The organism is Marinobacterium sp. MBR-109, assembly GCF_040547565.1.
GTDB lineage: Bacteria > Pseudomonadota > Gammaproteobacteria > Pseudomonadales > Balneatricaceae > Marinobacterium.
In genome coordinates this window covers 339,694-395,971 of record NZ_JBEPPZ010000001.1, presented here as the reverse complement: position 1 = coordinate 395,971, position 56,278 = coordinate 339,694, and the positions used below count along the sequence as shown (strand labels likewise).

The following is a 56,278-nucleotide window of genomic DNA, read 5'->3' as shown; positions in this document are numbered from 1 at the left end:
TATTGCCGTTGCCGGTACATCGTTCAAATATTGCCGGTCTGGTTAAGCGTGCGCTACCTCGGCCAGCGACTGAACCGATGCCAGGTAGCCGTTATCGGCATGCTCTACTTCCCAGACATCATATCGAGTCTGCATGGTGAGCCAACTGGCGACCGAAGTGCCGGTTGCCTTGGCGATACGCAGCGCCAGCTCTTTGCTGCAGGCTGCATGGCCATTTACGAACAGCGACAGGTGCTTGCGGGAGACTCCCATCGCCTTGGCCGCGGCCGTTACGCTCAGGCCCAGCGGGTCGAGTACGTCAGCCTTGAACACAACACCGGGATGAACCGGCTTGCGGGTACGAATGCGCGTCATGGTGCACCTCTCAGTGGTATTGTTCATAGTCCACGACAATGGCATCGCCATCATCAAACTCAAAGGTAAGGCGCCAGGCGCCCGACACATCAATCGCGTACCGCCCCTGCATCTTGCCTTTCAGGGGATGCAGGCGATAACCCGGCAGATTCATATCCTCCGGGGAGGTGGCGGCATCCAAACGATCAAGGCGGGTTTCCAGCTTGGTGGCATGCTTCGGGTTGATGCCCTTGGTCGTGCCGTCATAGAAGAAGTCTTCCAACCCTTTGTGCCTGAAACTCTTGATCGCCATCCGATACGCCTTGTTGCGTTACCTTTTAGGTAACATTATAGGCATTTATACTGAGAAAATGCCAGCCGATCTGGCCCAGGCAGAGTTACTGCCTGTATCTGCTGAAGTTTCAGTGGTTTCGCGTTCAACCTGCTGTGCCTGCCACTCACCATAAGTTGTCTTGCTGCCTTCAACAAACCAGCTGATACGACCGTTGGCACTGCGACCGGAAACCACAGCAGCGGCAGCGCTGGGGCTGGAAAAGGCATGATCCTTGGTGAAAGTACAATATTTACCTTCGCCTTCGACCAGTACAGCATCGCTGATCAATTGGTCATAAAGTCCCTTGTATCCCCCGTCGATACCCACCCATTGAGTACGTGCTTGTGATCCAGCCAGCACGATGAAGTCACTATCCACTTCCTGAGCCTTTGCGGTGATATTGTGGCGTGGCAGTGTCAGCTCGAAGGTAGGGGAGGGCAGCGTGGTGTTGGCGCTGCTATCAGCGTGGACTGGCTTGGTGGCGGCCTCACGCAGGAAGTCGAACCCTAACACCGGCAGGATGGTGCGGATCTGTTCGATGAAGAACGCCATGTCGGCCTGATCGGCTTCCGGCAGGATTGTGTAGTCGTGGGCTGTGCCATTTTTCAGGCCGCATCGACCGGAGGCTGTGGCCAGGGCGATCAACCGGCTTTCCAGATACTTCACATGGGCCTTGGTCAGGTTCTGATCCTTGCTCGTGATCAGGCAGACCCGTTCCCAGAAATCTTTCCCGCCTTTGTCCTCGGGCTGGTTGTGCTGTTTGAGGCGCTTGGCCACATCGTCGGACTCGCCGATATAGACCAGCGGACGTGCAGTATTGTCCGGGTCTGGCCCCACCAGAAAGTAGATCCCGGTACGGCTGCACTCGGGGCGTTTCACCAGCTCCGACAAGCGCGTGCGCGGCCCAGTCAGCGAATGGCCGGTCCAGTTCATGATTTCGGCGGTCAGTAGCCCGTTGGGGCTGCCATCGACCAGAAAGAGGCGAATACTGCGTCCTTGCGTCATGGTGACTCCTATACTCGATACTCAGCGGATTGCTCTGCAGCCATAGGTAGGTCGGGTTCGATGGCTTGGGGGCTGGTGTTTGGCTGCCAGTTGCGCACATCGATCTTGCCGGTAACGGCGGCGGAGATCAGGGCTATGCGGCGTTCTTGGAGTAACTGGATCTGCCGCTGAGTTAGCACCATCAGATCGGCATACTTCTTTATAACATCACTAACATACTCGGAGATTGCATGCTGCTCGCCAGTTGATGGAACGGGGAGCTTTACAAACTTCACCTCAGAGCAGTTTAAGTGCGGGTGCATGCCTCCTGTTCGGATCGAGTAAAGAACAGACTGCCCATACGCAGAGCGAAGAACGAGGGAGAGGTAGTCACCCGAGATCTTCTTTTTGATCGGTTGAAGGATGATCAGTGCGTGGCAGTTGTAGCCTTCTTCGCTGTCCGAAACTAATCCTACATCACCTGTTCCCGCACCCGTCTGAACCACGAGAACATCGCCTTTTTTTAGAATTGATTTCTTATGCTTCAGGCTCCAGATGCCGGTGACAAAGTAGCCCCCATCGAAGTTAATCTTTCCGTTCTTGATGTGGGTTGCCTGTACGTAAGGTGTTCCAGATTCAACCAAAATGTCACGAGTTGGCCCTACATACCCATTGGTGATCTTCTGCGTGGCCTGATTGACTGCCAGAACGTCCCAATGCTCCGGCACCTGTCCCAGCCACTCTACGCCGGAGTCTTTCATCGGCACATTGGGATCAAGGCCCTTGGTGACGGCATGAGAGATCACAGCCTGGCGCTTTTCCTTCAGTAACTCGATCAGCCTCTGCTGCTTTTCGATCAGCCGGTCGATACGGGCGGTTTCGTGGTCGAGGAAGGCGGCGATGGTGCGTTGTTCAATCAAGCTAGGGCGAGAGCAGGTAAGGTTTCCCATGAACTCCCAGCTGGCTCTGGGCATTTTTGCGCCGTAGGTTGATCCATCAACAATGGATATAAACTCCCTTGTGAGCATCTGGTACTGAAGGTAGCGACTGTCATTATGTAAAGGCCGCAACACGTGGAAATCACCCACTGCTTCCCCTTCAGATTGCGCTAGAAGCACTTTCGCCAAGTAAGGACGTAACTTGCCAAACAAAAGATCACCCGCAATAAACCTGGTCCCATCGCCTTGAAATTCACTATCTGTTACCTGCAACTTACCTGTCCAGCTCTCAATATTTTCCAGACCTAAAGGGTTTCGACGATCAGTAGCTTTCTCCGTTACGATGGGAGCAAGGTACTTTAATCTGACGCCACCCCAATTGGTTGGTAGCTTACCCAACCACTCAACCCCCGAATCCTTATACTCCGGATACGCCTGATATTTACCGCTCATACCTGATCTCCTTTCAGTGCGTTCCGGGTATAAAAGTCCTGTTCAACCCGGCGCTCGCTCTGGCTCAGAGCAATTTGATCATGGACGTTGGGCAATTGCGTCAGCAGTGCTGTCACTTTTTCGTAGGGGCGTTTGAACAGGGTTTCGTAGTCGACAATACCCACGTCGACCCAGGCATTCGGCACATGGGATAGCACTTCGCAGCCGAAATAGGCGTTTGGCCGTGCAACGGAAATGAAAAACCCGCACGATTTGAGCATACCAACCGGGGAGGGCATAGGCTTGGCGGGTGTATTAACCGGGAAAGAGTAACCCGCCGGTTTGAGGATACTGCGGGCAGCATAGCCTTGGCGGGTGTTGTTGTAGAGCATTTTGGCCTGCAAGGCGCGGAAAGTAAACAGTCGAGTAGCCATCACGGGCGCACCTCATTCAATAGGGCCTGTCCCTTTTCGCTGGTACAGTAAGCCTGCTGTTTGTGAAACCTCACAGGGCTGGGCAGCACCGCAATCAGGCTTTTCGGTAGCAGAGCAATTGGCTGTTCTCTATCCTGCTCCAACTTATCCGTATCCGACACCAGCCTGTCCGCATTCCCGCCCAACCTATCCGAATTTGCCTGTGTAAGTATCATTCGACGCCCTCCATGGAGCCAAACGCCTGCTGCCAAAAACTCAGCTTCTGCCATTCATCAGGGAAGCCCATATGCGTGCGAGATACATTGGGAAATCGCTCCATCAACTGCTGGAGCTTCACCGCCCAAAGGCTTTGCGGGCTTACCACCTGCAACAGAGCTTCGATCACCACAACCTGCGCATATAAACGCCGCCGTGGGTCAATCTGCTGTTCAGGATGATAGCTGGAGTGCACAGGTATCGAGCCGGGTATCCCCGGCCATGGCCGATTCACCTTGCGCGGAATTTCTGGGCGACTGCCAAATTCACGATTCCACACGCGGGCATGGTGGGCACATGAGTTCCTCAAGTCTGACAGGCTGCGAAACCAGGACTTGAGCACTGGATGCTTCCAACCGAAATGTGCTTCTATTCGTTGCCTGTCATCCGGTTTGCGCAGGTTCGCAAACAGAATTGATACTTCCTTGAATGACAATATCTCGACTGCCATCCAAATCGGTGGTTGAGCCGGCGCCGCTTTGTAGCGGGTTCTGTAATGGGTAAGGAAGGTTTCAGCCAAGGGTCCGTCAGCAGGCTGGGCCAACTTTTGATACAGCCAGGTGTAGTTGTAACGATCATTGAATACGCCTTCCTGCAGATAGCCATGGGCGCCATGATGTTCTGCAAGGGTGTTTGCCAACTGACTGCGCAGAGCAACTTCTATGCGTTCTATCGCGTCCAGCAGTAACAGTCTAAGTTCTCGGTCGAAGATGTAGAGATCCAGAATGTCGTCAAAGCAGGTACCGGGACGAAATTGATGGCTACCACCCGACCGGTAATATGCACGGGTATAGGCTGATAACCTGAAATAACTGATATTGGAGAGGTAATGACGAGCGAGCGATTCATCAGGAATATGCAAACCCCGCTCACTCAACAAGTGAAGATGCTGATCTTGGGTCAGGGCAACTTTGTCATAGGTTGTCATTACTGACCACCAAAAACAAAAAACCCGCCAAAGTGTGCTTCAATGAGAGGCATGGCGGGTGTGTTGCAGATAATGCTAGGCATAGAGCCTGTCCCTGTCAAGTTCACACTTGTCTGCACCGCATCAAAAAAAGCCTGAGTGACCATCACGAATGCACCTCCGCCAGCAGCTCCATGATCTCACGGCTGACCTTGTCCAGGTCGGCGTCGATCTCTTCCAGTGCACGCGGTGGCTGGTACTGGTAGAAGTGGCGGTTGAACGGGATCTCATAGCCGACAATACCCACCTTGCCATCCTTCTCGTCGCATTTGCTCTCGTCGATCCAGGCATCCGGCACGTGGGGCAGCACTTCGCGGGCAAAGTAGTCGTGAATGTCTTCGCCCAGCGGTACGTTTTCGTTGTCGCGCAGGTCCGGGTTAGGCTCGGGTTCACCTTTTGTCTTGCAGACTTCCGCCTCGTCGTCCTGCTCACCGATATGCTTGCACAGCAGCTTGAACGCGGGCGCGGGCAGTTTGATCTCACCCGGCAACGCAGTGAGCTGCTTCTTGAACTGGGTGCGTGACAGCAGTCTGTCCTGATCGAATCGGCTCAGGGCGTCCAGAATCGCACTCTGCAGGCTGGCGTCCAGCTTCTCCCAGGCTTTGTCGGCCTGCAGGGCGGCGATGCGCTCGGCATCTTTCGGGTAGAACGCCAGTTTCAGCGGACGCTCGACGGTGATGCGGCGGTAGCCGAAGTCGGTGGTGTTGAACACCTTGGCAATGCCGGAGGCTTCCAGCTCGGCGCTGTCGTAACGGCTGTAGAGGCCGACGATCTTCTCCAGCGCCTCATCGTTGAGCTGCTTGCGCTTGGAACCCAGCGACTTGCGCATGGGGCTGTGCAGGTCGGTGGCGTTGATCAGCAGCACCTTGCCCTTGCGCTCCACCGGCTTGTGATTGGACAGCACCCAGATATAGGTGGCGATGCCGGTGTTGTAGAACATATCCGTAGGCAGGGCGACGATGGCATCGAGCAGGTCATGCTCCAGCACATAACGGCGAATCTCGCTCTCACCACTGCCCGCACCGCCGGTAAACAGCGGCGAGCCGTTGAGGATGATGCCGATACGGCCACCGGGGTTGGTCTCGGTTTTGGGTGCCATCTTGCTGATCAGATGCATCAGGAACAGCAGCGAGCCATCGGATACCCGTGGCAGGCCTGGACCAAAGCGGCCATTGAAGCCCTGCAGCTTGTTCTCATCCTTAATCACCTTCTCTACCTTCTTCCAGTCCACGCCGAACGGCGGGTTGGAGAGGCAGTAATCGAAGGTGTTACCGCGCAGCTGGTCGTTGGAGAGGGTGTTGCCCAGCTTGATGTTGTCGATCTCCTGCCCCTTGATCAGCATATCCGCCTTACAGATGGCGTAGGACTCGGGGTTCAGCTCCTGGCCGAAGGTTTTCAGGCTGGCGCGTTCGTTCAGCTCCAGCAGGTACTCCATGCCGCTGGAGAGGAAGCCGCCTGTGCCCGCTGTCGGATCGTATATGGTCTTGATGATGCCCGGCTTGGTCAGCGCCTCGTCGTCACCGCTGAACACCAGCGAGGTGGTCAGGCGAACGATATCACGCGGAGTGAAGTGCTCACCGGCGGTATCGTTGGCGCTTTCCGCAAAACGGCGGATCAGGTCTTCGAACACCAGGCCCATCTGGTAGTTGCTCACCGCCTCCGGCGACAGGTCAAAGTGGGCGAACTCCTGCACCACACGATACAGCAGGTCGGCTTCATCCAGCTTGTCGAGGCTGCTTTCAAAACTGAAATGCTCAAAGATCTCCCGCGCATCCTTCGAGAAGGCGCGCACGTAGCTGTCCAGGTTGTCGAAGATGTGTGTCTCACCCAGGTGCGCCAGATCCAGTTTGGATGTGTTGTAGAACGCCTTGTCGGCGGCATTGAGCAGCACCTTATGTCGCGCTTCTTCCGGCATCGCCTTGCTGCTTTCGGCCAGCGCCAGCACCTTGTCCTTGGTCGGCGCCAGCACGCACTCAAGGCGGCGCAGCACGGTAAACGGCAGGATGATGCGGCCATACTGCGACTGCTTGAAGTCACCGCGCAGCAGATCGGCCACCGACCAGATCAGGCCAGCCAGTGAAGCGGTAGAGGTGTTCATGGAAGCAGGGTCTTTGGGCAACATGCGGCGATCCTTGCAGCAGGCCGGGGCGGCCCACTCGGTTAACGGTTGATTCAACAATGCCTGGCATCATACCAAATTGGATGGGGTGGGGGAGGCATAGGCAGGTATCAGCATACATGGTTGATACGTCAGTCCTTGTCGTCTGGCTGTGAAGGGGGCTTCAGTTATGAGTGCCACAATCAGGTCGCTGGCGACAACAAACCCGCTTCGCGTTACAATGCTCGCCAATTTCGTTTTCTGCACTTAATGGCTACATTTTTTTCTTGTACATGGGTGCGTACATACTCCGGGTTTTGATGAATGTCCATCGCTGAAAAAGACTTAAAAATCAGTCACATACGTAATTTCTCGATCATCGCCCATATCGATCATGGCAAATCCACCCTGTCCGACCGCATCATTCAGATCTGCGGTGGTCTGAGCGACCGTGAAATGGCGGCTCAGGTACTCGACTCCATGGACCTTGAGCGCGAGCGCGGCATCACGATCAAGGCGCAGAGCGTTACCCTCGACTACACCGCGAAGGACGGCAATACCTATCAGCTCAACTTCATCGACACCCCCGGGCATGTGGACTTTTCGTATGAAGTGTCACGCTCGCTGTCGGCCTGTGAAGGTGCTTTGCTGGTAGTGGATGCTGCGCAGGGTGTTGAAGCTCAGTCGGTGGCCAACTGCTACACCGCCATCGAGCAAGGTCTGGAAGTGCTGCCGGTCCTGAACAAGATGGATCTGCCTCAGGCTGATCCTGACCGTGTGCGGCAGGAGATCGAAGAGGTGATCGGCATCGATGCCACCCACGCGGTCGCCTGTTCGGCCAAGACCGGTCTGGGTGTTGAGGAAGTGCTGGAAGAGCTGGTTCGGGTAATCCCTCCGCCGGAGGGTGACGTGGATGGCCCGTTGCAGGCGCTGATCATCGACTCCTGGTTCGACAACTACCTGGGCGTGGTATCACTGGTGCGCGTGATACACGGTACCCTGCGCAAAAAGGACAAGCTGCTGGTCAAGTCCACCGGTCAGGCGCATCAGGTGGATGCGGTGGGTGTCTTTACTCCGAAACGGAAGGAAACCGATCAGCTGCGTGCCGGTGAGGTCGGTTTTATTGTTGCGGGCATCAAGGATATTCATGGTGCACCCGTAGGCGACACCCTGACGCATTCCAAGACACCGGATGTGCCCAGCCTGCCCGGCTTTCAGAAGGTTCAGCCGCAGGTGTATGCCGGCCTGTTCCCGACCAGTGCCGATGACTATGAAGATTTCCGTGAAGCGCTGGACAAGCTGACCCTGAACGATGCCTCCCTGTTCTTCGAGCCGGAAACCTCCGACGCATTGGGCTTCGGCTTCCGTTGTGGCTTCCTTGGCATGCTGCACATGGAGATCATTCAGGAGCGCCTGGAGCGTGAATATGACCTCGATCTGGTCACAACCGCCCCAACGGTGGTGTACGAGCTGGAACTGAACAACGGTGACGTGGTTCAGATCGACAGCCCCTCCAAACTGCCGGACCCCTCCACCGTGCGTGAAATGCGCGAGCCGATCGTGCTGGCCAATATTCTGGTGCCGGACGAGCATCTCGGCCAGGTCATTGGTCTGTGTGTGGAAAAGCGCGGGGTGCAGAAAAACATGCACTTTGTCGGCAAGCAGGTTCAGGTCACCTACGAGCTGCCAATGGCGGAAGTGGTGCTGGACTTCTTTGATCGCCTCAAATCGTGCAGCCGTGGCTATGCCTCGCTTGAATATAATTTCCAGCGCTTTGAGGCCGCCAAGCTGGTACGCATGGATATCATGATCAATGGCGAGCGTGTGGATGCACTGGCGGTCATTCTGCACAAGGACAATGCGGTGTACCGCGGCCGCATGTTGTGTGAAAAGATGAAAGAGCTGATTCCGCGCCAGATGTTTGATGTGGCGATTCAGGCTGCCATCGGTGGCAAGGTGATCGCGCGTACCACCGTTAAGGCGCTGCGCAAGAACGTGCTGGCCAAGTGTTACGGTGGTGACGTCAGCCGCAAGAAAAAACTGCTGTCCAAGCAGAAAGAAGGTAAAAAGCGCATGAAGCAGGTAGGACGGGTCGAGATTCCTCAGGATGCCTTCCTTGCTGTACTCAAAGTTGACGGCTAGGGCAGGGATATGAATCTGGACTTCTCACTGATACTGGTACTGGTCACACTGTTGACCGGTATTCTGTGGCTGATCGACACATTGATGTTTGCGCCCCGGCGACGGGCGGCACTGGCACAGGCTGAACAGAGTGCCGGTGCGCCACTGCCGGAGGCACAGCAGATCAGCCTGTTGCGTCAGCCTGGCTGGGCCGACACCTCTCGCTCCATGTTCCCGGTATTGCTGGTGGTGCTGGTGTTGCGTTCGTTCCTGTTTGAGCCGTTTCAGATTCCTTCAGGTTCCATGCTGCCAACATTGAAGATCGGCGACTTCATTCTGGTGAACAAGTTTCATTATGGCCTGCGCCTGCCTGTACTGAATACGCGGTTTGTCAGCAATAATGATCCGCAGCATGGCGATGTGATCGTGTTCCGCTACCCGGAAGACACCAGTATCAACTACATTAAACGAGTAGTCGGTGTGCCGGGTGATGTGATCACCTATCAGGGCAAGACGCTGTTCATTAATGATGAGGCGCAGCCACAAAGCCTGATCGCACGTCTGCCGCCCGCCAACCCGGAGCAGCTGTTGCTGAGTGAAACGCTGGCAGGCGAGCCGCACCGTATTTACCAGGATATCTATCGGCCGGTCATGAACGGTCAGTGGGTGGTGCCGGAAGGGCATTACTTTGTTCTGGGCGACAACCGGGATAACAGCAAGGACAGTCGCTACTGGGGCTTTGTGCCCGAGGAACTGCTGGTTGGAAAAGCAACCGCTGTATGGATGCATTGGGACAGTTTTTTCAGTCTGCCCGATTTCAGTGATGTTCGTCGCATTAACTAGAGGATGGAAAGATGAACAACGGAGCTACACACTTTCAGCGCGGGGCCTCATTTACCTCGACTCTGGTCGGGTTGATTGTGGCGGGTATTTTCTTTGCAGTGGGGTTCAAGCTGTTCGGCCCCTACTGGGACCATGCCACGATCAACTCGATTGTTTCCAAGGTCAGTGAGGACCCGGATGAACTGTCCAAGTCGGTGCGCGAAATTCGTCGCGATTTTGACAAGAAATTCCTGATCAACCAGGTATCACTGCCGGAAAAGGATTCCCTGCAGGTACGACTGGAAGAGGGTGTGCTCTATTTTGATCTGGTCTATGAGGTCCGTGTACCAATGTTCTACAACGTTGATGCACTGGTTAAGTTTGAAGAACACTACGAAGCTGTTAAACCTTGATTAAACCTGCTGCTGAACTGGCCCGTAAACTGGGCAACCCCTGTGAAGACCCCGAGCTGTTTGAACTGGCACTGACCCATCGCAGCTGTGGTAAACGCAATAATGAACGGCTGGAGTTTCTCGGCGATGCGATTCTGAGTTTCGTCATCGCCGATGATCTCTATTCGCGCTTTCCTGATGCCCGTGAAGGTCAGATGAGTCGTCTGCGCTCCCGTGTGGTCAAGGGGGAAACGCTGGCCCTTATCGCACGTGAAATGGCGGTCGGTGATTATCTGCGCCTGGGCTCCGGTGAGCTGAAAAGCGGCGGCTTTCGGCGCGACTCCATACTGGCCGACAGCGTCGAGGCCATCATCGGTGCCGTTTATCTTGATCAGGGAGTGGAGGCCGCCAGAGCGTTTATTCTGCACTGGTTTGGGCCGCACCTGGAGCAGCTGGATCTGAATATTACCCTCAAGGATGCCAAGACCCGGCTGCAGGAGTTTTTGCAGTCACGTCGCTCGCAACTGCCTCAGTACGAGCTGGTATCGGTGGAAGGGGAGCCCCATGATCAGACCTTTCATATCCGTTGCGAAATATCATTGCTGGATGTGCCCACAGAAGGGCATGGCAGCAGTCGCCGTCAGGCAGAACAGGAAGCGGCCCGCGCCGCACTGGCGCAACTGGATCAGGAGGCTAGCGCATGAGTGAGTCAACACAGCGTTGTGGTTATGTGGCCATCGTGGGCCGCCCCAATGTAGGAAAATCGACCCTGCTGAACCGCATTCTGGGGCAAAAACTGAGCATTACCTCGCGTAAGCCGCAGACAACCCGGCACCAGATTCTGGGTATCAAGACCGAGGACGATCTGCAGGTGGTGTACGTGGATACACCCGGGCTGCACAAGGATGACAAGGGCAAAGCGCTTAACCGCTTCATGAACCGTACTGCGTCCGAGGCCTTGCGCCATGTGGATCTGGTTGTGTTCATGATTGACCGTACGGCCTGGACCGAAGAGGATCAGCTGGTCCTCGACAAGCTGGAGCACCTGCACTGCCCGGTGATTCTGGCGGTCAACAAGGTGGACCAGCTGAAAGACAAGGAAGCCCTGCTGCCGCAGCTTGAAGAGCTTTCGGCCAAGCGCCACTTTGACGTGATTATCCCGATCTCGGCTGAGAAGGGGCACAATGTCGAACGCCTTGAGCATGAAGTTGAATCGCGGATTCCCGAGGGCGTGCACCTGTTTCCGGAAGACCAGATAACGGATCGCAGCTCCCGCTTTGTAGCCGCTGAGCTGGTGCGTGAGAAGCTGATGCGCAATCTGGGTGAAGAAGTGCCCTATGGCACCACGGTCGAGATTGAAGAGTTCAAGCATGATGGTCGTGTACTGCATATCAGTGCGCTGATTCTGGTTGAGCGTGAAGGCCAGAAGCGGATCGTGATCGGTGACAGCGGTGCGGTGATCAAGACCATCGGTCGTGATGCCCGCATGGATATGGAAAAAATGTTTGATACCAAGGTCATGCTCAATCTCTGGGTCAAGGTTAAGCGGGGCTGGTCCGATAATGAACGGGCACTGCAGAGCCTCGGTTACAGGCATGAGTGATGAGCCAGCGGGTCGATGCGGCGGCCGCCTATGTTCTGCACAGCCGGCCCTATCGTGAAACCAGCCTGCTGGTTGATCTGCTGACGCTGGAGCATGGCAAGGTCAGCGTGGTTGCCCGAGGTGCCCGCAAACCGGGCTCTCGCCTGCGCTCCACGCTACAGCCGTTCCAGTCGCTTCAGGTTGGCTGGCAGGGGCGTACTGATCTCAAAACCCTGCGCATGGCTGAACCGGTCGAATCCCTGCTGATGCTGCAGGGTAAGGCGCTGCTGTGCGGACTGTATCTGAATGAGCTGCTGCAGCGCCTGTTGCGCCCGTTTGACTCTCACCCCCGGCTGTTCGTCTACTTCCGTTATGCACTCAATGAGTTGCGGCTGGGGCAGGACCTTGAAGGCGCATTGCGCACCTTTGAACGCCAACTGCTTGAGCAGCTGGGGTTTGCGCTGGACACTCGTTCACTTCAGCCGGGGTTGAGCTATCGTCTGGACCCGGAGCGGGGGCTGATCGTCTGTAATCGAGTGGATGCCTATCCGGCCGAACACCTGCAGGCCATTGCCGAAGACCATTATGATGATCCCGCCGTCCGGCGCAGTGCCAAGCGCCTGATGCGGAACCGACTTACACCACTATTGGGAGACAGGCCTCTGCGCAGTCGCGAGCTGTTTCTCAAGCGCAAGGGAGTACAAGATGACCGAGCCTGATCGCCTGTTGCTGGGCATCAATATTGATCACATTGCCACGCTGCGTCAGGCGCGTGGTACCCGTTATCCTGATCCGGTGCAGGCGGCGGCACTGGCGGAGGAGGCCGGAGCTGACGGCATTACCGTGCACCTGCGTGAAGATCGGCGCCATATTCAGGACCGTGATATCCACCTGCTGGCGCAGACCCTGCAAACCCGTATGAACCTGGAAATGGCCTTGACCGAAGAGATGATGCAGCTTGCCGAAGCGGTACGTCCGGCCCATGTCTGTCTGGTGCCTGAAAAGCGTGAAGAGTTGACGACCGAGGGTGGGCTGGATGTGCTCGGGCAGGAATCCCAGATCCGTGCGGCGTGCATGCGTCTGGCCGATGCAGGCTGCGAAGTCTCTCTGTTTATCGATCCTGATCCGGCGCAGATTGATGCCGCCGTACGTTGCGGTGCGCCGGTCATTGAACTGCACACCGGCAACTATGCCGATGCGGAAACCATCGTTGAGCGCAGTGAAGAACTGGAGCGCCTGAAAACCGCTGCACGTCATGCCTGGCAGCAGGGGCTGGTGATCAATGCAGGGCACGGGCTGCATTATCACAACGTGGAGCCGGTGGCTGAAATCCCGGAGCTGAATGAACTCAATATCGGGCACGGCATCATCGCCCGGGCGTTGATGGTGGGGCTGAAGCCAGCCGTGGCCGAGATGCGCCAGCGCATGATGGAGGTGCAACAACGGGTTCAATCAAGGCGTGATGCCCTGCGCTCATGATTTACGGGATCGGCACCGACATCGTCGAGATTGATCGCATCCGGCAGGCGCTGGCCAGAACGCCACGTCTGCCGCTGCGGATTCTCACGCCCGAGGAGCTGGATGCATTCAATAAGAGTGCGCGTCCGGAGGTGTTTCTGGCCAAACGTTTTGCAGCCAAGGAAGCGGCCGTAAAGGCACTGGGAACCGGAATAGGGCGCGGCATCAGCTGGCAACACTTTTCTGTTCAGCATGACGCGCTGGGCCGCCCTCTGTTGCGATTGGCGGGAGCGGCCGAAGCGCAGGCCCGGCAGCAGGGTATCAGCCGCTGGCATCTGTCCTATAGTGATGAACAGGCACTGGTGGTGGCCTTTGTGGTAGCTGAAGCCGGCTGAGATTGCCGTTGCCCATACGGCCTGATATTATCCCGACAATATTAGTCGGGAATAAGTAAGCCGGCTGTTATATCCATATTGAAGTACTGCTCAGGAGCACTCATGGCCATTGATTATCCAACAATTGCCGATTACGTCGGTCACACGCCGCTGGTCCGTCTGCAGCGTATTCCGGTAGCCAATGGCAACACCCTGTTGTGCAAGCTGGAAGGCAACAACCCGGCAGGCTCGGTCAAGGATCGCCCGGCACTGAGCATGATTGAACTGGCCGAGAAGCGTGGTGATATCCAGCCGGGTGATTGCCTGATTGAAGCGACTTCCGGCAACACCGGTATCGCCCTGGCAATGGCCGCCGCGATCAAGGGCTATCAGCTCAAACTGATCATGCCCGCCAATATGAGTTCCGAACGCAAGGCGGCGATGAGCGCCTATGGTGCAGAGCTGATCGAGGTGACTCAGGCCGAGGGGATGGAGCGGGCGCGTGATCTGGCCTTGGAGATGCAGGCGGCAGGAGAGGGCAAGGTACTGGATCAGTTTTCAAACGCCGATAACCCCGAAGCCCATTACCGCAGCACCGGCCCTGAGATCTGGCAACAGACACAGGGTACCGTCACCCATTTTGTCAGCTCCATGGGCACGACCGGTACCATCATGGGCGTGTCCCGCTACCTGAAAGAGCAAAACCCGGATATCCAGATTGTTGGCCTGCAGCCGCAGGAGGGATCGCAGATTCCCGGTATCAGGCGCTGGCCCGAAGCCTACCTGCCCAAGATTTTTGAACGCAGCCGCGTGGACCGGGTGATCGATATCTCTCAGCGGCAGGCAGAAGAGACCATGCGCGCGCTGGCGCGGCGAGAAGGCATTTTCTGTGGTGTGTCCTCCGGCGGTTCTGTTGCAGGTGCCCTGCAGCTGGCCGAGGAGGTCAGTAACGCGACCATTGTGTGCATCATTTGTGACCGAGGTGATCGCTACCTCTCCACCGGCGTGTTCGGCTAGCGCTCACGTCATCGGTCGTGCCCGTTGCGGACCGGTCAGGGAACTCGCTCGCACTGAGCGGTCTTAGGGAATAGAATGTGGCTCCATCCTGAGGGGGAGCCGCTGTTGCCGGCACTGGCCCGCCTTTCAGTTATGGTCGCCGGAGGCAAGACAGGAGTGGCGTTCAGCCATGGTGAAGGTTCGAGAAGAACACCCTATACGAGAAGATGGTACCGTTGATCTGGATCTCTGGCTGCTGCGTCTGCAGCAGCAGGTAGAAGTCAGCGATATCGACCAGATCCGTCAGGCGTGTCTGCTGGCCAAGCAAGCACGCGCTGCGGTTGCCGAATCGGATGATGACTGGTCACACAATACGGTTGGCAGCTTTCGTACCGGGCTCGAAATGGCCCAGATTCTGGCGGAGCTGCAGCAGGATCAGGAAACACTGATTGCGGCAATCCTTTACCGTGCGGTGCGCGAGCGCAAGCTCAGCCTGGAGCGGGTGCAGGAGCAGTTTGGTGAAACCATCGCGGGCCTGATCAACGGTGTACTGCAAATGGCCGCCATCGGCAGCCGCAAGAACCCTCGCTCGGATGATGGCGTGCTCGGCACCAAGATCGCTCAGATCGATAATGTTCGCAAGATGCTGGTGGCAATGATCGATGATGTGCGTGTTGCACTGATCAAGATTGCCGAGCGCACCTGTGCCATCCGTGGCGTCAAGGACGGCGACCGCAAAAAACGCTATCTGGTGGCGCGCGAAGTATTCGATATCTATGCACCTCTGGCACACCGGCTTGGCATCGGCCATATCAAGTGGGAACTTGAAGACCTCTCCTTCCGCTACCTGAAACCCAACGACTACAAGCATATTGCACGTCTGCTGGACGAAAAGCGTCTCGATCGCCAGCTGTTTATCAATCAGGTGGTGGAGCTGCTGCGCAGCCGACTGGAAGATGCCGGCATTGCCGGTGACGTGATGGGCCGCGCCAAGCATATTTACAGTATCTGGCGCAAAATGCAGCGCAAGAACATCGACTTCAGCCAGGTCTACGATGTACGTGCCGTACGCATTCTGGTGCCCGAGATTCGTGACTGCTATACCGTGCTGGGGATTGTGCACGGTCTTTGGCGCAATATTCCGCATGAATTTGATGACTACATCGCCTCGCCCAAGCCCAACGGTTATCGTTCACTGCATACCGCCGTGTTTGGTCCGGAAGGCAAGGTGCTGGAGGTTCAGATCCGTACCTTCGCCATGCATGAAGAGGCGGAGCTGGGCGTATGTGCTCACCACCTATACAAAGGCACGGACACCCAGGCCCGTGGTGATGGCTATGAAGAGAAAATCGCCTGGTTGAGACAGGTACTGGAGTGGCATGACGACCTGGGTGATACCGAAGCCCTCGGTGACATGTTGCGCGGTGATGTGGTGCAGGACCGGGTCTATGTATTCACGCCGGACGGACATGTGATCGACCTGCCACAGGGTGCTACGGCGGTCGACTTCGCCTATCGTGTGCATACCGAAGTCGGGCACCGTTGCCGGGGTGCGAAGGTCAACGGCCGCATCATTCCGCTCAACAAGGCGCTGAAGACCGGTGACCAGGTCGAAATCATGACCTCCCGTGAAGAAGCGCCACGGCGTGACTGGCTCAACAGCAACTACGGCTTTGTGACCACCTCCCGTGCACGGGCCAAGGTGGCGCACTGGTTCAAGCTTCAGGCCAAGGAACAGAATGCCGAAGCGGGGCGCGATATTATTCTGCGCGAATTCCGCCGCCTGGCACTGGATCCGCACACGATCGATCTCAACGATATTGCGCGCGCGCTCAACTATAAAACCTCGGAAGACCTCTGTGCAGCCCTGGGCGCCGGTGATCTGCGCCTGTCACAAATCATTCATGAAGCCCAGCGTCAGGTCGAGCCTGATCGGCAGGAATCCCAGCTGGATCTGGCGCTGCCGGCCAGTCAGTCAGCGAAGGAGCCGCGCAGTGGCGGCAGCGGCATCAATATACAGGGGATTGGCAACCTGCTGACCACCCTGGCGACGTGCTGCAAGCCGGTGCCCGGTGACCCGATCATGGGTTACATCACCCAAGGGCGGGGAATTTCGATTCACCATGAAGACTGTCTCAACCTTATGGGCCTGCGTGAACACGAGCCGGACCGGGTGATCAGCGTCGACTGGGGTGACGAACACGAACAGACTTACCCGGTGGACATGATCATCGAGGCATTTGACCGCCCGGGCCTGCTGCGTGATGTGATGCTGGTGCTGAGCAACGAGAAGCTCAATATTCTGGCGGCCAACACCCTGACCGATCGCAAGAACAACATGGCACGCCTGACGCTGACGGTCGAAATTCCGCGGCTTGAGCGGCTGGGCCGGCTGATGGACAAGATCAACCAGGTGCCCAACGTGCTGGATGTGCACCGTGAGCGCAGCGGGGCCGGGCGATGAGCTACAGCCTTGATGACCTGATCCGGCTGATGGATGCCCTGCGGGAGCCTGATTCAGGCTGCCCCTGGGACCTGCAGCAGACCTTTGCCAGCATTGTGCCGCATACGCTGGAAGAGGCCTACGAAGTGGCCGACTGCATCGAGCGGGAAGACTGGGAGCACCTGCGAGACGAACTGGGTGATCTGCTGTTTCAGGTGGTGTTCTATGCCCGTCTGGCGAACGAGCAGGGCTGGTTTGATCTGCACTGCATCATTGACCAGCTGGTGACCAAGCTGATTCGTCGTCACCCACATGTGTTCCCGACCGGCAGCCTGAGCACCGCCGGTGTTGAAGCCATCGCCGTGGAACAGGTCAACAGCAACTGGGAAGCGATCAAACAGCAGGAGCGGGCGGCCAAATCCCGCACCGGTGTGCTGGATGACATTCCCGTTGGCTTGCCTGCACTCAGCCGTGCCGCCAAACTGCAGCGCCGCGCCGCTCGGGTTGGCTTTGACTGGCCGGATACTCGGGGTGTACTGGACAAGATCGAAGAGGAAATTGCCGAGCTGCGCGAAGCGCTGGCGAAGGGTGATCTGGACAATGCCCGTGAAGAGATCGGTGACCTGCTGTTTGCGCAGGTTAATCTGGCACGGCACCTTGAAATTGACCCCGAGCAGGCGGTGCGTCATACCAATGCCAAGTTTGAGCGCCGCTTCCGCCATGTGGAATCACGCGTAGCCGACAGTGGCCAGGCGTGGGAGCAGTTGAATCTGGATCAGCTTGACCATTGGTGGGACGAAGCCAAGCTCAAGGGGCTCTGACACCCCTGTTCGTTGCTGTGCAATCATACCAATGGCGGTTATGCTGATCGGCGGAATCGGTTAGCATCGAGGCATGATCTGTCAATGGAGGTGAGCGCATGAGCGACCTGCACGAAGCGTTACGCGATGATGTCCGGATTCTGGGTGAGAGCCTGGGCCGAACAATGGAATCCCACCTGGGCCACGACTTCCTCGACAAGGTTGAGTATATCCGCAAGCTGGCCAAATCGGCGCGACATGCCGAAGATGCGACACAAGCCGCACTGCGCGAGGCTCTCAGTGAGCTGAGTGAAGATGAAGTTTTGCCAATCGCCCGCGCGTTCACCCAGTTCCTCAATCTGGCCAATATCGCCGAAGAACATCATCGGGTGCGTCGTCACTATGAAACCGAAGGTGACGAAGATGAAGAGCTGATCGACAGCCTGCTCAAGCGCCTGCAGAACGAGGGTCGAGGCCCTGATGAAATCCTCGCCTGCCTGAACGAGATGTGCATCGATCTGGTGTTGACAGCTCATCCCACGGAAGTCAATCGGCGCACCCTGATCCAGAAGTATGACGCCATTGCCGAGACCCTCAAGCAGCGGGACCGTGGTGAGTCGGTACAGCATCGTCTCGATCAGTTGATCAGCCAGATCTGGCATACCAATGAGATTCGTCAGCAGCGCCCCACCCCGGTAGAAGAGGCCAAATGGGGCTTTGCGGTGATCGAGAATTCGCTCTGGAGTGCGGTACCGCGCTTTCTGCGTCTGTTGGATGGCCGTCTGCAGGAAACACTGAATACCTCACTGCCGCTGACCTGCTCACCGGTTTGCTTCTCGTCCTGGATGGGGGGCGACCGAGATGGCAACCCCAATGTGACCGCCGAGGTAACGTCTGAAGTGCTGTTGCTGGCACGCTGGATGGCCGCCGATCTGTATGCGCGTGACGTGGACCTGCTGCGCGGTGAGCTGTCCATGTATCAGGCCAATGCCGAGCTGCGACACGAAACCGACAACCACCCCGAGCCCTACCGTGAAATTCTGGGGCGTCTGCGCAGTCGGCTGCATGAAACCCGGCAGGGTATTGAGAACTATCTTAAAGGTCGAGCCAGCAACCCGGACCTGTGGATCAGCGAACTGGACGAGCTGCTTGAGCCTTTGCTGCTGTGCCACCGCTCGCTCAATGACAGTGGTATGGGCTGCATCGCCGCAGGGGCGCTTGAGGACCTGATTCGGCGTATCGCCTGCTTTGGTCTGACGCTGGTGCGGCTGGATATTCGCCAGAATGCCGAGCGTCATACCGAGGTGTTTGATGCCCTGACCGAGTTCTATCAGTTGGGCCGCTATTCCGACTGGGATGAAGCGCAGAAGCAGGCTTTTCTGTTGCAGGAGCTGAATTCGCGTCGCCCGCTGATTCCTCACCGCTGGGCACCCTCTGCCAGCGTGCAGGAGGTGATCAGTACCTGTCGGGTGATCGCCGCCAATCCGGATTACAGTCTTGGCTCCTACGTGATTTCCATGGCGGGCCAGCCATCGGATGTACTGTCCGTTATCCTGCTGCTGCAGGAGGTCGGTGTGGAACACAACATGCGGGTGGTGCCGCTGTTTGAAACCCTTGATGACCTGGATAACGCCCGCAGCTGCATTGAATCGTTGCTGCAGATCGACTGGTATCGCGCCTATATCGACGGCCATCAGGAAGTGATGATCGGCTATTCCGACTCCTCCAAGGATGCTGGACAGCTGGCGGCGGCCTGGGGGCAGTATCGTGCGCAGGAGGCGCTGACGGAACTGTGTCGGAGCGAACAGGTACGTCTGACTCTGTTCCATGGCCGTGGCGGTACCGTTGGTCGTGGTGGTGGCCCCAGCCATACGGCGATATTGGCACAGCCACCGGGTTCGGTCGCGGGCAGCCTGCGCGTGACGGAACAGGGCGAAATGATCCGCTTCAAGTTCGGCATCCCCGAAATTGCTGTACGCAACCTGACGCTCTACACCGGTGCAGTGCTGGAGGCAACCCTCAGTCCGGGGCCGCAGCCTGAGCCTGACTGGCGTACGCTGATGAACAGCATGGCCACTTGCGGTATGACCATTTACCGTTCGCTGGTGCGAGAAGAGCCCCAGTTCGTGCCCTATTTTCGAGCGGTTACACCGGAGCAGGAGCTGGCCAAGCTGCCGCTGGGCTCACGGCCGGCCAAGCGTAAGGTCGATGGTGGGGTGGAAAGTCTCAGGGCCATTCCCTGGATTTTTGCCTGGACCCAGATTCGCCTGATGCTGCCCGCATGGCTGGGTTCGGGCGCAGCACTGAAGCAGGCGCTGGATGAGGGCAAAGCGCCACTCCTGCACAGCATGTATGTGGAATGGCCGTTTTTCCAGTCCTGGATCGATATGCTGGAGATGGTACTGGCCAAGAGTGATGTCAACATTTCGGCCTACTACGAAAAGCGGTTGGCCTCGCCGGAGCTGGGGGTACTGGGCTCCAGTCTCAGGTCTCGCCTGCAGCAGGCTGTTGAGCAGGTGATGAAGATCAAGCAGGAGCAGCAGTTGCTGGAAGGCAACAGCGTGATTCGTCAGTCGATTGAGGTGCGTAACCCCTATATCGACCCATTGCATGTACTGCAGGCGGAGTTGTTGTTCCGTGATCGCAACCAGCCGGATCAGCGTCTGGAGCAGGCGCTGATGGTCACCATGGCCGGTATTTCAGCGGGCATGCGCAACACCGGCTGATCACTGCCAAGGGGCGTCAGGGCTTGAACAGGACTCAGGCTTTGGCGTAACCTCGACTTTTTTGTCAACAATTGGGCAGCAGCTAGGTCTAATGTCGAATTGTGTGCGCAGGGCAGGGGCGTTTAGCCTGTCCCGCAGGATAACTATAAAGTGGCTGCCGTTGTCTCGTCCCGACAGGGCGTGAGCGTGTGGCCCGAGTTGCAGTTTACAACAACGTTCAGGAGACGAAATAGATGCGCATTATTCTGCTTGGAGCACCGGGCGCCGGCAAAGGCACCCAGGCCCAGTTCATCACCGAAAAGTACGGCATTCCGCAGATCTCCACTGGGGACATGCTGCGTGCTGCGGTCAAGGCGGGCACCCCGCTTGGCAAGCAGGCCAAGGAAGTGATGGACGCAGGCGGCCTGGTATCCGATGACATCATCATCGGGCTGGTCAAGGAACGTATCACAGAGGCAGACTGTGCCAATGGTTTCCTGTTTGACGGCTTCCCCCGCACCCTGCCGCAGGCTGATGCGTTGAAGGATGCCGGTGTGGATATTGATGCCGTTGTCGAGATCGATGTGGCCGATGCTGAAATCATCAAGCGTATGAGCGGTCGCCGTGTGCACCCGGCCTCGGGTCGTACCTATCATGTCGTGTTCAACCCGCCGAAACAGGAAGAGTTCGACGATGTTACCGGTGAAGAGCTGGTACAGCGTGAAGATGACAAAGAAGAAACCGTACGTCAGCGCCTAAAGGTCTATCATGACCAGACAGCTCCGTTGATCAACTACTACCGCGGCTGGAATGAATCCGGTGAAGCCAACGCACCGCGTTACGTCTACGTTGAAGGTGTGGGCAGTGTAGATGATATCCGCAATAAGGTTTTTGCTGGTCTCGAAGGCTAAGCAGGAATCCAGCAAGAAAAACCGCCTGCGGGCGGTTTTTTGCTTTCAATTGGCCCATAATACCCGCCTGTTTTCTGATACAGCCATATGGGGCAGCATGAACACAACGGATATCTTCGGCCTGCACGCCGTCACCACTCTTCTACAGCGCAATTCCGATCGGGTTCGTTGCCTGTTGATCCAGCAGGGCCGCGAAGATGCCCGGTTGCAGTCGGTACTGGATCTGGCCAGTACACGCGGCATCAAGGTGATCACACAGCCGCGTGAAGGGTTGGATCAGCGTGCCGGTGGAGGTCGTCATCAAGGGGTTATCGCCGAATGTGAACCGCTGCGCGCCTTGAGTGAAAAGGCTCTGGACCGGCTGCTGGAACAGTCCGACACAGCTCCGCTGCTGCTGGTACTGGACGGCGTAACCGATCCGCACAATCTGGGTGCCTGCCTGCGTACGGCGGATGCTGCAGGCGTAACAGCCGTTATTGCCCCCAAGGACAAGTCGGCACCGCTCAATGCGACCGTCGCCAAGGTTGCCTGTGGTGCCGCCGAAGTGATGCCTTACATTCAGGTGACCAATCTGGCGCGAACTCTGCAGTTATTGCAACAACACGGTATCTGGATCACCGGAACCGCCGGCGAAGCGACACAGAGCTTGTATCAGGCTGATCTGACCGGACCGCAAGCGCTTGTGATGGGCGCGGAGGGCAAGGGCATGCGCCGCCTGACCCGTGAAAATTGCGATCAGCTGGTGAACATTCCGATGGCGGGGGAGGTCAGCAGCCTCAATGTGTCCGTGGCGACCGGAGTATGCCTGTTTGAAGTGGTGCGTCAGCGGGCAGCAAAAGCGGAGGCCTAGCCTCCGCTGTGCGGTTCAGTGCAGCAACTCGTCCACATGGGTGGCGATCATCGCTTCCTCATTGGTCGGCATCACACGCACAGTGACCTTTGAGTCCGGCGTGCTGATGATACCGCTGTTGCGCTGATTAGCTTCACTGTCAATCTCGATCCCGAGCCAACGGCAACGCTCCAGCACGCGCGCGCGCACATCCGCATCGTTCTCGCCGACACCACCCGAGAATACCACCTGTTCCACCCCTTCCAGTGCAGCACCCAAGCGGCCCATTTCCAGTGCAACCCGGTAGCAGAACATGTCGATCGCTTCCTCGGCGCGTGGATCATTAGCCTGATGCAGCTCCTTCATGTCCGAGCTGATGGTGGAAACGCCCAGCCAGCCACTCTCCTTGTAGATCAGCTTTTCCAGTGCATCCACGTCCATGTTCTCTTCCCGCATCAGATAGAGCAGCACGCCAGGGTCAAGATTGCCGGTGCGGCTGCCCATGGGCAGGCCTTCGACGGCGGTGAAGCCCATGCTGGATGCGATGGAGCGGCCATCTCGAATGGCACACATGCTGGCACCGGCGCCCAGGTGACAGGCCACCGTTTTCAGATTGCCCGCTCCGCCAAGGCTGAGCTGGCGCTGGATATATTCGTAGGAGAGACCGTGGAAGCCATAGCGGTGCACCCCCTTGTCAATCAGGTGCCGCGGCAGGGCATAGAGCCGCTCAAGCCGAGGCTGAGCCGCATGGAACATGGTATCAAAACAGGCGACAACGGGCAGTTGTGGTGCCAGTGCACGACAGGCTTCGACCAGCTTCAGGTTATAGGGCTGATGCAGCGGAGCCAGCGGGATAAAGCTGCGCAATTGCTCCAGTGCCGCATCATCCAGCCGTATCGGCCTGCTGAACAGATCGCCGCCATGCACGACTCGGTGTCCGGTCGCGATCAGGCGTGACTCCGGCAGATGGGCCTCAACCCACTGCAGCACTTCACGCAAGGCGAACTGGTGACGCTCATCCAGTGCCACGGACTGGCACTCAAGCTGATGTGAGTCCAGTACCCGGTTGTCTTCATCGCGCACCTTGAAAAGAGTGGTGTCACCCAGCAGGTTTTCCACTTTCAGGTGAAACAAGCAGTGCAAATCGTCCGCACGCAGGGCATACAGGCCGCACTTGAGGCTGGAAGAACCGCCGTTAACGGTCAGAATGGTATCCATGCTTTTAGGCTCCCATGCGTGGATGCTTGACCATGTACGAAGCCAGTGCACAGGACGCCAGACGGCCCAGTGTGCCTTCGGCGCGGCTGGTGAGAATGATCGGTACCTTGGCCCCTACGGCCAGGCCGGCTGACTTGGCATCGGCCAGATAGATCAACTGTTTGGCGATCATGTTGGCGGCCTCAAGGTCGGGTGCCAGCAGGATATCGGCGTCACCGGAGACGGGTGAGTTGATATGCTTGTCGATCGCCGCCTGCAGCGAAATGGCGTTATCGAACGCCAGCGGGCCATCAATGATACCGCCGGTGATCTGGCCTCGGTCAGCCATCTTGCACAGGGCGGCAGCATCGAGGGTGCTCTGCATGGTCGGCTTTACCTTTTCAACCGCAGCCAGAATCGCGACCTTGGGTGATTCATTCCCCAGAGACTGACAGAAATCGATCGCGTTCTGCACGATATCCCGTTTGGCGATCAGGTCCGGGGCCACATTGATCGCGGCGTCGGTAATTACCAGTGGCTTGTGGTAGTTGGGCACATCAAACACGAATACATGGCTCAGACGCCGCTCGGTGCGGATGCCTTTGGTTTTATGAATCACGGCACTGAGCAGTTCAGAGGTGCCGAGGCTCCCTTTCATCAGCGCGACTGCCTTGGCTTCACGAATCAGTGTACAGGCGCACTCGGCGGCCATGTGGCTGTGTTCGGTGCTGATGATTGTGTAGGGTGACAGATCGATGCCTTCAATTTCGGCTGCGGCACGAATCTTGTGTTCCGGGCCGACCAGCAGTGGCTCGATCAAACCCTGCTCAGCCGCTTCGATGGCGCCCAGCAGACTGTTGTGGTCGACCGGATGGACCACGGCGGTGCGGATCGGACCGGACTTGCGCGCCTGTTCAATAAAGAACTCCAGCTGGTTGTGCATGGGTGGCGTTTCGGTTGAGATCGGGGTATTGGGGGCGTCAGCTGATATCGACATGGGGGTATCCTTCCTGAGAATGCTGATGGCTAGGGTATAACCCTATAATGAACCCATTATGACGCAGTGCAACATAAAGCGGTCGGGCTCGCGGCAAATTTGATCCGAGACAAAATTCGAAGGCAGCCGAGCGTGTGGCCCGGCCACCGGGCCTCAGGTGTTCACCGGGGTTTTCAGGGTGTCCTGATACGGAGGCCAACCCATCGGCTTGCCACCGAGCAGGTGAAGGTGGATGTGGTAGACTGTTTGCCCACCGTGAGTGTTGCAGTTGAACACCGTGCGGTAGCCATCCTGATCAAAGCCCTGTTGCTGTGCAATTTTGCTGGCGGCCTGAATCATATGCCCCACTACCTCGCGGTCGCCGTCGGCAATGTCATTCAGGGTTGCGATATGCTTGCGCGGAATAATCAGGCAGTGAAAGGGTGCCTGTGGGTTGATGTCGCGAAAGGCGATGACCTGGTCATCTTCGTACACCCGCTCAGCCGGGATTTCACCTTCCAGAATTTTGCAGAACAGACAATCCATAACCTTCTCTCGACTCATTTGATGCATGTCGAAGCAGTATAGCGACCCCAGTCAGATCGCCTCAACCTTTTGCTCCCGTGGCGGGCAGGCATACTGCTTGGCAACGGTACCGTCCGGCAGTACGGATTCAAGCTGTACATCGAATCCCCACAGACGGTGCACATGGCGCAATACCTCTTCAGTGGACTGGCCCAATGGCTGACTGTTGTGCATGTAGTGGCGCAGAGTCAGCGCGCGATCACCACGTACGTTGACATTCCAGACCTGAATGTTGGGCTCACGGTTGCCCAGGTTGTATTGGGCCGAGAGAGACTCACGCAGCTGACGGTAGCCACGCTCATTATGAATGGCATCGACTTTCAGCACCGGGCGATTGCTGTCATCCATGATCGAAAACAGCTTCAGTTCCCGCATCAGCCGGGGCGACAGGTACTGCAAAATGAAGCTTTCATCCTTGAAGTTACGCATGGCATGATCCAGCGTTTGCTTCCAGTCACTGCCGGCAATATCCGGAAACCATTCCCGATCTTCATCGGTGGGTTGTTCACAGATGCGGCGAATGTCCTGCATCATGTTGTAGCCGAGGGTATAGGGGTTGATGCCGCTGAAGTAGGGACTGTCAAACGGAGGCTGATAGACCACGCTGGAATGGGAGTGGAGAAACTCCATCATGAAACCATCGGTGACCAGTCCCTCGTCATACAACTGATGCAGCAACGTATAGTGCCAGAAGCAGGCCCAGCCTTCGTTCATCACCTGAGTCTGTTTCTGCGGGTAGAAGTACTGCGCTACCTTGCGCACGATGCGGACGATCTCCCGCTGCCAGGGTTCCAGCAGGGGTGCGTTTTTCTCGATGAAGTACAGAATGTTCTCTTCCGGATCTGCCGGAAAGCGAGGGTGTTTGCGATCATCACTGTCCGCCTTGCGGGGTACGGTGGTGTTCCACAGATCGTTCAGATGACGCTGTATGTATTCTTCCCTGTCCTGCTGGCGCTCACGCTCCTCGGCCGCCGTAAGGGGTCGAGGCCGCTTGTAACGATTGACGCCGTAGTTCATCAACGCGTGGCAGGAGTCCAGCAGCTGTTCTACCTCTTCAACGCCATGTTTCTCTTCGCAGTGGCGGATGTAGTTCTTGGCGAACAGCAGGTAGTCGATGATGGCGCTGGCATCTGTCCAGGTTCGGAACAGGTAGTTGCCCTTGAAAAAGGAGTTGTGACCATAGCAGGCGTGAGCGATCACCAGGGCCTGCATGGTGATGGTGTTTTCCTCCATCAGATACGCGATGCAGGGGTTGGAGTTGATCACGATTTCATAGGCCAGCCCCATGCGGCCACGGGTATAGTTCTGCTCGGTCTCGACAAACTGCTTGCCGAAGGACCAATGGTTATAGTTTAGCGGCATGCCGACAGAGGAGTAGGCGTCCATCATCTGCTCCGAGGTGATGACCTCGATCTGGTTGGGATAGGTATCCAGACCGAAATCCTGCGCGACCCGAGCGATTTCACGGTCATAGGCCTCTATCAGCTCGAAGGTCCAGTCGGATCCGGTCGAGATTGGCTGGCGTTTTTTACGACTCATGGACAGCCCCCTCGGTACGCTTCTCGAACAGGCGGCGGAAGACCGGGTAGATCTCGCCGGCTTCAGTGATCTGCTGCATGGCAAACTGCTCCTTGAACGCCTCACGTACCTGCTCATATTCGTGCCAGAGATTCTGGTGCGGGCCGGTGGTGATCTCCACATAGGCGTAATACTGGGTTTTGGGCAGAATGCGGTCGATCAGGATCTTGCTGCAAGTGGTGGAGTCACCATCCCAGTTGTCGCCGTCCGACGCCTGAGCGATATAGATGTTCCAGTCGGCAGGTGGATAGCGCTTGTCGATGATATCGGCGGTCATTGCCAATGCGCTGGATACGATAGTACCGCCGGTCTCGCGGGAGTAGAAGAATTCCTGCTCATCCACCTCCTTGGCGTGAGTATGGTGGCGCACAAACACGACTTCGATCTGCTTGTAGTTTCGGTTCAGGAACAGGTACAGCAGGATGAAGAAGCGTTTGGCTATATCCTTCACGCTTTGCGTCATGGAGCCGGATACGTCCATGATGCAGAACATGACCGCCTTGCTGGAAGGCAAGGGCACTCGCACGAGATTGGTGTAGCGCAGGTCAAAGTCATCCAGAAACGGCAGCTTGCGCGAGCCTTTTTCCAGCTCGGCTATCTGTGCCCTCAGCGCGGTTATCTTGTCGGTTTTTTCAACCGAAGGCGGGGTGTCTTCCAGCGCCCAGAGTTCCTTGCGCAGGGCGCGAATCTGCCGTCGTACGTTCTTGTCGGTCAGCGCGATGCGGCGGGCATGTGCGGCCCGCAACGAGCGCACAATATGCAGCTTCTCTGGTGAGCCACTGCTGGTAAAGCCGGCACGACGGGTTTCAAACGAGGTTGCATCCTTGAGCTGTTTGCGCACCATCCAGGGCAGCTCAAGATCTTCAAACATGAAGTCGAGGAACTCTTCCTGGCTGATGGTGAAGGTAAAGTCATCCTCGCCTTCACCCTGATTGCTGGCCTTTCCCTGACCGGCGCCACCGCCGCCACCGCTCTCGGGGCGCTTGAACTCGTCACCCTCGACAAACTCCTTGTTGCCGGGAAATATCTTGTGGCGCAGCCCGCCCTCGCCGTGGTGGAAGATCGGCTCGGAGATATCACGGCGTGGAATGGTCACCTGACCGCCCTGATCGATCTCCTTGATGGAGCGATCATGAATGGCCTCTTCCACGGCACGCTTGATGTGCTGTTTGTATCGGCGCAAAAAACGCTGACGGTTGACCGTGCTTTTCTTTTTGGCGTTCTCACGGCGGTCTATGATGTAACTCATATTTCAGGCTCCCATGCGGCAGTTGCCTGGCAACTGCCGGGTCAGTTCCATCAGGGTACGGCTCCTGGTGCCCGGTTACTGCGACTTGCGGACGCGGATGTACCATTCGGACAGCAGGCGAACCTGCTTCTCGGTGTATCCACGTTCGATCATCCGTTTCACAAACTCGCCATGTTTTTTCTGATCGTCCGAAGAGGCTTTCGGATTGAAGGAGATCACCGGCAGCAGATCTTCGGTATTGGCAAACATCTTTTTCTCGATCACGGAACGCATCTTCTCGTAGCTGTTCCACGCCGGGTTCTTGCCGTTGTTGCTGGCCCGGGCGCGCAGTACAAAGTTGACGATCTCGTGGCGGAAGTCTTTCGGGTTGCTGATGCCCGCCGGCTTTTCAATTTTTTCCAGTTCTTCGTTGATGGCCTGTCGATCGAGAATGTCACCGGTTTCAGGGTCACGGTACTCCTGATCCTGAATCCAGAAATCGGCATAGGTGACATAGCGATCGAAAATGTTCTGACCATACTCGGAGTAGGATTCCAGGTAGGCGGTCTGGATCTCCTTGCCGAGGAAATCGATGTACTTGGGCGCGATATACTCTTTCAAAAAGCCGATGTAGCGTTCCTGGGTTTCGGTCGGGAACTGCTGCTGACTGATTTCACGCTCCAGTACATGCATCAGGTGGACCGGGTTGGCCGCCACTTCGACAGCGTCGAAGTTGAACACCTTGGACAGAATCTTGAAGGCGAAACGGGTTGAAAGTCCGTCCATACCCTCGTTGACGCCGGCGGAATCCTTGTACTCCTGCATCGATTTGGCGCGCGGGTCGGTGTCCTTGAGATTCTCGCCATTGTAGATGCGCATCTTGGAGTAGATGCTGGAATTTTCCGGCTCTTTCAGGCGTGACAGGACAGTGAACTGGGCCAGCATGTGAAGGGTATCCGGTGCGCATGGGGCGGCATTGAGCGAACTGTTTTCCAGCAGTTTCTCGTAGATGTGGATCTCTTCGTTCACCCGGGTGCAATAGGGCACCTTCACGATGTAGACACGGTCGATGAAGGCCTCATTGGTCTTGTTGTTCTTGAAACTCTGCCATTCCGATTCGTTGGAGTGGGCCAGCAGAATGCCGTCGTAGGGGATGGCCCCCATGCCTTCGGTACTGTTGTAATTGCCCTCCTGGGTGGCGGTCAGCAGCGGATGCAGCACCTTGATCGGTGCCTTGAACATCTCGACGAACTCCATTATCCCCTGGTTGGCACGGCACAGGGCACCGGAGAAACTGTAGGCATCCGGGTCATGCTGTGGATACTCCTCCAGCTTGCGGATGTCCACCTTACCCACAAGGCTTGAGATGTCCTGGTTGTTCTCGTCACCTGGCTCGGTCTTTGCAATCGCCACCTGATCCAGAATGGACGGGTGCAGCTTCACCACCCGGAACTGAGTGATGTCGCCGCCGTACTCGTGAAGGCGTTTCACGGCCCAGGGAGACATGATGCCACGCAGGTAGCGACGGGCGATGCCGTACTCCTGTTCCAGTATTTCGGCGTCTTCTTCCGGATTGAACAGTCCCAGCGGTGACTCGAATACCGGTGAGCCCTTGATCGCATAGAAGGGGATATGTTCCATCAAATGTTTGAGACGCTCCGCCAGCGAGGATTTACCCCCCCCAACAGGACCGAGCAAATACAGAATCTGTTTCTTCTCTTCGAGCCCCTGAGCGGCGTGACGGAAGTAGGACACGATATTCTCAATCGCTTCTTCCATGCCGTAGAACTCACTGAAAGCCGGATAGCGCTTGATCACCTTGTTGGAAAAGATGCGACTCAGGCGAGGATCCAGTGCGGTATCGATCACCTCGGGTTCACCGATCGCATCCAGCATGCGCTCGGCAGCATTGGCGTACACCTTTGGGGTTTCCCGACACAGGTTGAGATACTCCTGCAGGCTCATTTCTTCCTGCAGAATGGCCGAATAACGTGCCTTGTAGTGCTCGAAGATACTCATGCTCACCTTCCCGTACGTTACGCTACCCACTGAAAATTCAAACGCTTATTGGCCAAACCGGCGAAGCGTTCCAGTGATTTCAGTGTAGTTCAGATTACTGAGAGTCAAGTGAGGTGTGACCTAAAAAAGCGGATCACACCCTCATTCAGCGGTCCTGTCCTCCTGTCTGATATGACCATCTGAATTGCCACACGTTGCATCGCGACAAACGGCTCAGGCCTGCAGCGACATAATCAGCGCCTGCATAAATCGCGCCGCTTCACCACCGGTGGCAGCTCGATGGTCGAATGTCAGTGACAGGGGCATCACTTTGTGTACGACGACCTGATCATCAACGGCAACCGGCTCTGATCGAATCACACCCGCGCCCACAATCGCCACCTGAGGGGGGACCACAACCGGGCTGGCATAGCGTCCGGCCAGGGTGCCAAAGTTACTCAGGGTGATGGTGGCACCCTGCATTTCGGCCGGTGGAATGGAGCGGGATTTGACATCGGCACGCAGCCGGTTCAACCCTTCGCGAAGGTCTTCGACAGGCCGGTTGCCGATATCACGCAGGACCGGTACGAACAGTCCCTGCTCGGTATCCACGGCCACGCCGAGATCGATTTTCTGATGTACCCGCCGTGCCAGCTGATGGCCATCAAACCAGACATTCAGCTCGGGAACGGCCTTGCAGGCAGCCGCGATGGCCTGAACCAGTCGCATGGTAATGTCGGTACCGGCAGGCAAGTGATCGATGTCGGCATCCTCACACAACGAGACCGGTACCACTTCAGCATGGGACTGCGCCATGGTACGTGCCATCTGCTTGCGTACACCGCGCAGTGCCTCGGGGGCGCCCAATGAACGATCGAGGCTGGCGGCATGCTCCACATCCTGTGCCGTGACAGCGCCTTGGGAACCGCTGCCGCGCAGCGTATCCAGCGAGACATTCAAGCGTTGAGCCAAGGCGCGTACAGCCGGTGTCACTCGGGCGGATGCCGCCTGGCGACTGCTGGGTGCGGCCCCGATAATGAACTCTTCGCGTTGGCTGTCACCGCCCTGATGTCGGCTCAGTTCGCCCACCACGGTACCGCTGTCGCTGTCATCCTCATCGGCAAACTCCACCAGCGGCTCACCCGTATGAATGGTGTCCCCTTCTGCACCAAACAGGTGCGCAATCACGCCATCCTGGGGCGAAGGCACTTCAATGATCGCCTTCGCGGTTTCCACCGAGACCATGATCTGGTCAACTTTGATGCTGTCGCCTTCTCGGACATGCCATTCCACGATTTCAGCTTCGGGCAGACCCTCGCCCAGATCGGGCAGCTTGAAATATTTCATCAGGCGTACTCCAGGGTTTCCTGCACGGCCTGAACAATATCGGCCGTGGTGGGCAGGTAGAGTTGTTCGTTTCGATAATAGGGCATCACGGTGTCATAACCGGTGACGCGACGGGGCGGTGCCTTGAGCGACAGCAGCACCTGTTCGGCCAGGGTGGCGGCAATTTCACCGCCCAGGCCGCCATGCCGCGGTGCCTCGTGTACGATGACGCAACGCCCGGTTTTACTGACCGATGCGATCAGGGTGTCATGGTCGATCGGGTTCAGGGTCGCGACATCGATCACTTCACAGCTGACACCTTCCTCGGCCAACTGACTGGCGGCGGCGAGTGTTTCCGTGACGGTGGCCCCCCAGCTGATCAGGGTAATGTCCTCACCTTCACGCAGGGTAAAGCAGGTATCCAGCGGCAGCGCCTGCCCGTTGTCTTCCACCAGCGTTTTGCTGGCGCGATAGATCCGCTTCGGCTCCAGAAAGACCACCGGATCGTCACAGCGAATCGCGGCCAGCAACAGGCCATATGCACGCGCCGGGGAGGAGGGAATTACGACCCTCAGCCCCGGGATATGGGCCAGCAGTGCTTCGGTACTTTCCGAATGATGTTCGGGGGCATGAATGCCACCGCCGAACGGTGCCCGCAACACCATTGGGCAGGCCAGCCGTCCGCGGGTGCGATGGCGCATGCGCGCCGCATGACCGATCAGATGCTCAAAAGTGGGGAAGATGAACCCCATGAACTGGATTTCGGCAACGGGGCGCATGCCCTGTGTGGCCAGGCCGACACTGAGACCAGCAATCATGGTTTCGGCCAGTGGGGTATCAATCACTCGACGTTCGCCGAAGCGATCCTGCAAGCCTGCGGTGGCGCGGAAGACACCGCCATTGGTGCCGATATCCTCGCCCAGCAGAATCACGTTGGGGTCATCTTCCATGGCGCGCGCCAGTGCCAGATTGACGGCATCCAGCAGGGTAATGGCATTGTCACTCATGATCCTCTCCTCCCTGCCGCTTTAGACGCATATCCTCTTTCTGCCGTTGCAGCCCCGACGGGCATTCGGCATAGAGATAGTCAAACAGATCATCAATTGCCTGTGGTGGCATGGCCAGGTAGGCATCCACCGCCTTGCTGATCAGCCCCTTGGCTTCTTCCTGCCAGCTCTGCTCCTGCTGCTCGTCCCACAGACTCTGGCTGTGCAGCCAGGTACGCAGGCGTGGCAACGGGTCTCGCGCCCAGGCCTGTTTCAATTCTTCCGCCGAGCGGTAACGGGTAGCGTCATCGGCGGTGGTGTGGTCGGACAGACGATAGCTGATCGCTTCAACCAGCGTCGGGCCTTTCCCATTGCGCGCACGTGCCAGTGCCTGACCGACCACTTCGTGCAGGGCAATGGCATCGTTGCCGTCCACCTGCTCGCCGCGGATACCGGCACCGATCGCCTTCTGGGCAAGGGTCGGTGCGATACACTGTTTGGCACGGGGCACCGAGATGGCCCACTGGTTGTTGTTGATCACGAAGACCACCGGCAACTGCCAGGCGCCGGCGACGTTGATCGCTTCCAGGAAGTCGCCCTTGGAGGTGCCACCATCGCCGATCATGGTAAGCACCGCCTGAGGTTGCTGACGCAGCTTGAGAGCCGTGGCCACGCCACAGGCGTGCAGGCACTGGGTGGCGATGGGGACCGCGTTGGGCAGGTCCTTGCGCATGGCCGGTGAAGCGCTGCCGCGTTCGTCACCACCCCAGTACAGCAACACATCCTGCATGGGGACGCCGCGCATCATCTGCAGGATGTGATTGCGGTAGTAGGGCACCAGCACATCATCTGGCTGCATCAGTGCACCACAGACCACATCAATCGCCTCACCGCCCAGCAGCGAGGCGTATGTGCCCAGCTGGCCGGTACGCTGCAGGCTGATCGCCTTGGCATCAAACTGCCGAGCCAGCACCATCTGGCGGTAATAGTGGCACCAGGGGTCTGTACCCTGTGCCCAGTCGGGCATTTCGCCCAGTGGCTGACCATCCGGCGCCAGATAGCGGGTCAGGTGGATTTCGCCACGATAGCGTGTTTCATGCATGCTGCACCTCCTGACGCTGGCGCTTGATCTGCGCCTCTTTGGCTGCCTGCAGCAGGGATTCGGCATGCAGGTCGGCTACATGGTGTACTGACTGACCGGTACGGTCGGCTTCTTCAAACAGATGGGTGAGTGTAGAGGCTATCTCTCTGATCTTGTCGTCCCGTTCAGCAGGACTGTGGCCGGCATGGTGCATGGCAACATGGATCAGGCCTCCGGCGTTGAGCACATAATCCGGTGCATACAGAATGCCGCGCTGGCGCAGACGGTTGCCATCTTGATCGGTTGCCAGCTGATTGTTGGCACTGCCGGCAACAATGCGACAGTTGAGGCGCGGGATGGTGTCGCTGTTGAGTGTGGCACCGAGACCACAGGGGCTGAAAATGTCAGCGCCGGTATCATAGATCTCCTCGGCATCCACGGCGCGCGCGTTAAACTCCTGCACGCAACGCCCGGTTCGTTCCGGATCGATATCGGCGACATACAGCTGAGCGCCGGCATTGTGCAGCCGCTGTGCCAGTGCGTGGCCCACATGGCCAAGGCCCTGTATGGCAACACTGAGACCGGCGAGATTGTCCTTGCCAAGCTGATGCAGGACAGCGGCCTTGATCCCCTCAAATATTCCCAACGCCGTATGCGGGGAGGGGTCGCCACTGGCGCTGGTACAGCTGACAAAGCGGGTGGTGGTTTCGATGGCATCCATATCGCTGACTTCGGTGCCGCTGTCCATAGCGGTGATGTAGCGGCCCCCCAGCTGGTCGACCATACGGCCAAATGCCTGCATGAGTGCAACCCGGTCAAACTCGACTTCGGGCCTGATGATCACGGCCTTGCCACCACCATGGGGCAGGCCGGCCAGTGCCGCCTTGTAACTCATGCCACGGGCCAGTCGCAGGGCATCGGTCACCGCCTCCTGTTCTCGAGCATAGTGGATAAAACGGCAGCCGCCAATGGCCGGGCCACGAGCGGTTGAGTGAATGGCAATGATCGCTTTCAATCCGGTAGCCGGATCCAGGCCGAAGTGCAGATCGGTCAGTCCGGCGTTTTCCATCTGCTTCAACATGACGGGGTCCTCCGCACTGGGGCGTCAGGGAAAACGTATGTGAATGGAGGGTGTCGAGTCTTGTGGACAGCACCATCCCCTTACATTCTGGATAGCACAGCTCTGGGCAAAGTACAGCTTGAGGATCAGTGATTTAGCGCATTCAAATGCAGCATGTGCAGATGCACAAAGACGACTGCAGGCCCGGTCACAAAGCGATCGGCGAGGATGAATACGATCCATGTTGCACTGCGAAGAATCAGCGCGAAAGGGCTTCCAGTACACGCGGCCAGAGGGGCGAATCGGGAGGCGAGACCGGTTCAGGCGGGGGGGCTGGTGGTTCTTTTGGCTGCAGGTGGGGGGGGACGGGTTCACCGGCCGCGATCAGCCGCTCGCGCTCCAACCAGCGCTTGACCTCGGACAGCAGTGAGAACAGCTCTTCATCCGTAAACCGGCTACGGGGTTGCAAAGGATCGCGCACCTGATTGATCTCCAGTGCAGGTGCTGAGCAGTCGAAAGCCTGGTCCTGTCCTGCCCGCAGGCAGTAGCCACTCTGATCAGGGGGGGCATGCCGCTGCATCTGGCTGCATCCCGTGAGCAGGGCCAGCAGGCTTAATCCAGTCAGTGTGCGTTGCCATCCTGTCATGCCGGTCGTTCCAATAGATCAGAGTGTGGCCACCGAAAGCGCCAGACCAGCGGCGATCAGCGCACTGCCCGCCAGCCGGTGCTGCCAGATCATGGCCATGGGATGAGCGAACTGCTGCCGCAGGCCCGAGGCCAGGCCACTGTATCCGGTCATGACGCAGGCTTCGGCTGCCATCAGTGTAGCACTGATGGTGATGAGCTGGGGCAGCTGCGGCCGGGCGGGATCAATGAACTGGGGGATCAGCGCGAGCAGAAACACCAGACCTTTTGGGTTGGTAATGTTGACCAGCAGTGCCTGCAGGAAGCGGCTGTGGCGCGGTGCAAACGCAAGCGACTCTACCTCGCCCGATGTGTGCTGTCTCCAGAGGCGGATACCAAGCCAGATAAGATAAACGACACCGATCCATTTGATGATGGCAAACAGTTCAGGGGAGGTGGCGATCAGGCTGCCGAGCCCAAGAGAGACCACCAGAATCTGTACGCCATAGCCGCTGACAAGCCCAAGCGTACTCCAGCAGGCGCCACGGACACCATAGGTCAGACCTGCACCCATGGCAGTGGCGGCACTGGCACCGGGAGACAGGCTGATCAGCAGAGCCGTGCCCAACAGTGCAATCCAGATCTCTGTACTCATCGTTATAAGACCTCTGCAACGCAAACAGCCGCCCGAAGGCGGCTGTTGAAACATTGACGTGAAAAATCAGGCGTTTTCGCGTGCAATCGCGCGATAGGCAATATCAGTACGGAAGTAGGCATCCTTCCAGCTGACCTGCTTGAGCAGCTCATAGGCCCGCTGCTGCGCTTCGGTCACGCTGTCGCCCAGTGCCGTGACGCAGAGTACACGGCCACCGGCGGTCACGACGTGACCCTTGTCATCCAGCTGGGTACCGGCGTGGAAGATCTTACTGCCTTCCGGGCAGCTGTCCGGCAGGCTGATCACATCGCCCTTGCCGTAGTCACCCGGGTAGCCACCGGCCGCCATGACAACACCAACGGACTTGCGCTCATCCCACTCGGCACTGGTCTGATCCAGTTTCCGGTCCAGTGCCGCCTGGCACAGCTCCACCAGCGACGACTTCAGGCGCAGCATGATCGGCTGAGTCTCGGGATCACCGAAACGGCAGTTGTACTCGATCACTTTTGGGGTGCCGTCGGCCATAATCATCAGACCGGCGTAGAGAAAACCGGTGTACTCGTTGCCTTCCGCTTTCATGCCGTTGACCGTAGGCATGATCACTTCGTCCATCACACGCTGGTCGATCTCGGCGGTCACCACCGGTGCCGGCGAGTAGGCACCCATGCCGCCGGTGTTGAGACCGGTGTCACCATCGCCCACACGTTTGTGGTCCTGGCTGGTGGCCATCGGCAGCACGTTGTCGCCATCGACCATGACAATGTAGGAGGCTTCCTCTCCATCGAGGAACTCTTCGACTACCACGCGGCTGCCCGCATCACCAAAGGCGTTGCCGGCCAGCATGTCACGAATGGCGTCTTCCGCTTCCTGCAGGGTCATTGCGACGATGACGCCCTTGCCGGCGGCCAGACCGTCGGCCTTGACCACGATCGGGGCACCTTTCTCGCGCACATAGGCCAGCGCAGGCTCGATCTCGGTGAAGTTTTGATACTCCGCCGTCGGAATCTCATGACGGGCCAGGAAGTCCTTGGTGAATGCCTTGGAGCCTTCGAGCTGAGCCGCACCGGCGGTCGGACCGAAGATCGCCAGGCCTGCTGCGCGGAAACGATCAACGATGCCGGCTACCAGTGGTGCCTCAGGACCGACGATAGTCAGCGCTACCGCGTTGTCGCGGGCAAAGTTGACCAGTGCATCGATCTGCATCACGTCGATATCCACATTCTCCAGCTTGGGCTCAATGGCCGTACCGGCGTTGCCGGGCGCGACAAACACGCGCTCGACTGCAGTGTCTTTAGCCGCGGTCCAGGCCAGTGCGTGCTCGCGACCGCCGGAACCGATAACCAGAATATTCATGTTCGATTCCCCTTGTTTAGTGACGGAAGTGACGCATGCCGGTGAATACCATTGCCAGGCCGTGCTCGTCGGCAGCGTCGATCACTTCCTGATCGCGCATGGAGCCGCCGGGCTGGATCACTGCAGTGATACCCGCCGCTGCAGCGGCATCGATGCCGTCACGGAACGGGAAGAACGCATCAGACGCCATGACGGACCCCGGCACTTCCAGACCTTCGTCAGCGGCCTTGATGCCGGCGATTTTGGCAGAATAGACGCGACTCATCTGACCGGCGCCAATGCCAATGGTCTGGCCGTTCTTGGCGTAGACGATGGCGTTGGATTTGACGTACTTGGCCACTTCCCAGCAGAACAGCAGGTCACGGATCTCCTGTTCGGTGGGCTGGCGCTGGGTGACGATCTTCAGCTGGGAAGCATCGATCATGCCCAGATCGCGGTCCTGTACCAGCAGGCCACCGTTGACGCGTTTGTAGTCGAAGCTGTGGGCGCGCTTGCGCTCCCACTGGCCGCATTCGAGCAGGCGCACGTTGGGTTTGGCGGCGACAATGTCAGAGGCCTCCTGTGACACGCTCGGGGCGATGATCACTTCCACAAACTGGCGGTCAACGATTGCCTGGGCCGTCTTGCCATCCAGCTCGCGGTTGAACGCAATGATGCCACCAAAGGCTGAAGTGGGGTCAGTCTGGAAGGCACGGTTGTAGGCTTCCAGAATATCGTTGCCAACGGCCACGCCACAGGGGTTGGCGTGCTTGACGATAACGCAGGCCGGTTCCTGGAACGGCTTGACACATTCCAGTGCTGCATCGGTGTCGGCCACGTTGTTGAACGACAGCTCCTTGCCCTGCAGCTGGCGGGCGGTTGCCACGCTGGCTTCACCGGGGTTGGCTTCAACGTAGAAGGCCGCACGCTGGTGCGGGTTCTCGCCGTAGCGCATGTCCTGTGCCTTGATGAACTGGGTGTTGAAGGTGCGCGGGAAGTCGGCCGGCATCTCCTCATCGCCTTCGACGATGGCGCCCAGGTAGTTGGCGATCATGCCGTCGTAGGCAGCGGTGTGTTCAAACGCCTTTACGGCCAGATCGAAGCGGGTTTTGAAGCCGAGACCGCCGTCAGATTTCAGCTCGGCGATGATGCTGTCGTAGTCGGATGCATTGACGACGATGGCAACATCCTTGTGGTTCTTGGCAGCGGAACGCACCATGGTCGGGCCGCCGATATCGATGTTCTCGATCGCCATCGGCAGGTCGCAATCCGGGCGCGCGATGGTCGCGGCGAACGGGTAGAGGTTAACCACTACCATGTCGATCGGCTGGATGCCGTGCTCGTTCATGATCGCATCATCGGTGCCGCGACGGCCCAGGATGCCTCCATGTACCTTCGGATGCAGGGTCTTGACACGGCCATCCATCATTTCAGGGAAGCCGGTGTAATCGGAGACTTCAACCGCCGGAATATTGTTGTCGCACAGCAGCTTGTAGGTGCCGCCGGTGGACAGGATCTCGACGCCTTCGGCGTTGAGTGCACGAGCAAAGTCGACGATGCCGGTCTTGTCGGACACGCTGATCAGGGCGCGACGGACGGCTTTGGTGTTCTGTTCAGACATGGTAAGCGTTCCAGTTCGAAATGAATTCAGTTACAGCAGACCGTACTGCTTGAGCTTCTTGCGCAGTGTGCCACGGTTGAGGCCCAGTACCTCTGACGCCTTGGTCTGATTGTCCTTGGTGTAGGCCATCACGCTCTCGAACAGCGGTGCCTCGATTTCGGACAGAACCATCTGATAGACATCGGTAACAGGCTGGCCGTCCAGCTGTTTGAAGTAGCTGGTCAGTGACTGGTGCACGGTGTCACGCAGGGTCTGTTGGGGGATCTGCGTCTGTGTGCCGGGTTTAGTCTGTTTCAAGTCTTTGGTATCCACTGTACTTCTGTACCCAATCCAGGGATCAGGCGGCTGCCAGCCGGGACGCAAAAAAAGCGGCCACGGCACTCACCTGATCATGTGCTGTTTCTAGTTGATTGAAATCTTGCCGAAAGTCCCGGCTGCCCTCTGCAGTCTGCAGATACCAGCCCACATGCTTGCGCGCGATTCTGACGCCCAGATAGTCGCCGTAGAATGCATACAGTGCTCGCAGGTGCTCGGTCAAAATCTGCTCTTGCTCTCGGGCAGATGGGTCAGGGCGTTCCATGCCTGTGCGCAGAAAATGATCAATCTGGCCGGGCAGCCAGGGGCGACCCTGTGCCGCACGGCCAATCATCACTGCATCAGCACCGGTCAGTTCCAGTACCTGCCGGGCCTTGTGTGGCGAGTCGATATCACCGTTGGCAAACAACGGGATACTGATTTCGTCACGTACCCGGGTGATGGTGTTGTACTCGGCCTCGCCGCGATAGCCATCGGCCCGAGTACGACCGTGAATGGCCAGTGCCGCAATGCCGGATTGCTCGGCAAGGCGGGCAATGCGAATCGCGTTGCGGGTGTCGGGGCACCAGCCTGTGCGGATCTTGAGCGTAACCGGTACGTCTACGGCTGCAGTAACTGCCTGCAGAATATCCTGTACCAGTGACTCGTCCCGTAACAGGGCAGAGCCTGCAGCCTTGTTGCACACCTTTTTGGCGGGGCAACCCATGTTGATGTCGATGATCTGAGCACCGTTCGTGACATTCAGACGAGCAGCCTCAGCCAACATGTCGGGATCACCACCGGCAATCTGAACAGAACGCGGCTCGGCTTCACCCGTGTGATCAAGACGCAGGCTGGATTTGCGAGTGTGCCAGAGACGACTGTCGGATGTGACCATTTCGGACACGGCTAGTCCGGCACCCAGGCGGCGACACAGCTGCCGGAACGGGCGGTCCGTCACCCCGGCCATGGGGGCCAGAATCACCCGACTGTCAATGCTGTATGGGCCGATCCTGAACATGCTGCGTCCTGTCAGAAAGGTAAAGGAAACTCACGTTTGCTGCAGTTGCAGCAAACCGGGGCTCACTTTCGGAAGGCGGCCAATGATACTCCTTCGGCCTGCCGCGTCCAACCGTTTCTGATGAAAAAATGATCTGTTTTCAGGAGTCGTGAGTCGGGGCCTGCAGGGAAAGTTCGTAACTGACACCCCGGCGGCCAGGTGATGCAAGCTCCAGCTCGATCTGCATCGGCTGGCCAGGCATCATCTGTTCAGTGGACAGGCTGCGGGTGTCGAGGTACTCGTCTGGTTGAAACGTGCGCTGTGCCACTTCGCGTCCTTTCAAATCCGTAAAACGCAGCTGGAGAGCTGGCCATGGCTGGGGAAAGGGGGCCGTATTTTCGAGCACAATGGAGACTTTAAGCGCATCGGCGAAGCGCGGATGAGGCTGAACGTGCAGGCTGTGGTTGCGGATCTGGCTGAGGGCACCGGCGCTGTCGAGATCGCAGTTGATCTGGTTACACAGCATGGAATAGACGCCCTGCAGTTGTGAGTGCCGAGCCAGGCGTGCACGTTCAAACCAGAGCAGTTGCGACAGCAATACAGCCAGTGTCAGCAGAATGCCCAGCAGTAGGAAGGCGGAGGTAATCGGATTGCGTTCATCATCGACTTTGGCCAGCTGCAGCGGTTCCGCTATCAGCGGTACGGCTGCCGTGCTTTCTGCCTGAGACTGATTTGCATCGATACCGGCCGGAGCCGGGGCTGGTGCCTCGGCAGGATCAGCTGCTGCCGCTGGTGTGTCGGTCGAAGCGGGTGCTGTGTCCAGATCTGTTCTGCTGGGTGGCCGGGTTGAAGGCTCGCTGCTGGCAGGATGGGCTACAGACTCAACCGGTGTCTCAGGTTTTTCATGGACGGGACTGTCCTGTTCAGGCTTGAACGAGCTGACTTCGTGCTCAGGGGCGTTGAAAACCTTCAGGCAGGCACCACAACGCACCTGCCCCTCGGCCAGCTTGAGCTGGCCTTCGGTCACGCGAAAGCGGGCATGACAGTTGGGGCAGCGCGTTATGATCAAAGATCAGCTCTCCTGCTTACGGGTGCCACTGAGGCGGATCCAGCCCTCGCGCTCACCCGGTGCATCCATTTCAAACCACTGACGGTAGGTGGATATTAGCTCATCTGCCTGCTGCGACAACAGGCCAGACAGCAGGATGCGTCCACCCGGACGAACGCGCTCGGCAAGCGTTGGGGCAAGTTCACACAGAGGGCCGGCCAGGATGTTGGCCACCAGAACGTCCGCCTGCAGTTTGGGGGCATTCAGTGGCAGATAGGCATTGAGCCGCTCGGTCGGCAACTGGTTGCGTGCCAGATTGTCAGCGGTGGCGGTCAGGGCCTGGGGGTCGATATCCACGGCCATGACATGGCGCGCGCCGAGCAACAGGGCGGCTATGCCAAGAATGCCGCTGCCGCAGCCGTAGTCGATCACCTGCGCTCCGTTCAGCTCCTGCCCATCCAGCCATTCAAGGCACAGCGCGGTCGTCGGGTGCGTGCCGGTACCGAAAGCAAGACCGGGGTCGAGCATCAGGTTGACGGCATCAGGCTCGGGTGCTTCCCGCCAACTGGGGCATACCCAAAGGCGCTGACCGAACTGCATCGGGTGGTAGTGATCCATCCACTCTCGCTCCCAGTCCTTGTCCTCCAGAATTTCGGCCCTGAATTCAGGCAGTGCATCGGTGCCGGAAAAGGCCCCCTGCTGAGCGTCGGCCAAAAGGTGCAGTGTTTCACGCAAGTCGTGCTCTGCGGCGAACAGGCCGGTAACGATGGTGTGGCTCCACAGCGGCGTGGTCCCCAGATCAGGCTCAAAAATCGGTTGGTCGGCGGCGTCCTGATAGGTGACGGCTGCGCAGCCGGCTGCCAGCAGCAGATCCTCGTAGGTTTCGGCCTGCTCGGGAGAAGTGGCAACTTTAATCTGTAGCCAGGGCATGCAGAGACTCCATCTGTTTGTTATCAATAGTATGTCCTAAAACTGCGACGGGTAAAATCCGGGGATCGCTGATCCAGCGCACGTCGAAGGTGTCTGGCGAGCGGTTGGCAGTATCAGGCAAAAAGAGGGGGGAGTGACAACAGCCGGATCTGGCCGGCTGTTGTCGAGAAAGGCTCAGAGACCGAGCTTTTTCTCAAGGTAGTGGATATTCACGCCGCCACGGGCGAAGTTGGTATCGCGAACAATATCCTGATGCAACGGGATGTTGGTCTTGATCCCTTCGATCAACGTCTCGTCAAGTGCACTCTTCATGCGCGCCAGTGCTGTTTCGCGGTCATCCGCGAAGGTGATCAACTTGGCGATCAGCGAATCGTAATGAGGCGGTACGCTGTAACCACTGTACAGGTGTGAGTCAACGCGAACGCCGTTGCCGCCTGCTGCATGGAAGTGGGTCACCTTGCCGGGGCTTGGCATGAAGGTTTTCGGGTCTTCCGCGTTAAGACGACACTCAATGGAGTGACCGCGCAGCTTGATATCTTCCTGCTTGTAGGACAGCGGAAGTCCGGCAGCAATGCGCAACTGCTCCTTGACGATATCGACACCGGTCACCATTTCGGTAACCGGGTGCTCTACCTGGACGCGGGTGTTCATCTCGATAAAGAAGAACTCACCATCTTCATACAGGAATTCGAAGGTACCGGCGCCACGGTAGCCGATCTCGATACAGGCATCGACGCAGGCCTTGAGAACCTTGGCGCGTGCGGCTTCATCAATCATCGGTGCCGGCGCTTCCTCGACCACCTTCTGGTGACGGCGCTGCATGGAGCAGTCGCGGTCGTACAGATGGATGGCATTGCCCTGACCATCGGCCAGTACCTGTACTTCAACATGGCGCGGCTTTTCGAGGAATTTTTCCATGTACACGGTTTCATCACCGAAAGCCGCCTTGGCCTCGGACTTGGTCACCTGTACCGCGTTACCTAGATGCGCTTCGGTATGCACCACGCGCATGCCGCGACCACCGCCACCGGCTGCAGCCTTGATGATCACCGGATAGCCGATGCGACGGGCGATTTTGTAGACGGTTTCGGCATCGTCAGGCAGGGGGCCATCAGATCCCGGTACTGTCGGTACACCCGCCAACTTCATCGCACTGATGGCGGATACCTTGTCGCCCATCAGGCGAATGGTATCGGCGCGCGGGCCAATGAAGGTAAAGCCTGAACGCTCTACCTGCTCGGCAAAATCCGCATTTTCGGCCAGAAAGCCGTAGCCGGGGTGAATCGCGACAGAGTCGGTAACCTCGGCGGCACTGATGATCGCCGGAATGTTGAGGTAGCTCTGGGAGGAGGGGGCAGGGCCGATGCACACAGCTTCGTCGGCGAGGCGCACATGCATCAGGTCACGGTCAGCAACCGAATGGACGGCAACGGTTTTGATGCCCAGCTCCTTGCAGGCGCGGAGGATGCGCAGTGCAATCTCACCACGGTTTGCAATCAGCACTTTATCCAGCATAGTGAAAATCCTTGGTCAGCAATCAGGCGATAGTGATCAGCGGCTGGTCGAATTCGACCGGCTGGCCATCTTCGGCCAAAATGCTTTCGATTACGCCGGACTTGTCCGCTTCGATCTGGTTCATCATCTTCATCGCCTCAACGATGCAGATAACATCACCTGCCTTCACGCTCTGGCCTACTTCAACGAAGGGTCCGGAGGTGGGGGAGGGAGAACGATAGAAGGTACCGACCATCGGAGAGCGCACGGCATGGCCCATGGGGGCGGCCTCGGCCGGAGCTTCGGCAGCCGGAGCGGCTACTGCGGGTGCAGGTGCGGCAACGGGGGCCTGTGCTGCATATTGGGCGGGGGCCGCGATAACCTGGCTGCCGCCACGGCTGATACGGACAGACTCTTCGCCTTCCTTGATCTCGATTTCGTTGATGTTGGACTCTTCCAGCAACTCGATCAGTTTCTTAACTTTGCGAATATCCATGCTTTGACGGCTTCTCTGAATTCAATGTTGTTAATGGGTACGAATCTGTCCGTTGTGGTTCAGCTCTGTTGCAAACGGGTATGCGCCGCTTCAAGGGCAAAACCATAGCCTTCAGCGCCAAGGCCGCAGATGACGCCTACCGCCTTGTCGGACAGGTAGGAATGCTGGCGGAATGGCTCACGGGCGTGCACGTTGGACAGATGCACTTCAATAAAGGGTATGCCGACGCCCAGCAGGGCATCACGCAGTGCGACACTGGTGTGGGTAAAGGCGGCCGGATTGATAATAATGAAACCGGTGCCTTGTGCCGGTGCCTGATGAATACGATCGATCAGGGCGGCTTCGGCATTGCTCTGGAAGCACTCGGCTGAGTGCCCCAGTGCTTTGGCCTGAGTGACAAGCGATGCCTCGATATCGGCAAGGGTGGTGGAGCCGTAGATACCGGGTTCTCGGGTGCCGAGCAAATTCAGGTTTGGACCATTCAGAACCAGAATATGTGCCATGCAGTTGCCCCGCCGAAACTCAGTTGCCATGGGTTAAAACCAAGGTCGACTAGTGTGCATGAAAGTTAAATGGCTGTCTATGCTGGCCGTCGGATTTTCGTCTGTTAGCGGCGAGTTTGCCGAAGTTAGCCTTATATGTGCGATAGCCGGTGATAATCACCGCTCCGGTGGCGGCTTGCGGCACGATTGACCACAACCGCCGAATTGGCCATAGTGCAATGCAACATGGAGGCTGCGTCCAGCGGCCCCTGAATAGTTGAAATGGCAGGAGACACAAGTGGAACGACTTGAGCGCATCTGGCTGGGAATCTGGGACCGATTTGCGACCGCGCGCAAGCTGCAGCTGGTATTGCTGGTGCTGATCATCTGGCTGCTGGTATCACTGGGCGTAGGCGTCTGGTGGAGCGGTGAGCCTGATCGCTTCGATGTGGCCCGTGAGGCAAGCGCACAGACGGCAACAGGTGAGCCTGTGACCGGCACCCATACGGTGATGACGCTGATTACTCTGGGCAACACCCTGCTGGATAAACCGGGGGGCTATCTGAGTAATGACCGTCTGCCACCGGGTATCTGGTTGGATAACATGCCGGCCTGGGAGTTCGGTGTACTGGTGCAGATGCGTGATATGGGGCGTTCGCTGCGCAAAAGCATGAGCCGGTCCCAGTCTCAGTCGACAGAAGACCCGGCGCTGGCCAAGGCCGAACCGCTGCTGCACTTCAATAACAACAGCTGGATACTGCCCTCAACGGAGAGTGAGTATCGCAAGGCGATCCGCCTGCTGCAGGATTATGCGGACCGGTTGTCGGATGAAAGCCAGAGTAATGCCCAGTTCTATGCCCGTGCAGACAATCTGCGTGACTGGCTGGGTGATGTCTCCACTCGACTTGGCAGTCTGTCGCAGCGGCTCAGCGCCAGTGTTGGGCAGCGACGAGTGAACACCGACCTGGCGGGCGAAACAGGGGCGCGCCAGTCAACCGTGGCGGATAATGAAATTGATGTCAGGACTCCCTGGCTTGAGATAGACAATGTTTTCTATGAAGCCAGGGGTACCACTTGGGCGCTTCTGCACCTGCTCGAAGCTGTCGAGCAGGATTTCGGCGAAGCACTGGACCGCAAGGGCGCTCGCGCCAGTCTGCGCCAGATCATCCGCGAGCTTGAATCAACTCAGTCAACCTTGTGGAGTCCGATGGTACTGAATGGTGCCGAGTTCGGTTTTCTTGCCAATCACTCACTGGTGATGGCGTCCTATATATCACGGGCCAACGCAGCCATTATTGATCTGCGTGACCTGCTTGCTCAGGGTTAGGAGCGGAGAAGACTCATGCGTAGAGTGGTATTCAATCAGAAAGGCGGCGTTGGCAAGTCCAGTATTGCGGTTAATCTGGCAGCGATCAGTGCCAGTCGAGGGCTCAAGACGCTGGTTATTGATCTTGATCCCCAGTGCAACTCCACCCATTACCTGTTGGGTGATGATGCCAACCAGCCGGATACCGACGCCTACGGTTTTTTTGAGCAGACGCTGAGTTTCCAGCTCAAGCCCAAGGCGCCTGAAGCCTTCATTCACCCGACACCCTTTGCCGGGCTGTCGATTCTGCCGGCACATCCGGAGCTGGGTGATCTGCAGTCAAAGCTGGAGAGCAAGCACAAGATCTACAAGCTGCGTGACGCACTCGACGAGCTGGGGGATGCGTTTGATGCCATCTATATCGATACGCCGCCGGCGTTCAACTTCTTTACACTGTCGGCGCTGGTCGCAGCTGAACGCTGCCTGATCCCGTTCGATTGTGATGAATTTGCACGTCAGGCGCTCTACAACCTGCTGAATAACGTGCGTGAAACGCGGGCGGACCATAATGAGCGGCTGGAAGTGGAAGGCATTGTGGTGAATCAGTATCAGCCCCGCGCCTCCTTGCCGCGCAAGATTGTTGAAGGGCTGCTGGCCGAATCACTGCCGGTGCTGAATACTCGGCTGTCGGCTTCGGTGAAGATGAAAGAATCTCATAACGAGGCGAGCCCTCTGATCCATATGGCCCCCACCCACAAGCTGACACAGGAATTTGTGCAGCTGTTCGAGGAGTTGGAAAAGGTCTGACGGTGTGTTCAGGGCATAAAAAAACGGAGCCTTTGGGGCTCCGTTTTGTCGATATCGCCTGGGATAAATTGCCGGATACCGCTTATTTGTCCGGCGCAATAACCCGACCATCACTCATGAATACGCAGTCGCGCTGAGCGGCACTATCCCGTGCGGCGAGCGATTTGCGTCTCAAACGCAGCAGCCAGGTAAAAATTGCCGTGGCCGACAGCGCGAGAATGACCAGTTCCGTCATGCAAACCCTGTAAAATTTCTTCGTACACCCGCATTGTAACCAGACAGGACCGGATGGCAAGCGTAGATTACATCCCCTTTACTGCAAAGATGCCGGGCGCGTTACGCCAATAACCCTTGTAGTCCATGCCATAGCCGAAAATGTAGCGATCCTCGATCTCAAGCCCAACAAAGTCGGCCTTGAGATCAGGGCGGGCCTTGCGGTCATGGTGCTTGTCAACGAGCACCGCGCACTGCACTGATGCGGCACCCTCCGCCTTCAGGTAATCCATCACTTCGGCCAGGGTATGGCCTTCGTCCAGGATGTCATCCACCACCAGCACCGGGCGGTCCTTGAACTCGACCATTGGCGGCACCTTCCACTCCAGCTCATGGCCGGATGTGGTGTTGCGGTAGCGCGTGGCGTGCAGGTAACTGGCCACCAGCGGGAAGTTGAGCCGGGTCAGCAGTTGGCCCGCAATCACCAGGCCACCATTCATAACCGCAAAAATGACCGGTTCGCGGTCATGAAGTTCGGCGCTAATGTCGGCAGCCATGTTGCTGATTGCCGCGTCTACCTCGGCCTGGCTGTAGAGCAGGTCCGCTTCAATGTAGACTCGCTTGATCTCTTCGGAATCGATAGTGCTCATGGAACCACTCCGGCAATGGCTGATGGCCGCCACTGGCGACCGGATTGTAAAAAAAGTGAGCAAGGGTACTCAGGTTTTGCTGTCTGAGCAATATCAGGCTGTGGGCGTGGATGACATCAGGCGGATCATTCGTTAGTCTTGCCCTGAATTTTTTGTCAAGCCGGACGTTGGTTCAAGCGTGCGGCTCCGCCGATGAGGTTGCCCTGCCATGAGTGTTCATGAAATCCACCATCCGCTGGTACAGCACAAGCTGAGCCTGATGCGCTCCAGTAACAAGAGTACCCGCGGCTTCCGCCAGTTGGCCGCCGAGGTTGGTTGCTTGCTGACCTACGAAGCGACCAAGGATCTGGAGCTGGAAGAGTATACCCTGCAGGGCTGGTGTGGTCCGGTCAAGGGGCAGCGGATCAAGGGCAAGAAAATTACCGTAGTACCCATTTTGCGGGCGGGACTTGGCATGCTGGATGGTGTGCTGGAGCTGGTACCCAGTGCCAAGATTTCGGTGGTAGGGCTTTACCGGGACGAAGAAACGCTGGAGCCGGTCACCTACTTTGAAAAGCTTGCCAGTGATATTGAGGCACGCATGGCGCTGATTGTGGATCCGATGCTGGCCACGGGTGGCTCCATGATCGCGACCATTGATCTGTTGAAAAAGGCAGGTTGCAGCAGCATTCGTGCGCTGGTGCTGGTGGCGGCCCCGGAAGGGATCGAAAAGGTGCAGGCGGCACATCCGGATGTGGATATCTTCACCGCATCGATTGATGAATGCCTGAATGAACAGGGGTATATCGTACCCGGGCTGGGTGATGCCGGTGACAAGATTTTCGGCACCAAATAGGAGAGTCGAGCATGCAACCCGTTCCTGAACGTAAAGGCGCACTGCATTGGCGCACCATGCTGGCCGGCTCGCAGATGCTGTTCGTGGCATTCGGTGCGCTGGTATTGATGCCGTTGTTGACCGGCCTGGATCCGAGTGTGGCGCTGTTTACGGCCGGGATCGGGACGCTGCTGTTTCACCTGGTAACCGGACTCACGGTACCGATCTTTCTGGCCTCCTCGTTTGTTTTTATCGCACCGATCACCTATTCGGTACAGAACTGGGGTGTGGCGGCTACCATGGGCGGGTTGATGGCGGCCGGCGTTGTATACATGCTGCTGGCACTGGCGGTGAAGCTCAAGGGGGTTGGCTTTCTGCACCGGATCATGCCGCCAGTGGTAACCGGCCCCGTCATCATGATCATCGGTCTTGGTCTGGCGCCGATTGCGGTCAATATGGCGATGGGCAAGAGCGGGGATGGTTCGATTGAGCTTTTCCCCTACGAGCAGGCGATGCTGGTCTCCATGAGTGCGCTGGTGACCACCCTGATCGTTGCGGTGTTTGCCCATGGCATCTTCCGCCTGCTGCCCATTCTGTCCGGTGTGGTGGTGGGGTACGCCATGGCTCACTTTACCGGTATGGTGGATTACAGTCCGATCACCGAAGCAAGCTGGGTGGCCATGCCGGCCTTTGTGATGCCTGAATTTCATTGGCAGGCGATTTTGTTCATGATTCCGGTAGCGTTGGCGCCCGCAATCGAACATGTGGGCGATATCCTGGCGATCTCCAACGTGACCGGCAAGGACTACGTGCGCAAGCCGGGTCTGCACCGAACCCTGTTTGGCGATGGTCTTGCCACGGCTGCGGCCTCGCTGTTTGGTGGACCGCCCAATACGACCTACTCCGAAGTGACGGGTGCGGTGATGCTAACCAGGGCTTTCAACCCAGTGATCATGGTCTGGGCTGCAATCGTTGCCATTGCGTTGGCGTTCATTGCCAAGTTTGGCATGGCGCTGCAGACCATTCCGGCCCCGGTGATGGGTGGCATACTGATACTGTTGTTCGGTTCCATTGCGGCGGTGGGGATGAACACCCTGATCAAGGCGCATGTGGATCTGGCCGAGCAGCGCAACCTGGTCATCGTGGCGACTACGCTGGTGTTCGGTATTGGTGGCATGGCAATGGGGCAGGGCGACCTGAGCCTGCAGGGCGTCAGCCTCTGTGGTGCGGTGGCGATCATTCTGAATCTGATCCTGCCGCAGTCGAAACCGGCGGATGATGATCTTCACGAAGAGCAGGAAGTGGTCGAGGACATGGTGCACCATGCCCGCGACTGATCCTGTCGGCCGGCATCAGCGTGACAGATAGCGGATGCCGGCCTCTAGCCCCTCCAGCGTCAGCGGGTACATGTGCCCCTCGACCTGCTGCCGAATCATCTGAGTGCTCTGGGTATACTGCCAGTAGCGCTCGGATGAGGGGTTGAGCCAGATTACCTTGTCCCAGGTCTCCAGTATCCGCTGCAGCCAGAATTGTCCCGGCTCCTCGTTCATGTGCTCCACACTGCCGTAACGGTCCACCAGTTCATAGGGCGACATGGCGGCATCACCCACAAAGATCACTCGGTAATCGCGGCCATAGGTATGCAGCACGTCAAGCGTTGGAATCGCTTCATCGTAGCGGCGACGGTTGTCGCGCCAGACCTTTTCATAGACGCAATTATGGAAGTAAAAATATTCCAGATGTTTGAATTCGGTGCGGGCGGCGGAGAACAGTTCTTCGCAGGTACGAATGAACGGGTCCATGGAGCCGCCTACATCCAAAAACAGCAGCACCTTGGCGGCGTTATGCCGCTCCGGCACCATTTTCAGATCCAGCAGGCCGGCATTGCGGGCCGTTGAGCGGATGGTGTCGTCCAGGTCGAGCTGATCGGCCGCGCCGGTGCGGGCGAACTTGCGCAGTTTGCGCAGGGCGACCTTGAGATTGCGCGTGCCCAGCTCCACGCTGTCATCCAGATTGCGGAACTGACGTTGCTCCCAGACTTTCACTGCGCGCTTGTGCTTGCTTTCGCCGCCGATGCGAATCCCTTCCGGGTTGTAGCCACTGTGGCCGAAGGGTGAGGTGCCACCGGTGCCTATCCACTTGTTGCCACCGGCATGGCGTTCACCCTGTTCTTCCAGTCGTTGCTTCAGGGTTTCCAGCAACTTGTCCAAACCACCCAGCGCCTCAATCTGTGCCCGTTCTTCTTCACTGAGCTGCTTGAGAAAGTCGCTGTCGAGCCAGTGCGAGGGGATAAGCGCATCGGTAATGTCGCCCTGTGCCTGCAGCCCGGCAAAATACTGGCCAAAGGCACGATCAAAACGATCATAGTATTTCTCGTCCTTGACCATGCAGGCGCGGGCCAGCAGGTAAAAGTCATTCACATCCAGACAGGCGACCTGCTGCTCCAGTGCGCCGATCAGGTCGAGCAGCTCACGCACCGAAACCGGCACCTGTCCCTTGCGCAGCTGGGTGAACAGGTCGATCAGCATCAGCGAGCCTCACGGCGCGCCATGAAGGCGAGGCGCTGCAGCATGTGTACATCCTGCTCATTTTTGAGCAGTGCACCATAGAGCGGAGGCATGGCGCTGGATGGGTCCTGGTTGGCCAGCACGTCAGCCGGAATGCGGTCGGCCAGCAGCAGCTTGAGCCAGTCAATCAACTCTGATGTTGACGGTTTTTTCTTCAGGCTGGGGACTTCGCGCAGGCGGAAGAATATTTCCAGTGCTTCACGCACCAGCGTCTGTTCGATCTGCGGGAAGTGAACATCGACGATCGACTGCAGAGTGTCCTTGTCAGGAAAGGCTATGTAGTGGAAGAAGCAGCGGCGCAGAAAGGCGTCAGGCAGCTCCTTCTCGTTGTTGCTGGTGATGATGACGATGGGGCGCTGACGGGCCGCGATGCGCTCACCGGTCTCGTACACGTCGAACTCCATCTTGTCGAGTTCGGTCAGCAGGTCGTTGGGGAATTCGATATCCGCCTTGTCGATCTCGTCAATCAGCAGTACGACCTGCTCGTCAGCCTCAAATGCCTGCCACAGCATTCCCTTGCGGATGTAGTTGCGAATATCGTGCACGCGATCGTCACCCAGCTGAGAATCACGCAGGCGAGAAACGGCATCATAATCGTACAGGCCCTGCTGCGCCTTGGTGGTGGATTTGATGTGCCAGCGCAGCAATGGCTTGCCCAGTGCGGTGGCCAGTTCTTCAGCCAGCATGGTCTTGCCGGTGCCGGGTTCGCCCTTGACCAGCAGGGGGCGCTGCAGGGTGATGGCGGCGTTCACGGCCATCTGCAGATCGTCGGTGGCAACGTAGCGGTCGGTACCTGAAAACTTCATCGGCGTCTCTGTCGGTTGCTGTGGGTCGGTTGGTAAAAGACAGTGGCCAGTGTATCAGAACGGGTCGGGCAGAAAAGAGAGGTGCAGAGAGGGCAGGTACAGGGGAAGAGGGTGGGAAGATGTGACCGGCACATCTTCCCTGGAAGCGAGCCTTACTTGGCAGCTTCGTATGCAGCGGCGGATTTTTCGATCTCGGCGCGGGCAGCGTCGGCGTTGGCCCAGCCTTCGACCTTGACCCACTTGCCCTTTTCGAGAGTCTTGTAGTTCTCGAAGAAGTGCGAGATCTGGTCGCGGGTCAGCTGCGGAATGTCGTCCACATCCTGAATGTCGTTGTAGGCCTGGCTCAGCTTTTCGTGCGGCACGGCTACCAGCTTGGCATCACCACCGGCTTCGTCGGTCATGTTCAGAACACCGACCGGACGGCAGCGAATCACGGAGCCGGTCATCACCGGGTGCGGCGTCAGGACCAGCACGTCCAGGGGGTCGCCATCGTCTGCCAGGGTGTTGTTGATGTAACCGTAGTTGGCCGGGTAAAACATCGGTGCAGCCATGAAACGGTCAACGAAGATCGCATCAACGTCTTTGTCGATCTCGTATTTAACCGGGGAGCTTTCCGCCGGGATTTCGATGATCACGTAGATGTCATTCGGCAGTTCTTTGCCGGCAGGGACTTTCTCAAAGCTCATGAGCTGTTTCCTGTTATCGGTTGCAAGGACAGAACGGATAGCGGGGCGCAGTATAAACTGCCCTGCGGCCCGCCGGAATACGACTTACAGGTGAAACGCCTGTTCAGCAGTCGCAGTGGTACTGCAACAGTGTTTCGACTTCCTTTCGTGAGCCCAGCGCCACGGAAACGCGCTGATGAATATGGTCCGGCTGAATATCCAGAATGTCGCTGTAACAGGTGCTGGAGATGCCGCCGGCCTGCTCGATCAGCAGGCTCATGGGGTTACCCTCATACATCAGGCGCAGCTTGCCGGGTTTGGCAGGTTCGCGTGCGTCCCAGGGATAAGTGAAAATACCGCCACGGGTCAGGACGCGATGCACCTCGGCCACCATGGAAGCGATCCAGCGCATGTTGTAGTTCTTGCCACGGGGGCCTTCAGCACCCTTTAGCAGGTCGTCGACATAGTTGCGCATCGAGGGTTCCCAGAAGCGGTGGTTCGACATGTTGATGGCGAACTCCTTGGTCTCTTCGGGAATCCTTACGTTTTCACGGGTCAGCAGGAAGTCACCGGTGTGAGCAAGGGTAAACATGTTGACGCCATGCCCTGTGGTCAGCGCCAGTACAGCGGAAGGGCCGTACAGCACGTAGCCGGAGGCCACCTGTTTGCGGCCGGCCTGCAGGAACATCTCCACGCCCTCTTCGGTGACATCTTTCGGGGCTTCAAGGATGGAAAAAATGGTGCCCACGGATACATTGATATCGATGTTGGAGGAGCCGTCCAGCGGGTCGAAGGTCACCAGGAAACGACCGTTCGGGTTGCCGAATACGGGGTCGTCTTCCTCTTCGGACGCGAGGCCGCGTACCAGCGGATTATCGAGCAGTACCTTTTTCAGCACGTCGTTGGAGATGACATCCAGCTTTTTCTGGGTTTCGCCCTGAACGTTGGTGTCACTGGTGGTGCCGAGAATACCGGCCAGCGCGCCCTCGCGCAGTTGCAGTGCGATCTCCTTGCAAGCAATCATCAGTGTGTCGATCAGTTCAACGAGTTCGAGGTCGGTGTCGTGGTGTTTCAGGTAGTTGCTGAGCAGCTGCATCTGTGAATTCGGCCTTTGTTTGATCCGATGGGAAAGACGCGCTGAATTGTACGCTATCTTGATGGGTTTTGCATAAGAGCAGATCGTTTCCGGTGCGGTTTTCGCCGCGTCAAGCTGATATGATGCAGGCCATTCAGAACAAGAAAAGGAGCATCCGGGTGCACATTCATATTCTCGGAATCTGCGGTACCTTTATGGGGTCGCTGGCGATACTGGCCAAGCAGCTGGGACACCGGGTCACCGGCTCGGATGCCAATGTCTATCCGCCCATGAGCACGCAGCTGGAGCAGCAGGGTATCGAGCTGGTTCAGGGCTATGATCCGGCGCAGCTGGAGCCGGTCCCCGACATGGTGGTTATCGGCAACGCCATGAGCCGCGGTAACCCCTGTGTCGAACATGTGCTTGAGCACAACCTGCGCTACATGTCAGGTCCGCAATGGCTGCATGACAACCTGCTGGCCGATCGCTGGGTGCTGGCGGTAGCCGGTACCCATGGCAAGACTACTACCGCTACCATGTTGGCCTGGATTCTGGAGCAGGCGGGGATGGCGCCCGGTTTCCTGATTGGCGGCGTGCCGCTCAACTTTGAAACCTCTGCCCGCATTGGTGAAACCCCTTTCTTTGTGATTGAGGCCGACGAGTACGATACCGCCTTCTTCGATAAGCGTTCGAAGTTTGTGCACTATCATCCCCGCACCTTGATTCTGAATAACCTTGAGTTCGACCACGCGGATATCTTTCCTGATCTGGCGGCGATTCAGCGCCAGTTCCATCACCTGATGCGGATTCTGCCCGCCACCGGGCAGGTCATTATGCCGGCAGATGTGACGGCACTGGATGAAGTGATCGAGATGGGGTGCTGGAGTGAACGCGTACTGACCGGCTTTGATCGACGTGCCAGCTGGTCGGCTCAGCTCCTGAGCGAGGACGGCAGTCACTTTTCCGTTCAACACGAGGGCAAGAGTCTGGGCGAAGTGTGTTGGTCTCTGACCGGCCTGCATAATGTGAGCAATGCGATCAATGCTTTGGTGGCGGCGCGCCATGTGGGGGTTCAGCCGGAGCATGCGATTGAGGCACTGAGCCGCTTCGGCGGTGTCAAGCGGCGCATGGAGCGGCTGGGTGAGGTGGCCGGGATCACCGTGTATGACGACTTTGCCCATCACCCCAGTGCGATCCAGACCACTCTGGAAGGGATTCGTGCCCGTGTGGGCAAGCGTCAGGCGGTGGTGGCGGTGATTGAACCGCGCTCCAACACCATGCGGCTGGGGGCCCACAAGGCACAGCTTGCCGAGGCAACCGCCATGGCGGATCAGGTGTACTGGTATCAGCCGGAGGGGCTGGACTGGTCACTGGACGAAGTGGTGGCACAGAGCCCTGTCCCGGCGCGGCTGGAAACGGAGATCTGTCCACTGGTCAATCGGCTTGTAAGTGAGTTGCCGCGTGGTGCGCAGGTGGTGATCATGAGCAATGGCGGTTTCGGCGGCATTCACCAGAAGTTGCTGAAGGCGCTGGAGCAGCGGGAGTCGATCCATGTCCTCTGATACTCGCTTCGAGGGTCGGGTGACGCTGGCCATTACGGGCGCTTCCGGTGTCCAGTATGGGCTGCGTCTGCTGCAATGCCTGGTGGCCCAAAATCGACAGGTGCTGTTGATGGTGTCGAAAGCTGCGCAGGTGGTGATCGCGACGGAGACGGCTCTCAGGCTGCCGGGAGCCCCGGAAGCGATGGAAACCTTTCTTACGGAATACCATGCGGCGGCACCGGGGCAGATCCGTGTGTTCGGGCGTGAGCAGTGGATGGCCCCGGTGGCGTCCGGTTCGGGTGCCCCCTCTGCCATGGTCGTGTGTCCCTGCAGTACCGGTACCTTGTCGGCCATCGCCTGTGGTGCCAGCAATAACCTGATCGAGCGGGCGGCTGATGTGGCATTGAAAGAGCGCCGTCAGCTGATACTGGTGCCCCGCGAGGCGCCTTACTCCGAGATCCATCTGGAGCATATGCTCAAGTTGACTCGCATGGGGAGTGTCATCATTCCGGCCAGCCCCGGATTCTATCATCGCCCACAAAGTGTCGAAGATATGGTGGACTTTGTAGTGGCGCGTATCCTGTCGCAGCTGGGGCTTGAACAGTCACTGCTGCCACGCTGGGGTGAAGCGCTGATTCAGGGCGGGTGATTTGTACGGCCCAGCTGATTACAATAGCCCCCGATTTTGACCGACCGAGAAGACTATGTCCAAGATACTGGCCCTGGATACCTCCACCGATGCCTGTTCAGCGGCGCTGCTGCTGGATGATCAGTTGATTGATCGCTTTGTCATCGAGCCGCGCCGCCATACCCATCTGTTGTTGCCGATGGTTGAAGAGCTGCTGGCCGAAGCCGATATGGCTCTGAACAGCCTGGACGCCATCGCCTTTGGCCGTGGCCCCGGCTCTTTCGCCGGTATTCGCATTGCGACCGGAGCCGCTCAGGGGTTGGCGCTGGCAGCAGGTCTGCCGGTCGTGCCGGTTTCAACCCTCAAGGCGATGGCCTGGGCAGAAGGTGAAGACAGTGGCTCGCTGTTGACGGTGCTGGATGCTCGCATGGACGAGGTCTACTGGTGTGCATGGCGGTGGCAGGACGGCGAGCCGGTTGCACTGGTTGAGGAGCAGGTGTGTGCCCCGGCACAGATCCACCTGCCGTCGGAGTGCCTGACACAGTCGTTTGGTGGGCTGGGTAGTGGCTGGTGCTATCGTGAGCAGATGCCGGCCGAGCTGGTACGGCAGGTCAGTGAGATAAAAGCGGAGGTCTACCCGCAGGCTTCGGCGATGGCGCAGTTGGCGCAGCGAGCGCTCCAGCGGGGAGAAACCATGGCGCCGGATGACGCGCGACCGGTTTACCTGCGCGATCAGGTTGCCTGGAAGAAAAAGGACCAGCAGTGAATTTCAGTGACTGGCTGCATACCTTGTGTCTGGCCGTGATTCAGGGGCTGACGGAGTTTTTGCCGATCTCCAGTTCGGCGCATCTGATTCTGCCTTCCCAGTTGCTGGGGTGGGAAGATCAGGGGCTGGCGTTTGATGTCGGCGTTCATGTCGGTACTCTGCTGGCGGTTATCTATTATTTACGTCGTGAAGTGAGCTGTATGACGCTGGCCTGGGGGCGCTCCTTCAGAGGCGAGTGTGA

At 57.9% G+C, this 56,278-nt stretch carries 56 protein-coding genes (1 of these 56 cut by a window edge); 22 read left to right on the top strand and 34 right to left on the bottom strand.

Translation table 11 applies throughout. The features are described 5' to 3' along the window. Positions 1-42: 42 nt before the first annotated feature. The 7 genes from ABIE60_RS01900 to ABIE60_RS01870 form a co-directional block, all read right to left on the bottom strand. Positions 43-354: a HigA family addiction module antitoxin gene (locus ABIE60_RS01900; protein WP_354467300.1), complete on the bottom strand. Its 312-nt coding sequence runs from the start codon at positions 352-354 to the stop codon at positions 43-45. 10 nt (positions 355-364) lie between these two features. Beyond that, positions 365-646: a type II toxin-antitoxin system RelE/ParE family toxin gene (locus ABIE60_RS01895; protein ID WP_354467298.1), complete on the bottom strand. Its 282-nt coding sequence runs from the start codon at positions 644-646 to the stop codon at positions 365-367. Positions 647-691: 45 nt separating this feature from the next. Continuing rightward, complete coding sequence (locus tag ABIE60_RS01890) at positions 692-1,672, bottom strand: GIY-YIG nuclease family protein (protein WP_354467296.1); 981 nt, start codon at positions 1,670-1,672, stop codon at positions 692-694. An 8-nt stretch (positions 1,673-1,680) separates the two neighbouring features. Further along, complete coding sequence (locus ABIE60_RS01885; RefSeq protein WP_354467294.1) at positions 1,681-3,042, bottom strand: restriction endonuclease subunit S; 1,362 nt, start codon at positions 3,040-3,042, stop codon at positions 1,681-1,683. Then, positions 3,039-3,455: a hypothetical protein gene (locus tag ABIE60_RS01880; RefSeq protein ID WP_354467292.1), complete on the bottom strand. Its 417-nt coding sequence runs from the start codon at positions 3,453-3,455 to the stop codon at positions 3,039-3,041. The genes ABIE60_RS01885 and ABIE60_RS01880 overlap by 4 nt, the downstream gene beginning before the upstream one ends. A 211-nt stretch (positions 3,456-3,666) precedes the next feature. Further along, complete coding sequence (locus tag ABIE60_RS01875) at positions 3,667-4,638, bottom strand: Abi family protein (RefSeq protein ID WP_354467291.1); 972 nt, start codon at positions 4,636-4,638, stop codon at positions 3,667-3,669. 145 nt (positions 4,639-4,783) lie between these two features. Further along, entirely contained in the window at positions 4,784-6,799 is a 2,016-nt protein-coding gene (locus tag ABIE60_RS01870) for a type I restriction-modification system subunit M (RefSeq protein WP_354467290.1), read from the bottom strand. Between the two features lie 300 nt (positions 6,800-7,099). Here ABIE60_RS01870 and lepA point away from each other — a divergent pair, with 300 nt between their 5' ends. The 14 genes from lepA (at position 7,100) to rlmB (ending at position 22,229) form a co-directional block, all read left to right on the top strand. Further along, the gene (lepA, locus tag ABIE60_RS01865; protein WP_354467288.1) at positions 7,100-8,917 is read left to right on the top strand and encodes a translation elongation factor 4; all 1,818 of its coding nucleotides are present in this window, start codon (positions 7,100-7,102) and stop codon (positions 8,915-8,917) included. Positions 8,918-8,926: 9 nt separating this feature from the next. Then, a complete protein-coding gene (gene lepB / locus ABIE60_RS01860) occupies positions 8,927-9,739 on the top strand; it encodes a signal peptidase I (protein WP_354467286.1) in 813 nt (270 codons plus the stop codon). An 11-nt stretch (positions 9,740-9,750) separates the two neighbouring features. Further along, entirely contained in the window at positions 9,751-10,131 is a 381-nt protein-coding gene (locus tag ABIE60_RS01855; RefSeq protein ID WP_354467285.1) for a DUF4845 domain-containing protein, read from the top strand. Continuing rightward, positions 10,128-10,814, top strand: coding sequence for a ribonuclease III (rnc, locus tag ABIE60_RS01850; protein WP_354467284.1), 687 nt, complete (start codon positions 10,128-10,130; stop codon positions 10,812-10,814). The genes ABIE60_RS01855 and rnc overlap by 4 nt, the downstream gene beginning before the upstream one ends. Then, the gene (gene era / locus ABIE60_RS01845; RefSeq protein WP_354467282.1) at positions 10,811-11,713 is read left to right on the top strand and encodes a GTPase Era; all 903 of its coding nucleotides are present in this window, start codon (positions 10,811-10,813) and stop codon (positions 11,711-11,713) included. Before rnc ends, era begins: the two co-directional genes overlap by 4 nt. Continuing rightward, positions 11,713-12,411, top strand: coding sequence for a DNA repair protein RecO (gene recO, locus ABIE60_RS01840; protein ID WP_354467281.1), 699 nt, complete (start codon positions 11,713-11,715; stop codon positions 12,409-12,411). The genes era and recO overlap by 1 nt, the downstream gene beginning before the upstream one ends. Next, positions 12,398-13,171, top strand: a complete 774-nt coding sequence (pdxJ, locus tag ABIE60_RS01835; RefSeq protein WP_354467279.1) for a pyridoxine 5'-phosphate synthase — start codon at positions 12,398-12,400, stop codon at positions 13,169-13,171. The genes recO and pdxJ overlap by 14 nt, the downstream gene beginning before the upstream one ends. Beyond that, the gene (locus tag ABIE60_RS01830; protein ID WP_354467277.1) at positions 13,168-13,545 is read left to right on the top strand and encodes a holo-ACP synthase; all 378 of its coding nucleotides are present in this window, start codon (positions 13,168-13,170) and stop codon (positions 13,543-13,545) included. Before pdxJ ends, ABIE60_RS01830 begins: the two co-directional genes overlap by 4 nt. A 102-nt stretch (positions 13,546-13,647) precedes the next feature. Beyond that, a complete protein-coding gene (gene cysM / locus ABIE60_RS01825) occupies positions 13,648-14,541 on the top strand; it encodes a cysteine synthase CysM (RefSeq protein WP_354467276.1) in 894 nt (297 codons plus the stop codon). A gap of 169 nt (positions 14,542-14,710) precedes the next feature. Further along, positions 14,711-16,984: a GTP diphosphokinase gene (gene relA, locus ABIE60_RS01820; protein WP_354467274.1), complete on the top strand. Its 2,274-nt coding sequence runs from the start codon at positions 14,711-14,713 to the stop codon at positions 16,982-16,984. Continuing rightward, positions 16,981-17,784, top strand: coding sequence for a nucleoside triphosphate pyrophosphohydrolase (mazG, locus tag ABIE60_RS01815; protein ID WP_354467273.1), 804 nt, complete (start codon positions 16,981-16,983; stop codon positions 17,782-17,784). Before relA ends, mazG begins: the two co-directional genes overlap by 4 nt. Positions 17,785-17,882: 98 nt before the next feature. Continuing rightward, positions 17,883-20,489 carry a phosphoenolpyruvate carboxylase gene (gene ppc, locus ABIE60_RS01810; protein WP_354467271.1) on the top strand — a complete coding sequence of 869 codons (2,607 nt, stop codon included), beginning with the start codon at positions 17,883-17,885 and terminating at the stop codon, positions 20,487-20,489. Between the two features lie 233 nt (positions 20,490-20,722). Beyond that, positions 20,723-21,379, top strand: a complete 657-nt coding sequence (gene adk, locus ABIE60_RS01805; protein WP_354467270.1) for an adenylate kinase — start codon at positions 20,723-20,725, stop codon at positions 21,377-21,379. 97 nt (positions 21,380-21,476) lie between these two features. Next, positions 21,477-22,229, top strand: coding sequence for a 23S rRNA (guanosine(2251)-2'-O)-methyltransferase RlmB (rlmB, locus tag ABIE60_RS01800; RefSeq protein ID WP_354467268.1), 753 nt, complete (start codon positions 21,477-21,479; stop codon positions 22,227-22,229). 15 nt (positions 22,230-22,244) lie between these two features. Here the strand turns inward: rlmB and ABIE60_RS01795 are convergent, their stop codons facing one another. The 21 genes from ABIE60_RS01795 to aroQ all read right to left on the bottom strand — a co-directional run bounded on the left by ABIE60_RS01795 (position 22,245) and on the right by aroQ (position 44,220). Beyond that, the gene (locus tag ABIE60_RS01795) at positions 22,245-23,426 is read right to left on the bottom strand and encodes an acetate/propionate family kinase (protein WP_354467267.1); all 1,182 of its coding nucleotides are present in this window, start codon (positions 23,424-23,426) and stop codon (positions 22,245-22,247) included. A gap of 4 nt (positions 23,427-23,430) precedes the next feature. Continuing rightward, complete coding sequence (locus ABIE60_RS01790; RefSeq protein WP_354467265.1) at positions 23,431-24,402, bottom strand: bifunctional enoyl-CoA hydratase/phosphate acetyltransferase; 972 nt, start codon at positions 24,400-24,402, stop codon at positions 23,431-23,433. 153 nt (positions 24,403-24,555) lie between these two features. Next, positions 24,556-24,927 carry a histidine triad nucleotide-binding protein gene (locus ABIE60_RS01785; RefSeq protein WP_354467263.1) on the bottom strand — a complete coding sequence of 124 codons (372 nt, stop codon included), beginning with the start codon at positions 24,925-24,927 and terminating at the stop codon, positions 24,556-24,558. Positions 24,928-24,978: 51 nt separating this feature from the next. Next, complete coding sequence (locus ABIE60_RS01780; RefSeq protein ID WP_354467261.1) at positions 24,979-26,505, bottom strand: SpoVR family protein; 1,527 nt, start codon at positions 26,503-26,505, stop codon at positions 24,979-24,981. Then, entirely contained in the window at positions 26,495-27,793 is a 1,299-nt protein-coding gene (locus ABIE60_RS01775; RefSeq protein WP_354467260.1) for a YeaH/YhbH family protein, read from the bottom strand. Before ABIE60_RS01775 ends, ABIE60_RS01780 begins: the two co-directional genes overlap by 11 nt. Positions 27,794-27,868: 75 nt before the next feature. Beyond that, entirely contained in the window at positions 27,869-29,791 is a 1,923-nt protein-coding gene (locus ABIE60_RS01770) for a PrkA family serine protein kinase (RefSeq protein ID WP_354467258.1), read from the bottom strand. Between the two features lie 213 nt (positions 29,792-30,004). Then, on the bottom strand, positions 30,005-31,117 hold the full coding sequence (locus ABIE60_RS01765; protein ID WP_354467257.1) for a dihydrolipoamide acetyltransferase family protein: 1,113 nt from the start codon (positions 31,115-31,117) through the stop codon (positions 30,005-30,007). Next, complete coding sequence (locus ABIE60_RS01760; protein ID WP_354467255.1) at positions 31,117-32,103, bottom strand: alpha-ketoacid dehydrogenase subunit beta; 987 nt, start codon at positions 32,101-32,103, stop codon at positions 31,117-31,119. Before ABIE60_RS01760 ends, ABIE60_RS01765 begins: the two co-directional genes overlap by 1 nt. Then, positions 32,096-33,184 (bottom strand): pyruvate dehydrogenase (acetyl-transferring) E1 component subunit alpha, encoded by a 1,089-nt coding sequence (pdhA, locus tag ABIE60_RS01755; protein ID WP_354467253.1) that lies wholly within the window; start codon positions 33,182-33,184, stop codon positions 32,096-32,098. The genes ABIE60_RS01760 and pdhA overlap by 8 nt, the downstream gene beginning before the upstream one ends. Further along, positions 33,177-34,244, bottom strand: a complete 1,068-nt coding sequence (locus tag ABIE60_RS01750; RefSeq protein WP_354467252.1) for a Leu/Phe/Val dehydrogenase — start codon at positions 34,242-34,244, stop codon at positions 33,177-33,179. The genes pdhA and ABIE60_RS01750 overlap by 8 nt, the downstream gene beginning before the upstream one ends. A gap of 238 nt (positions 34,245-34,482) precedes the next feature. Continuing rightward, the gene (locus ABIE60_RS01745; protein ID WP_354467250.1) at positions 34,483-34,869 is read right to left on the bottom strand and encodes a hypothetical protein; all 387 of its coding nucleotides are present in this window, start codon (positions 34,867-34,869) and stop codon (positions 34,483-34,485) included. A gap of 18 nt (positions 34,870-34,887) precedes the next feature. After that, entirely contained in the window at positions 34,888-35,502 is a 615-nt protein-coding gene (locus ABIE60_RS01740; RefSeq protein WP_354467248.1) for a LysE family transporter, read from the bottom strand. Positions 35,503-35,568: 66 nt separating this feature from the next. Then, positions 35,569-36,855 (bottom strand): phosphoribosylamine--glycine ligase, encoded by a 1,287-nt coding sequence (gene purD / locus ABIE60_RS01735; RefSeq protein ID WP_354467246.1) that lies wholly within the window; start codon positions 36,853-36,855, stop codon positions 35,569-35,571. Between the two features lie 16 nt (positions 36,856-36,871). Beyond that, a complete protein-coding gene (purH, locus tag ABIE60_RS01730; RefSeq protein WP_354467244.1) occupies positions 36,872-38,455 on the bottom strand; it encodes a bifunctional phosphoribosylaminoimidazolecarboxamide formyltransferase/IMP cyclohydrolase in 1,584 nt (527 codons plus the stop codon). Positions 38,456-38,485: 30 nt separating this feature from the next. Next, positions 38,486-38,767, bottom strand: coding sequence for a DNA-binding transcriptional regulator Fis (gene fis, locus ABIE60_RS01725; protein ID WP_091825326.1), 282 nt, complete (start codon positions 38,765-38,767; stop codon positions 38,486-38,488). A gap of 25 nt (positions 38,768-38,792) precedes the next feature. Continuing rightward, positions 38,793-39,770 carry a tRNA dihydrouridine synthase DusB gene (gene dusB / locus ABIE60_RS01720; RefSeq protein ID WP_354467242.1) on the bottom strand — a complete coding sequence of 326 codons (978 nt, stop codon included), beginning with the start codon at positions 39,768-39,770 and terminating at the stop codon, positions 38,793-38,795. A gap of 139 nt (positions 39,771-39,909) precedes the next feature. Beyond that, positions 39,910-40,818: a DUF3426 domain-containing protein gene (locus ABIE60_RS01715; RefSeq protein WP_354467240.1), complete on the bottom strand. Its 909-nt coding sequence runs from the start codon at positions 40,816-40,818 to the stop codon at positions 39,910-39,912. A gap of 3 nt (positions 40,819-40,821) precedes the next feature. Continuing rightward, complete coding sequence (gene prmA, locus ABIE60_RS01710) at positions 40,822-41,727, bottom strand: 50S ribosomal protein L11 methyltransferase (protein WP_354467238.1); 906 nt, start codon at positions 41,725-41,727, stop codon at positions 40,822-40,824. Positions 41,728-41,901: 174 nt separating this feature from the next. After that, complete coding sequence (gene accC / locus ABIE60_RS01705; RefSeq protein ID WP_354467236.1) at positions 41,902-43,242, bottom strand: acetyl-CoA carboxylase biotin carboxylase subunit; 1,341 nt, start codon at positions 43,240-43,242, stop codon at positions 41,902-41,904. Between the two features lie 22 nt (positions 43,243-43,264). After that, entirely contained in the window at positions 43,265-43,717 is a 453-nt protein-coding gene (accB, locus tag ABIE60_RS01700; RefSeq protein ID WP_354467234.1) for an acetyl-CoA carboxylase biotin carboxyl carrier protein, read from the bottom strand. A 59-nt stretch (positions 43,718-43,776) separates the two neighbouring features. Beyond that, entirely contained in the window at positions 43,777-44,220 is a 444-nt protein-coding gene (gene aroQ / locus ABIE60_RS01695) for a type II 3-dehydroquinate dehydratase (protein ID WP_354467233.1), read from the bottom strand. A 277-nt stretch (positions 44,221-44,497) separates the two neighbouring features. Between aroQ and ABIE60_RS01690 the strand changes: the two genes are divergently transcribed. Together ABIE60_RS01690 and ABIE60_RS01685 are read left to right on the top strand one after the other, a co-directional pair. Next, positions 44,498-45,526, top strand: coding sequence for a DUF2333 family protein (locus ABIE60_RS01690; protein ID WP_354467232.1), 1,029 nt, complete (start codon positions 44,498-44,500; stop codon positions 45,524-45,526). A 15-nt stretch (positions 45,527-45,541) separates the two neighbouring features. Continuing rightward, positions 45,542-46,312, top strand: a complete 771-nt coding sequence (locus ABIE60_RS01685) for a ParA family protein (protein WP_354467230.1) — start codon at positions 45,542-45,544, stop codon at positions 46,310-46,312. Between the two features lie 82 nt (positions 46,313-46,394). On the opposite strand, the gene ABIE60_RS01680 is transcribed toward ABIE60_RS01685, so the two are convergent. Both ABIE60_RS01680 and ABIE60_RS01675 read right to left on the bottom strand, forming a co-directional pair. Continuing rightward, a complete protein-coding gene (locus ABIE60_RS01680) occupies positions 46,395-46,547 on the bottom strand; it encodes a hypothetical protein (RefSeq protein ID WP_175527616.1) in 153 nt (50 codons plus the stop codon). 67 nt (positions 46,548-46,614) lie between these two features. Beyond that, the gene (locus tag ABIE60_RS01675) at positions 46,615-47,175 is read right to left on the bottom strand and encodes a hypoxanthine-guanine phosphoribosyltransferase (protein WP_354467229.1); all 561 of its coding nucleotides are present in this window, start codon (positions 47,173-47,175) and stop codon (positions 46,615-46,617) included. A gap of 208 nt (positions 47,176-47,383) precedes the next feature. Here ABIE60_RS01675 and upp point away from each other — a divergent pair, with 208 nt between their 5' ends. Together upp and ABIE60_RS01665 are read left to right on the top strand one after the other, a co-directional pair. Next, entirely contained in the window at positions 47,384-48,010 is a 627-nt protein-coding gene (gene upp / locus ABIE60_RS01670; protein ID WP_354467227.1) for a uracil phosphoribosyltransferase, read from the top strand. A gap of 11 nt (positions 48,011-48,021) precedes the next feature. Next, positions 48,022-49,326 (top strand): uracil-xanthine permease family protein, encoded by a 1,305-nt coding sequence (locus tag ABIE60_RS01665; protein ID WP_354467225.1) that lies wholly within the window; start codon positions 48,022-48,024, stop codon positions 49,324-49,326. 15 nt (positions 49,327-49,341) lie between these two features. On the opposite strand, the gene ABIE60_RS01660 is transcribed toward ABIE60_RS01665, so the two are convergent. The 4 genes from ABIE60_RS01660 to ABIE60_RS01645 form a co-directional block, all read right to left on the bottom strand. Then, on the bottom strand, positions 49,342-50,517 hold the full coding sequence (locus ABIE60_RS01660) for a vWA domain-containing protein (RefSeq protein ID WP_354467223.1): 1,176 nt from the start codon (positions 50,515-50,517) through the stop codon (positions 49,342-49,344). Then, positions 50,517-51,362: an AAA family ATPase gene (locus ABIE60_RS01655; protein ID WP_354467221.1), complete on the bottom strand. Its 846-nt coding sequence runs from the start codon at positions 51,360-51,362 to the stop codon at positions 50,517-50,519. Before ABIE60_RS01655 ends, ABIE60_RS01660 begins: the two co-directional genes overlap by 1 nt. 152 nt (positions 51,363-51,514) lie before the next feature. Further along, positions 51,515-52,048, bottom strand: coding sequence for an inorganic diphosphatase (ppa, locus tag ABIE60_RS01650; protein ID WP_354467219.1), 534 nt, complete (start codon positions 52,046-52,048; stop codon positions 51,515-51,517). A gap of 103 nt (positions 52,049-52,151) precedes the next feature. Beyond that, the gene (locus ABIE60_RS01645; protein ID WP_354467218.1) at positions 52,152-53,123 is read right to left on the bottom strand and encodes a class 1 fructose-bisphosphatase; all 972 of its coding nucleotides are present in this window, start codon (positions 53,121-53,123) and stop codon (positions 52,152-52,154) included. Positions 53,124-53,281: 158 nt separating this feature from the next. Between ABIE60_RS01645 and mpl the strand changes: the two genes are divergently transcribed. The 4 genes in view from mpl to ABIE60_RS01625 are tightly spaced (at most 55 nt apart) and all read left to right on the top strand, a layout consistent with a single transcriptional unit that may run on beyond the window. Then, complete coding sequence (gene mpl / locus ABIE60_RS01640; protein WP_354467217.1) at positions 53,282-54,664, top strand: UDP-N-acetylmuramate:L-alanyl-gamma-D-glutamyl-meso-diaminopimelate ligase; 1,383 nt, start codon at positions 53,282-53,284, stop codon at positions 54,662-54,664. Then, the gene (locus tag ABIE60_RS01635; protein ID WP_354467215.1) at positions 54,654-55,292 is read left to right on the top strand and encodes a flavin prenyltransferase UbiX; all 639 of its coding nucleotides are present in this window, start codon (positions 54,654-54,656) and stop codon (positions 55,290-55,292) included. The genes mpl and ABIE60_RS01635 overlap by 11 nt, the downstream gene beginning before the upstream one ends. Before the next feature lie 55 nt (positions 55,293-55,347). Further along, on the top strand, positions 55,348-56,037 hold the full coding sequence (gene tsaB / locus ABIE60_RS01630; RefSeq protein ID WP_354467214.1) for a tRNA (adenosine(37)-N6)-threonylcarbamoyltransferase complex dimerization subunit type 1 TsaB: 690 nt from the start codon (positions 55,348-55,350) through the stop codon (positions 56,035-56,037). Beyond that, positions 56,034-56,278, top strand: partial view of an undecaprenyl-diphosphate phosphatase gene (locus ABIE60_RS01625; protein WP_354467213.1) — the 5' end (the start) only. 580 nt of this gene lie beyond the right edge of the window; 245 of the gene's 825 nt are visible here — the first part of the coding sequence; the start codon lies at positions 56,034-56,036; the stop codon falls past the right edge of the window. The genes tsaB and ABIE60_RS01625 overlap by 4 nt, the downstream gene beginning before the upstream one ends.

What these genes read in the sequence shown, in the direction of transcription:
- ABIE60_RS01900 (WP_354467300.1), bottom strand. Translation starts at nt 354, where the DNA reads ATGACGCGCATTCGTACCCGCAAGCCGGTTCATCCCGGTGTTGTGTTC.
- ABIE60_RS01895 (WP_354467298.1), bottom strand. Translation starts at nt 646, where the DNA reads ATGGCGATCAAGAGTTTCAGGCACAAAGGGTTGGAAGACTTCTTCTAT.
- ABIE60_RS01890 (WP_354467296.1), bottom strand. Translation starts at nt 1,672, where the DNA reads ATGACGCAAGGACGCAGTATTCGCCTCTTTCTGGTCGATGGCAGCCCC.
- ABIE60_RS01885 (WP_354467294.1), bottom strand. Translation starts at nt 3,042, where the DNA reads ATGAGCGGTAAATATCAGGCGTATCCGGAGTATAAGGATTCGGGGGTT.
- ABIE60_RS01880 (WP_354467292.1), bottom strand. Translation starts at nt 3,455, where the DNA reads ATGGCTACTCGACTGTTTACTTTCCGCGCCTTGCAGGCCAAAATGCTC.
- ABIE60_RS01875 (WP_354467291.1), bottom strand. Translation starts at nt 4,638, where the DNA reads ATGACAACCTATGACAAAGTTGCCCTGACCCAAGATCAGCATCTTCAC.
- ABIE60_RS01870 (WP_354467290.1), bottom strand. Translation starts at nt 6,799, where the DNA reads ATGTTGCCCAAAGACCCTGCTTCCATGAACACCTCTACCGCTTCACTG.
- lepA (WP_354467288.1), top strand. Translation starts at nt 7,100, where the DNA reads ATGTCCATCGCTGAAAAAGACTTAAAAATCAGTCACATACGTAATTTC.
- lepB (WP_354467286.1), top strand. Translation starts at nt 8,927, where the DNA reads ATGAATCTGGACTTCTCACTGATACTGGTACTGGTCACACTGTTGACC.
- ABIE60_RS01855 (WP_354467285.1), top strand. Translation starts at nt 9,751, where the DNA reads ATGAACAACGGAGCTACACACTTTCAGCGCGGGGCCTCATTTACCTCG.
- era (WP_354467282.1), top strand. Translation starts at nt 10,811, where the DNA reads ATGAGTGAGTCAACACAGCGTTGTGGTTATGTGGCCATCGTGGGCCGC.
- recO (WP_354467281.1), top strand. Translation starts at nt 11,713, where the DNA reads ATGAGCCAGCGGGTCGATGCGGCGGCCGCCTATGTTCTGCACAGCCGG.
- pdxJ (WP_354467279.1), top strand. Translation starts at nt 12,398, where the DNA reads ATGACCGAGCCTGATCGCCTGTTGCTGGGCATCAATATTGATCACATT.
- ABIE60_RS01830 (WP_354467277.1), top strand. Translation starts at nt 13,168, where the DNA reads ATGATTTACGGGATCGGCACCGACATCGTCGAGATTGATCGCATCCGG.
- cysM (WP_354467276.1), top strand. Translation starts at nt 13,648, where the DNA reads ATGGCCATTGATTATCCAACAATTGCCGATTACGTCGGTCACACGCCG.
- relA (WP_354467274.1), top strand. Translation starts at nt 14,711, where the DNA reads ATGGTGAAGGTTCGAGAAGAACACCCTATACGAGAAGATGGTACCGTT.
- mazG (WP_354467273.1), top strand. Translation starts at nt 16,981, where the DNA reads ATGAGCTACAGCCTTGATGACCTGATCCGGCTGATGGATGCCCTGCGG.
- ppc (WP_354467271.1), top strand. Translation starts at nt 17,883, where the DNA reads ATGAGCGACCTGCACGAAGCGTTACGCGATGATGTCCGGATTCTGGGT.
- adk (WP_354467270.1), top strand. Translation starts at nt 20,723, where the DNA reads ATGCGCATTATTCTGCTTGGAGCACCGGGCGCCGGCAAAGGCACCCAG.
- rlmB (WP_354467268.1), top strand. Translation starts at nt 21,477, where the DNA reads ATGAACACAACGGATATCTTCGGCCTGCACGCCGTCACCACTCTTCTA.
- ABIE60_RS01795 (WP_354467267.1), bottom strand. Translation starts at nt 23,426, where the DNA reads ATGGATACCATTCTGACCGTTAACGGCGGTTCTTCCAGCCTCAAGTGC.
- ABIE60_RS01790 (WP_354467265.1), bottom strand. Translation starts at nt 24,402, where the DNA reads ATGTCGATATCAGCTGACGCCCCCAATACCCCGATCTCAACCGAAACG.
- ABIE60_RS01785 (WP_354467263.1), bottom strand. Translation starts at nt 24,927, where the DNA reads ATGGATTGTCTGTTCTGCAAAATTCTGGAAGGTGAAATCCCGGCTGAG.
- ABIE60_RS01780 (WP_354467261.1), bottom strand. Translation starts at nt 26,505, where the DNA reads ATGAGTCGTAAAAAACGCCAGCCAATCTCGACCGGATCCGACTGGACC.
- ABIE60_RS01775 (WP_354467260.1), bottom strand. Translation starts at nt 27,793, where the DNA reads ATGAGTTACATCATAGACCGCCGTGAGAACGCCAAAAAGAAAAGCACG.
- ABIE60_RS01770 (WP_354467258.1), bottom strand. Translation starts at nt 29,791, where the DNA reads ATGAGTATCTTCGAGCACTACAAGGCACGTTATTCGGCCATTCTGCAG.
- ABIE60_RS01765 (WP_354467257.1), bottom strand. Translation starts at nt 31,117, where the DNA reads ATGAAATATTTCAAGCTGCCCGATCTGGGCGAGGGTCTGCCCGAAGCT.
- ABIE60_RS01760 (WP_354467255.1), bottom strand. Translation starts at nt 32,103, where the DNA reads ATGAGTGACAATGCCATTACCCTGCTGGATGCCGTCAATCTGGCACTG.
- pdhA (WP_354467253.1), bottom strand. Translation starts at nt 33,184, where the DNA reads ATGCATGAAACACGCTATCGTGGCGAAATCCACCTGACCCGCTATCTG.
- ABIE60_RS01750 (WP_354467252.1), bottom strand. Translation starts at nt 34,244, where the DNA reads ATGTTGAAGCAGATGGAAAACGCCGGACTGACCGATCTGCACTTCGGC.
- ABIE60_RS01745 (WP_354467250.1), bottom strand. Translation starts at nt 34,869, where the DNA reads ATGACAGGATGGCAACGCACACTGACTGGATTAAGCCTGCTGGCCCTG.
- ABIE60_RS01740 (WP_354467248.1), bottom strand. Translation starts at nt 35,502, where the DNA reads ATGAGTACAGAGATCTGGATTGCACTGTTGGGCACGGCTCTGCTGATC.
- purD (WP_354467246.1), bottom strand. Translation starts at nt 36,855, where the DNA reads ATGAATATTCTGGTTATCGGTTCCGGCGGTCGCGAGCACGCACTGGCC.
- purH (WP_354467244.1), bottom strand. Translation starts at nt 38,455, where the DNA reads ATGTCTGAACAGAACACCAAAGCCGTCCGTCGCGCCCTGATCAGCGTG.
- dusB (WP_354467242.1), bottom strand. Translation starts at nt 39,770, where the DNA reads ATGTTCAGGATCGGCCCATACAGCATTGACAGTCGGGTGATTCTGGCC.
- prmA (WP_354467238.1), bottom strand. Translation starts at nt 41,727, where the DNA reads ATGCCCTGGCTACAGATTAAAGTTGCCACTTCTCCCGAGCAGGCCGAA.
- accC (WP_354467236.1), bottom strand. Translation starts at nt 43,242, where the DNA reads ATGCTGGATAAAGTGCTGATTGCAAACCGTGGTGAGATTGCACTGCGC.
- accB (WP_354467234.1), bottom strand. Translation starts at nt 43,717, where the DNA reads ATGGATATTCGCAAAGTTAAGAAACTGATCGAGTTGCTGGAAGAGTCC.
- aroQ (WP_354467233.1), bottom strand. Translation starts at nt 44,220, where the DNA reads ATGGCACATATTCTGGTTCTGAATGGTCCAAACCTGAATTTGCTCGGC.
- ABIE60_RS01685 (WP_354467230.1), top strand. Translation starts at nt 45,542, where the DNA reads ATGCGTAGAGTGGTATTCAATCAGAAAGGCGGCGTTGGCAAGTCCAGT.
- ABIE60_RS01680 (WP_175527616.1), bottom strand. Translation starts at nt 46,547, where the DNA reads ATGACGGAACTGGTCATTCTCGCGCTGTCGGCCACGGCAATTTTTACC.
- ABIE60_RS01675 (WP_354467229.1), bottom strand. Translation starts at nt 47,175, where the DNA reads ATGAGCACTATCGATTCCGAAGAGATCAAGCGAGTCTACATTGAAGCG.
- upp (WP_354467227.1), top strand. Translation starts at nt 47,384, where the DNA reads ATGAGTGTTCATGAAATCCACCATCCGCTGGTACAGCACAAGCTGAGC.
- ABIE60_RS01665 (WP_354467225.1), top strand. Translation starts at nt 48,022, where the DNA reads ATGCAACCCGTTCCTGAACGTAAAGGCGCACTGCATTGGCGCACCATG.
- ABIE60_RS01660 (WP_354467223.1), bottom strand. Translation starts at nt 50,517, where the DNA reads ATGCTGATCGACCTGTTCACCCAGCTGCGCAAGGGACAGGTGCCGGTT.
- ABIE60_RS01655 (WP_354467221.1), bottom strand. Translation starts at nt 51,362, where the DNA reads ATGAAGTTTTCAGGTACCGACCGCTACGTTGCCACCGACGATCTGCAG.
- ppa (WP_354467219.1), bottom strand. Translation starts at nt 52,048, where the DNA reads ATGAGCTTTGAGAAAGTCCCTGCCGGCAAAGAACTGCCGAATGACATC.
- ABIE60_RS01645 (WP_354467218.1), bottom strand. Translation starts at nt 53,123, where the DNA reads ATGCAGCTGCTCAGCAACTACCTGAAACACCACGACACCGACCTCGAA.
- ABIE60_RS01635 (WP_354467215.1), top strand. Translation starts at nt 54,654, where the DNA reads ATGTCCTCTGATACTCGCTTCGAGGGTCGGGTGACGCTGGCCATTACG.
- tsaB (WP_354467214.1), top strand. Translation starts at nt 55,348, where the DNA reads ATGTCCAAGATACTGGCCCTGGATACCTCCACCGATGCCTGTTCAGCG.